General features: G+C 35.9%; 53 protein-coding genes and 1 other annotated feature (2 of these 54 running past the window's edge). Of the genes, 42 read left to right on the plus strand and 11 right to left on the minus strand.

Going from position 1 to position 57671, the window contains the following annotated elements; all coding sequences use genetic code 11:
* Positions 1-491: the 5' portion of an EamA family transporter RarD gene (rarD, locus tag ID741_RS07585; protein ID WP_438719597.1), read on the minus strand. 409 nt of this gene lie to the left of the window's left edge; the window shows 491 of its 900 coding nt (coding positions 1-491); its start codon is at positions 489-491; its stop codon lies beyond the left edge, outside the window.
* Positions 492-928: 437 nt separating this feature from the next.
* Between rarD and ID741_RS07590 the strand changes: the two genes are divergently transcribed.
* From ID741_RS07590 to ID741_RS07615, 6 genes are all read left to right on the plus strand, one after another.
* Positions 929-2818 (plus strand): endonuclease MutS2, encoded by a 1890-nt coding sequence (locus tag ID741_RS07590; protein ID WP_438719598.1) that lies wholly within the window; start codon positions 929-931, stop codon positions 2816-2818.
* 129 nt (positions 2819-2947) lie between these two features.
* Entirely contained in the window at positions 2948-3889 is a 942-nt protein-coding gene (locus ID741_RS07595; RefSeq protein WP_438719599.1) for a zinc ribbon domain-containing protein, read from the plus strand.
* A gap of 16 nt (positions 3890-3905) precedes the next feature.
* On the plus strand, positions 3906-4847 hold the full coding sequence (locus ID741_RS07600) for a serine hydrolase (RefSeq protein ID WP_438719600.1): 942 nt from the start codon (positions 3906-3908) through the stop codon (positions 4845-4847).
* 64 nt (positions 4848-4911) lie between these two features.
* Positions 4912-6333: a zinc ribbon domain-containing protein gene (locus ID741_RS07605; protein WP_218326902.1), complete on the plus strand. Its 1422-nt coding sequence runs from the start codon at positions 4912-4914 to the stop codon at positions 6331-6333.
* Positions 6334-6356: 23 nt separating this feature from the next.
* The gene (locus tag ID741_RS07610; RefSeq protein ID WP_438719601.1) at positions 6357-7505 is read left to right on the plus strand and encodes a glycoside hydrolase family 3 protein; all 1149 of its coding nucleotides are present in this window, start codon (positions 6357-6359) and stop codon (positions 7503-7505) included.
* 92 nt (positions 7506-7597) lie between these two features.
* The gene (locus ID741_RS07615; RefSeq protein WP_438719602.1) at positions 7598-8803 is read left to right on the plus strand and encodes an MFS transporter; all 1206 of its coding nucleotides are present in this window, start codon (positions 7598-7600) and stop codon (positions 8801-8803) included.
* Positions 8804-8843: 40 nt separating this feature from the next.
* Here ID741_RS07615 and ID741_RS07620 read toward each other — a convergent pair whose 3' ends face one another.
* Positions 8844-10604, minus strand: coding sequence for an ABC transporter ATP-binding protein (locus ID741_RS07620; protein WP_438719603.1), 1761 nt, complete (start codon positions 10602-10604; stop codon positions 8844-8846).
* Positions 10605-10606: 2 nt separating this feature from the next.
* Positions 10607-12319, minus strand: a complete 1713-nt coding sequence (locus tag ID741_RS07625) for an ABC transporter ATP-binding protein (protein ID WP_438719604.1) — start codon at positions 12317-12319, stop codon at positions 10607-10609.
* A gap of 127 nt (positions 12320-12446) precedes the next feature.
* Between ID741_RS07625 and ID741_RS07630 the strand changes: the two genes are divergently transcribed.
* The 10 genes from ID741_RS07630 to ID741_RS07675 all read left to right on the plus strand — a co-directional run bounded on the left by ID741_RS07630 (position 12447) and on the right by ID741_RS07675 (position 19737).
* Entirely contained in the window at positions 12447-13244 is a 798-nt protein-coding gene (locus ID741_RS07630) for a putative ABC transporter permease (protein ID WP_438719605.1), read from the plus strand.
* Positions 13245-13357: 113 nt separating this feature from the next.
* Complete coding sequence (locus ID741_RS07635) at positions 13358-14533, plus strand: 3D domain-containing protein (RefSeq protein WP_438719606.1); 1176 nt, start codon at positions 13358-13360, stop codon at positions 14531-14533.
* A gap of 115 nt (positions 14534-14648) precedes the next feature.
* On the plus strand, positions 14649-14972 hold the full coding sequence (locus ID741_RS07640; RefSeq protein ID WP_218326896.1) for a hypothetical protein: 324 nt from the start codon (positions 14649-14651) through the stop codon (positions 14970-14972).
* A gap of 118 nt (positions 14973-15090) precedes the next feature.
* The gene (locus ID741_RS07645) at positions 15091-16197 is read left to right on the plus strand and encodes a glycoside hydrolase family 73 protein (RefSeq protein ID WP_218326895.1); all 1107 of its coding nucleotides are present in this window, start codon (positions 15091-15093) and stop codon (positions 16195-16197) included.
* A 222-nt stretch (positions 16198-16419) separates the two neighbouring features.
* Positions 16420-16791: a dihydroneopterin aldolase gene (gene folB, locus ID741_RS07650; protein ID WP_438719607.1), complete on the plus strand. Its 372-nt coding sequence runs from the start codon at positions 16420-16422 to the stop codon at positions 16789-16791.
* Entirely contained in the window at positions 16784-17269 is a 486-nt protein-coding gene (gene folK / locus ID741_RS07655) for a 2-amino-4-hydroxy-6-hydroxymethyldihydropteridine diphosphokinase (RefSeq protein WP_218326893.1), read from the plus strand. Before folB ends, folK begins: the two co-directional genes overlap by 8 nt.
* Positions 17263-17835: a GTP cyclohydrolase I FolE gene (folE, locus tag ID741_RS07660; protein ID WP_438719608.1), complete on the plus strand. Its 573-nt coding sequence runs from the start codon at positions 17263-17265 to the stop codon at positions 17833-17835. Before folK ends, folE begins: the two co-directional genes overlap by 7 nt.
* Positions 17835-18416, plus strand: a complete 582-nt coding sequence (locus ID741_RS07665; protein ID WP_218326891.1) for a non-canonical purine NTP pyrophosphatase — start codon at positions 17835-17837, stop codon at positions 18414-18416. Before folE ends, ID741_RS07665 begins: the two co-directional genes overlap by 1 nt.
* Before the next feature lie 3 nt (positions 18417-18419).
* Positions 18420-19199 carry a dihydropteroate synthase gene (folP, locus tag ID741_RS07670; RefSeq protein ID WP_438719609.1) on the plus strand — a complete coding sequence of 260 codons (780 nt, stop codon included), beginning with the start codon at positions 18420-18422 and terminating at the stop codon, positions 19197-19199.
* A 16-nt stretch (positions 19200-19215) separates the two neighbouring features.
* A complete protein-coding gene (locus tag ID741_RS07675; protein WP_438719610.1) occupies positions 19216-19737 on the plus strand; it encodes a GNAT family N-acetyltransferase in 522 nt (173 codons plus the stop codon).
* A 114-nt stretch (positions 19738-19851) separates the two neighbouring features.
* Here ID741_RS07675 and ID741_RS07680 read toward each other — a convergent pair whose 3' ends face one another.
* Positions 19852-20001 (minus strand): hypothetical protein, encoded by a 150-nt coding sequence (locus ID741_RS07680; RefSeq protein WP_218326889.1) that lies wholly within the window; start codon positions 19999-20001, stop codon positions 19852-19854.
* 279 nt (positions 20002-20280) lie between these two features.
* Between ID741_RS07680 and ID741_RS07685 the strand changes: the two genes are divergently transcribed.
* The 14 genes from ID741_RS07685 to ID741_RS07750 all read left to right on the plus strand — a co-directional run bounded on the left by ID741_RS07685 (position 20281) and on the right by ID741_RS07750 (position 39251).
* Positions 20281-22713, plus strand: a complete 2433-nt coding sequence (locus ID741_RS07685; protein ID WP_438719611.1) for a hypothetical protein — start codon at positions 20281-20283, stop codon at positions 22711-22713.
* Positions 22710-23432 carry an ABC transporter ATP-binding protein gene (locus ID741_RS07690; protein ID WP_438719612.1) on the plus strand — a complete coding sequence of 241 codons (723 nt, stop codon included), beginning with the start codon at positions 22710-22712 and terminating at the stop codon, positions 23430-23432. The genes ID741_RS07685 and ID741_RS07690 overlap by 4 nt, the downstream gene beginning before the upstream one ends.
* 250 nt (positions 23433-23682) lie before the next feature.
* Positions 23683-25539 (plus strand): beta-glucoside-specific PTS transporter subunit IIABC, encoded by a 1857-nt coding sequence (locus ID741_RS07695; protein WP_438719613.1) that lies wholly within the window; start codon positions 23683-23685, stop codon positions 25537-25539.
* A 37-nt stretch (positions 25540-25576) separates the two neighbouring features.
* Positions 25577-27040 (plus strand): glycoside hydrolase family 1 protein, encoded by a 1464-nt coding sequence (locus tag ID741_RS07700; RefSeq protein ID WP_438719614.1) that lies wholly within the window; start codon positions 25577-25579, stop codon positions 27038-27040.
* A 25-nt stretch (positions 27041-27065) separates the two neighbouring features.
* Positions 27066-27899 carry a PRD domain-containing protein gene (locus tag ID741_RS07705; protein ID WP_218326884.1) on the plus strand — a complete coding sequence of 278 codons (834 nt, stop codon included), beginning with the start codon at positions 27066-27068 and terminating at the stop codon, positions 27897-27899.
* A gap of 89 nt (positions 27900-27988) precedes the next feature.
* Positions 27989-28363 (plus strand): HIRAN domain-containing protein, encoded by a 375-nt coding sequence (locus ID741_RS07710; protein ID WP_438719615.1) that lies wholly within the window; start codon positions 27989-27991, stop codon positions 28361-28363.
* Between the two features lie 196 nt (positions 28364-28559).
* Positions 28560-30152 (plus strand): aspartate 4-decarboxylase, encoded by a 1593-nt coding sequence (aspD, locus tag ID741_RS07715; RefSeq protein ID WP_218326883.1) that lies wholly within the window; start codon positions 28560-28562, stop codon positions 30150-30152.
* 59 nt (positions 30153-30211) lie between these two features.
* On the plus strand, positions 30212-31027 hold the full coding sequence (gene thiD / locus ID741_RS07720) for a bifunctional hydroxymethylpyrimidine kinase/phosphomethylpyrimidine kinase (protein ID WP_218326882.1): 816 nt from the start codon (positions 30212-30214) through the stop codon (positions 31025-31027).
* A gap of 140 nt (positions 31028-31167) precedes the next feature.
* Positions 31168-32052, plus strand: coding sequence for a cation diffusion facilitator family transporter (locus ID741_RS07725; protein ID WP_218326881.1), 885 nt, complete (start codon positions 31168-31170; stop codon positions 32050-32052).
* A gap of 16 nt (positions 32053-32068) precedes the next feature.
* Positions 32069-33838 (plus strand): glycoside hydrolase family 13 protein, encoded by a 1770-nt coding sequence (locus ID741_RS07730; protein ID WP_438719616.1) that lies wholly within the window; start codon positions 32069-32071, stop codon positions 33836-33838.
* Positions 33839-34813, plus strand: coding sequence for an AraC family transcriptional regulator (locus tag ID741_RS07735; RefSeq protein ID WP_218326879.1), 975 nt, complete (start codon positions 33839-33841; stop codon positions 34811-34813).
* A gap of 173 nt (positions 34814-34986) precedes the next feature.
* Positions 34987-36288: an MFS transporter gene (locus ID741_RS07740; protein ID WP_438719617.1), complete on the plus strand. Its 1302-nt coding sequence runs from the start codon at positions 34987-34989 to the stop codon at positions 36286-36288.
* Between the two features lie 17 nt (positions 36289-36305).
* Positions 36306-37883 (plus strand): alpha-L-rhamnosidase-related protein, encoded by a 1578-nt coding sequence (locus ID741_RS07745; RefSeq protein ID WP_438719618.1) that lies wholly within the window; start codon positions 36306-36308, stop codon positions 37881-37883.
* A 15-nt stretch (positions 37884-37898) separates the two neighbouring features.
* On the plus strand, positions 37899-39251 hold the full coding sequence (locus tag ID741_RS07750; RefSeq protein WP_438719619.1) for an MFS transporter: 1353 nt from the start codon (positions 37899-37901) through the stop codon (positions 39249-39251).
* Between the two features lie 30 nt (positions 39252-39281).
* On the opposite strand, the gene ID741_RS07755 is transcribed toward ID741_RS07750, so the two are convergent.
* From ID741_RS07755 to ID741_RS07765, 3 genes are all read right to left on the minus strand, one after another.
* A complete protein-coding gene (locus ID741_RS07755; protein ID WP_438719620.1) occupies positions 39282-39545 on the minus strand; it encodes a hypothetical protein in 264 nt (87 codons plus the stop codon).
* Positions 39532-40044, minus strand: a complete 513-nt coding sequence (locus tag ID741_RS07760) for a helix-turn-helix domain-containing protein (protein ID WP_438719621.1) — start codon at positions 40042-40044, stop codon at positions 39532-39534. The genes ID741_RS07755 and ID741_RS07760 overlap by 14 nt, the downstream gene beginning before the upstream one ends.
* Positions 40045-40243: 199 nt before the next feature.
* Positions 40244-41089: a MurR/RpiR family transcriptional regulator gene (locus ID741_RS07765; protein ID WP_438719622.1), complete on the minus strand. Its 846-nt coding sequence runs from the start codon at positions 41087-41089 to the stop codon at positions 40244-40246.
* Positions 41090-41228: 139 nt separating this feature from the next.
* Here ID741_RS07765 and gnd point away from each other — a divergent pair, with 139 nt between their 5' ends.
* From gnd to ID741_RS07795, 6 genes are all read left to right on the plus strand, one after another.
* Positions 41229-42119, plus strand: coding sequence for a phosphogluconate dehydrogenase (NAD(+)-dependent, decarboxylating) (gnd, locus tag ID741_RS07770; RefSeq protein ID WP_438719623.1), 891 nt, complete (start codon positions 41229-41231; stop codon positions 42117-42119).
* Between the two features lie 12 nt (positions 42120-42131).
* Positions 42132-43661 carry a gluconokinase gene (gene gntK / locus ID741_RS07775; RefSeq protein WP_438719624.1) on the plus strand — a complete coding sequence of 510 codons (1530 nt, stop codon included), beginning with the start codon at positions 42132-42134 and terminating at the stop codon, positions 43659-43661.
* Between the two features lie 12 nt (positions 43662-43673).
* Positions 43674-45026 (plus strand): gluconate:H+ symporter, encoded by a 1353-nt coding sequence (locus ID741_RS07780; RefSeq protein WP_438719625.1) that lies wholly within the window; start codon positions 43674-43676, stop codon positions 45024-45026.
* Positions 45027-45089: 63 nt separating this feature from the next.
* Positions 45090-45343: a binding site (T-box leader), on the plus strand.
* Positions 45344-45410: 67 nt separating this feature from the next.
* Positions 45411-46517, plus strand: a complete 1107-nt coding sequence (locus ID741_RS07785; protein ID WP_438719626.1) for a 5-methyltetrahydropteroyltriglutamate--homocysteine S-methyltransferase — start codon at positions 45411-45413, stop codon at positions 46515-46517.
* A gap of 25 nt (positions 46518-46542) precedes the next feature.
* Positions 46543-47814, plus strand: a complete 1272-nt coding sequence (locus ID741_RS07790; RefSeq protein ID WP_438719627.1) for an O-acetylhomoserine aminocarboxypropyltransferase/cysteine synthase family protein — start codon at positions 46543-46545, stop codon at positions 47812-47814.
* Positions 47815-47818: 4 nt separating this feature from the next.
* Positions 47819-48709 carry a homoserine O-succinyltransferase gene (locus tag ID741_RS07795; protein ID WP_438719628.1) on the plus strand — a complete coding sequence of 297 codons (891 nt, stop codon included), beginning with the start codon at positions 47819-47821 and terminating at the stop codon, positions 48707-48709.
* Positions 48710-48746: 37 nt separating this feature from the next.
* On the opposite strand, the gene ID741_RS07800 is transcribed toward ID741_RS07795, so the two are convergent.
* Together ID741_RS07800 and ID741_RS07805 are read right to left on the minus strand one after the other, a co-directional pair.
* Positions 48747-49229: a Dps family protein gene (locus tag ID741_RS07800; RefSeq protein ID WP_218326867.1), complete on the minus strand. Its 483-nt coding sequence runs from the start codon at positions 49227-49229 to the stop codon at positions 48747-48749.
* A 207-nt stretch (positions 49230-49436) separates the two neighbouring features.
* The gene (locus tag ID741_RS07805) at positions 49437-50063 is read right to left on the minus strand and encodes an isochorismatase family protein (protein ID WP_438719629.1); all 627 of its coding nucleotides are present in this window, start codon (positions 50061-50063) and stop codon (positions 49437-49439) included.
* A 255-nt stretch (positions 50064-50318) separates the two neighbouring features.
* On the opposite strand from ID741_RS07805, the gene ID741_RS07810 reads away from it, so the two are divergent.
* The 3 genes from ID741_RS07810 (at position 50319) to ID741_RS07820 (ending at position 52373) form a co-directional block, all read left to right on the plus strand.
* Entirely contained in the window at positions 50319-50474 is a 156-nt protein-coding gene (locus tag ID741_RS07810) for a hypothetical protein (RefSeq protein ID WP_438719630.1), read from the plus strand.
* Positions 50475-50567: 93 nt separating this feature from the next.
* Positions 50568-51527 carry an alpha/beta hydrolase gene (locus ID741_RS07815; protein WP_438719631.1) on the plus strand — a complete coding sequence of 320 codons (960 nt, stop codon included), beginning with the start codon at positions 50568-50570 and terminating at the stop codon, positions 51525-51527.
* A 162-nt stretch (positions 51528-51689) separates the two neighbouring features.
* Positions 51690-52373, plus strand: coding sequence for a class I SAM-dependent methyltransferase (locus ID741_RS07820; protein ID WP_438719632.1), 684 nt, complete (start codon positions 51690-51692; stop codon positions 52371-52373).
* 159 nt (positions 52374-52532) lie between these two features.
* Here the strand turns inward: ID741_RS07820 and ID741_RS07825 are convergent, their stop codons facing one another.
* Positions 52533-53246: an AraC family ligand binding domain-containing protein gene (locus ID741_RS07825; protein ID WP_438719633.1), complete on the minus strand. Its 714-nt coding sequence runs from the start codon at positions 53244-53246 to the stop codon at positions 52533-52535.
* Positions 53239-54390, minus strand: coding sequence for an AraC family transcriptional regulator (locus ID741_RS07830; RefSeq protein ID WP_438719634.1), 1152 nt, complete (start codon positions 54388-54390; stop codon positions 53239-53241). Before ID741_RS07830 ends, ID741_RS07825 begins: the two co-directional genes overlap by 8 nt.
* A gap of 112 nt (positions 54391-54502) precedes the next feature.
* Between ID741_RS07830 and ID741_RS07835 the strand changes: the two genes are divergently transcribed.
* From ID741_RS07835 to ID741_RS07845, 3 genes are all read left to right on the plus strand, one after another.
* Positions 54503-55480 carry an NAD-dependent epimerase/dehydratase family protein gene (locus tag ID741_RS07835; RefSeq protein WP_218326861.1) on the plus strand — a complete coding sequence of 326 codons (978 nt, stop codon included), beginning with the start codon at positions 54503-54505 and terminating at the stop codon, positions 55478-55480.
* A 200-nt stretch (positions 55481-55680) separates the two neighbouring features.
* Positions 55681-56073: a GtrA family protein gene (locus tag ID741_RS07840; protein ID WP_246601526.1), complete on the plus strand. Its 393-nt coding sequence runs from the start codon at positions 55681-55683 to the stop codon at positions 56071-56073.
* A gap of 3 nt (positions 56074-56076) precedes the next feature.
* Positions 56077-57671 carry the 5' portion of an ArnT family glycosyltransferase gene (locus ID741_RS07845; protein ID WP_246601525.1) on the plus strand. 508 nt of this gene lie beyond the right edge of the window, so only the first 1595 of its 2103 coding nucleotides appear in the window; it begins with the start codon at positions 56077-56079; its stop codon lies off the right edge, out of view.

Here is a 57671-nt window from a genome sequence, read left to right on the forward strand (position 1 = left end):
GCGGCCATCACTATTGAAGTGACTGGTAAATGTCCCGTTTGAATGGTCAGTAAAATGACACCGATTAAACCAAAGACACAAGCGATTTTGGCTGTACGGGAAAGCTTCTCTTTTAAGACGAGTGTACCCAGTAAAACATTTGCCAATGGATTAATATAATAACCCAAACTGGCTGCTGTCACATCACCGATTTGAACACTGTAGATAAAAGTCCCCCAATTTACAGTGATAAAAATTGCTGCTAAAATAATTGCGAGAATTTTTTTCTTTTCTTTTTTCAGCATAGCAACATCTTTAAAAAAGACTTTTCGCTGTGATTTAACGACTAATAAAAATAAAACCATCGTGACAAAAGACCACACAACTCGGTTAAATAATAAACTGACTGCTGGTACTTCTCCTAAAAGCTTCCAGTAAAGTGGAATAATACCCCACAAGACATAGGCGAAAATTCCTAGTGTAATCCCCTTTTTTTCTTCATTTCTCTCCATAAATACTTCCCTCATTTTTTCGTGAATGGCTTATTATAGCACAAAAAAAAGTTCTTTTTAGCGATAGAAAGACAAAATAACAGGGGTATGATTGTGCAAAAGTAGCAATTGACTTCAATTTTTAAAATGTAGATGAATAATGAATCTTGTAAAAGAGAAATTGACATCGGACATGTAAATTGGTATAGTCAAATTGAAAAATAAATTAAACCAGTCCAGAATGGGGAATATTTGTGAGTGTAACAGGTAACTAATTCGTAAGTCGAATAGCTAGAAAAAATGCGAGCTGTCGCAGTTTATTTAGCATGCTTATTAGTGATACCTGTCGAAATAGTTTACGATGCTAAAAGACGATAGTATGACTGTCGTCTTTTTTGTGTCGATTTTTGGTTTAATTTATTTTTAGCGTCAGGTGTCCTTTTCAAAAAGGAGAAGAAATGAATACAGAAACTTTTAAACAATTACAATTTGATAAAATTCAAACCGAAGTTCAAAAAAGGGCGATTGGTGATTTAACCAAAGAAAAAATTGCTCACTTAGCACCGCAAAGCAATCTTGCAACTGTCACAGTCTGGCAAAAGGAAACACAAGAAGCCCGATTGATGATTGATTCTGGTCAACATGTGCCTTTTATGGGATTAGTCAGAATCAATCAATTGAATCAACAAATAAAAAAAGGCTTGATTTTAAATCCAGCTGAATTAACTGAAGTAGCTGATTTTTTACGGAGTAGTCAGCTGATGGTGAAATTTTTTGATAAAAATCGCTATCAAGCACCAACTTTAGCTAGTTATAGTCAGAATTTACCTGATTTTAGTAGTATGACTGAAACAATCTATCAAAAAATCCAACATCATAAAGTAAGCTCTGAAGCCAGCCGCTTCCTGCGTAAAACCCGGCGACAAAAAAGTGAGACGGAATCAGAAATCCAAGAAAAATTAAACAAGTATTTACGTCATCCAAATAATAAAAATTGGATTCAAGACAGTATCATCGTCAAAAAAGGTGAACACTTTACCATTCCGATTAAAGCCAGCTATAAAAATAAAGTCGACGGTACAGTGATTGAAGAATCTGGAAAAGGTCAAACGGTCTTTGTTGAACCTAGTACAGTTAGTAAATTAAATGAAAAATTGAGTTTCTTAATAGCTGATGAAGTGGCTGAAGAATATCAAATTTTAGCTGAATTGACTGGTGCACTAGCTGAAAATCAAGATTTGATCGATTTTACGATTGAAAGTATTAGTGGCTTTGATTTAATTTTTGCTAGAGGGAAATATAGTCGAGAAATGAATGGGATAACGCCAAAAGTTAATAAAAATGAAGTGATTAAAATTATTGCAGGAAAACATCCATTTTTGAGCCAAGAAGCAGTACCATTAGATTTTGAATTGGGTGAAAATTATCGTGGATTAGTAATTACTGGTGCAAATGCTGGAGGCAAAACGGTGGTACTTAAAACAGTCGGTTTATTTAGCTTGATGGCAATGTTTGGCTTACAAATACCAGCAGCAGAAGGTTCAGAAATAGCTGTCTTAAATGATTTATTTGTCGATATAGGAGATCAACAAAATTTAGAAAATGCCTTGAGTACTTTTTCTGGTCATATGAAAAATATTGCTGAAATTTTACGCCAAGCAAAACGCCATAGCTTGGTTTTACTGGACGAAATTGGGAGTGGAACAGAACCAAATGAAGGAGCAGCTTTAGCCATTGCCATTATGGAAACTTTGTATCAATCAGGCGCGTTAATCGTTGCCACGACTCATTATGGTGAAATTAAGCGATTCGCTGAAACCCACGAAGATTTTGTACCAGCTGCAATGGCATTCGATCGTGAGAACTTGACTCCTAAATATCGTTTGCAAGTCGGTAAAACTGGTGACAGCCAAGCGCTATGGATTGCTAAAAAAATGCATATGGCGCCAGCATTAATCCAGCAAGCCGCAAATTATATTTCTGATAAAAACTATCTAACTGAGAAGAAAATTTTTCAATCAGTCAAAGAAACTTCTCAAATAGAAAAACAATCGGAAGAACGTTTTAATCAAGGAGATCAAGTTATTTTAACTGAAACCAATCAAGTCGGCTTGGTTTATCAAGATGAAGGAAAAGCCGAAGTGACAGTTTATTTGGAAAAAGAAATGATTCCTATTTTACGAAAAAGATTGAAATTAAAAATGACCGCGCAAGAATTGTATCCAGCAGATTATGATTTAAGCAGCTTATTCGTGGACTTTCATGAACGAAAAAGAGAAAAAGATTTGGCCCGTGGATCGAAAAAAGCCCATAAGGAATTAGATAAAGAGATGCGTTTAAGAAGATGATATAAATTGAACACCGACTGAAGAGTCGGTGTTTTGCTTATATTCCAACTTTTTTCTTAAGATAATCTAAGTTATAATATAAGTAATAATTTTGTTTGTTGGGATTTTTTAAAGGGAGAAGGGGTATTGATGAAAATTTGTCCAAATTGTCATTATGAAAATGAAGAAACTGCATTATTTTGTGAACATTGCGGTAGTAAGCTTTCAGTTGAGCGAACTGAACTGGGGAGCCGATCACAAATGAACCATTCAAAAACACAAGCACGAGAAAATTTCGTCATAAATAAACAGCCGAAAGCACCAAAACCTAAATGGCCTATCATCATAGCTGCTTTGGCAGTTGTCGCTGTTGTTGGAGGAGTAGCTTTTGCTGTTGTGGGAAATAATCAGCCAGATTCGGTAATTAAGACGACCACCACGACTTCTTCTGATGATCCAACTAAGTATGATGATGTGATTGCTGAAGCCAAAGCTTTAACAATTAACGGGGATTTCAAAGAATCAAATCGTAAATTAGCAACCATCTCTGCCAGCGATTTAGGGAAAACCATTTATTCTCCGATTAAAGATGAAGTGGATCGGTTGACTAAGGAAAACGATGAGGGAATTGAAGACGAAAAAGAAGATGAACGTGAAGAAAAAGAAACCGATAATAATCAAGGGGACAGTCGTTCTGAATCTCTACCAAGTGGGAGTGCTTTTAATGGTAGTTATGGTAAATGGGCCAATACTTATAGTTTTTACTACAATCAATCTAGTCAAAAACATCAAACATTAAAAATTAGTGCCAATGGTGCAGTCACACAGACGAATGCTGGAGGTTCACAATATTTTGGAACAGCAACAATTACTGGTGCTAGTGGAGATATTTTAAGCTATGAAACAAATGAGCAGTATCCAAGTTCGATGCCGGAAACTAAAACGATACATCCAGATGTGAAAATCACTGTGACTTGGGAAGGTGGCAGTAAGCAAGTATATTATGGGTATCTTTCTTATTCATCTCGTTTGGCATTAACTGATGGCTCCCACAAAGGTAGCGGCGTCAACGAAGTTTGGTTGACTTACTAGGAAAGGATGTATCAATTTGGGTCGAAGAGAATTGCGGAAAAAAAATAAAAAGCAATACCCAATATATCTAGGCATTGCTTTAGGTCTTTGTTTATTAGCTGGCGGATCGTACTATGCCACGACGCGAATCTTTCAAGAAAATAAAACATCAGAAACAAGTGAAATAGTCAAAGAAAGTAGTACGGAAGCCACTTCCCATAAAATAGAATCGACTGTCAATAGTAGTGACGAAAAGACAACTGCAACGACTGAAGAAATACAATCAGTTCAATTAGATGCTAGTCAATTGGAAGCAAATGCCAGTCAAGTTGCGTATGGTGCCTACTATTTTGATTCTGGAAAAACAATTTCAAATGACAATACTCAGCCGATGATAGCAGCTAGTATTATCAAAGTATTTGTGATGGATTATGCTTACAGTCAAATTTCAAATGGTAGTTTAACAACTGAGACAATGATTCAAGGAGCTACTTTAGATTCCTGGATATATCCAATGATTCAACAAAGCAGCAATGAAGCAGCCAATGTATTGATTGATTATTTTGGAATGGAACAATTAAATTTTTATTTTCAAACACAAGGTTATACCAATACTCGGATAGAGCGAAAAATGTTAGATTATACTGCCCAAGGTGCAGGGAAAGAAAATTATACCTCCTTAAATGATTGTCTGGCATTTTTGAAAAAGATTTATACCAATCAAACCACTTATCCATCTAGTCAGATGCTAACTATTTTAAAAGGACAAGGGATTCAAACCAAAATTCCTAGCAAATTACCAACAGGAACAGTAGTCGCGAATAAAACTGGTGAGCTGGCAGGAGTAGAAAATGATATTGCTTTGGTTTTTAGTGAAAAAGCCCCCTTTGCGCTAGTTGTGTTAACCAATAGTGTGATTAATTCTGAAGGCTTGCGAAGTGCCATTGGCGACTTTGCTTTAGCTTGTTATCAAGCGTAAATCTAAAATAACTCAAAACATCGTTACTAATAAAGTTGCGATGTTTTTTTTAGGAGAGATGATCATGAAAATTTGTCCGAACTGCAAATATAAAAATACTGAAGATGCCCACTTTTGTGAGAATTGTGGCCATTCTTTAGAAAACATAAATCTTGATACTCAAATTATACCTTCAGCTTCGAAGCAAAAAAAATCCATCAATCAACATTCAAAAATTTTTATCGCTTTATTCAGTGTAATTGCTGCTATGCTAATCGGCGGCCTCTTTTTTGGAAATTATTATTATAACTATCATCGTCAAATGAATCGAATCGCTGATGCGTTTGAAGCCGGAGATAGTGAAAAATTGACTAAGATGGTTATTTCTGGCGAAGAAGATTATCAGATTTCTAGTAAAAAATTAGACAGATTGGTTGATTATTATCAGCTTTCAAGCCATGAGAAAAATTTCACTGATTTTATTGAATCATTACGCACCAATCAGGTGGAACTGCAAGATTTTAACATAAAGCAAACTGGGAGATACTTTGGATTATTTAAAAAATATCAGTTAGAATTGCTACCGGTTTATTTAAAAATCTCGACCGATCAAGCAGGCACGGAAATTTTTCTTGATGGCAAAAAACAGGGAACTTCCAAAGGTGATGACTACCTACTAACTTTAGGTCCGCTGACACCTGGTCGATATGAATTAAGCGGTCGTTTGGAGGGTCAAGAAAATCAAGCGAATTTGGATTTGGTTCGTTATAAAAATAATGATTTTGAAAAAAATAGTAACGTACACTTAGATTTACATCGAATTTCTTTTAAAGTTACATCAAATATCGATGGTGCTCAAGTTTATTTGGATGATGAAGCTGTAGCGACTATTGATGAAGGCTTTGCCGAAATTAATGATTATGTCTGGCATCAAGGATTGACTCTTGAATTACGTTATCAATTGGATGATGAAGAGCTGAAAACGAGTTCACGGAGAATTGATGATGATGAATATTTAGCTGAAGATTACGAGGCTAATGATCTCCAGTCGATGATCACGCTGGATTTTTCTGAAGTTCAAACCAGCAATGATGTGCAAAATTTTTTAACTGAGCTATATGATGACTTATCTGACTATACTAGTGAATATGTTACTTTTGAGACCCCTCAAAAAAATGATTTTGGGAAATATTTTGTAAATGCTAGAGAAAATTCTGATGAACAAGACTTTGAAAAATTTATTAATGAAATTCGAGATGATAATGGACGAAACAGAGTGAAGGCACAACCGGAAGTAGAAAGTGTGACGATGACTTTAGAAAACCAATATACTGTTCAATACTTAATTCACTATGATACGGTTTTTAATGATCGTAATCTAGACGAAATCAAGCAGGTTTTTCGTTACAAACAAGCAACCTTGAAGTATAATACCGAAGATGGTCAACTGCAGATAGACAATCTTGGAGGAATAGAAAATTTTGAGACAGTTGATGAAGGTTCTTAAAATGATCAGATTAGGTGAGAAGATTGGTTAAAAAGAAATGCTTATGGTTAGTAATCGGAATATTTGGTTTGTTTTTATTAGCTGCTTGTAGACAGCAAAATAAGACAACGACAACGACTGAAAAAAATCAAATCAGTAGCAGTACGACTACCGTTGAAAGTTCACAAGAAGAAAGTCAGGTGGAAAAGTTGTTGCAACAAATGACTTTGGAAGAAAAAGTGGGCCAGTTATTTCTCGCACGGGTTCCTGAAGAAGGTGCGATTGAAGATCTTCAGAATTATCATTTAGGTGGATATTTGCTATTTGATCGAGATATGGCTGGTCTTGGGCAAGCCGACTTGAAACAAAAAATTGCTGAATTTCAAGAAAATAGTCCAACGCCATTATTTATTGCTTCTGATGAAGAAGGTGGAACGGTCAGCCGTTTGAGTCGGAATAAAATTGTTTCGCCACCTTTTGAAAACCCACAAGAATTGTATCAAAAAGACGGATTTGATGGGATTGTTCGTGACATTGATCGAAAAGCTGCGATTTTTAATGAGTTAGGCATTCAACTGGGGATGTCACCTGATGCGGATGTCTCTACTGATCCAGAATCATTTATTTATGATCGGACGATTGGTTTAGATGCTGCCGGGACCAGCGAATATGTGGCAAAAAGTGTTGGTGAAATGTCTAAGGAAAAAATCGGCTCGACTTTAAAACATTTTCCTGGTTATGGTAACAATCGTGACTCTCACACTGAAATTGTAACAGACGAACGAAGTCTAGAAGAGTTGCAGACTACAGATTTTCAGCCTTTTATTGCTGGCATTCAAGCAGGAGCAGATAGTATTTTAGTTTCCCATAATATTGTGAATGGGATAGATAGCAGTCAACCGGCATCGATTTCGCCGGCTGTTCATGAAATTTTGCGTGATCAGTTGAATTTTAAAGGTGTGATTATGACAGATGATACGGATATGGCTGGTCTGGCAGAATTTATTTCGCAAGAAGAAGCTGGATTGAAAGCCTTGCAAGCAGGTAATGATTTAATCTTATCATCTAGTTATCAGACACAGATTCCTTATGTTATTCAGGCAATTCAAAATGGTCAATACAGTGAAGACGCGTTAAATCAATCAGTTTTACGGATTTTGAATTGGAAAGAAAAGTTAGGCTTAATTAGTTAGTAAAAGGAGAGAATAATGATGTGTGCATCGATGCGTTTGAAAAAAGATCTTGTCAAACTTACTAAAAAATAAATTTTGACAAGGAGTATGGCATGGAAAGCTCTTGGAAGAAAAAATATTTAACAATTTTATCAGGACAGACAGTTTCATTAATCGGCAGCTCTGCTGTCCAATTTTCATTGATTTGGTGGTTAGCGAGTGAATCAAATTCAGCAGTAATGCTATCAATTGCAGGATTGTTTGCTTATTTGCCCCAGATGTTTTTGGGTCCCTTTGTTGGCGTATGGTTAGATCGATTAGTTAGAAAAAATGTTGTTATTATGGCTGATTTATTCATGGGTGGAGTGGCTTTGGTTTTGTCACTGTGGTTTCTTTTGGGAAATCCGGGTTATTATATCGTTATTTTTGCGATGTTCTTACGAGCATTAGCAAATGTTTTTCACACTCCATCGATTCAAGCAATCGTACCATTATTAGTGCCTGAAAAGGAATTGGTGAAAGCCAATAGTTGGAGTCAATTTTTGCAATCAGGTGCTTTTATGTTAGGTCCTGTTATCGGTGCAGCAATGTTTGCCGCGATGCCGTTGTGGCTAATTCTTCTAACTGACTTGCTGGGTGCTTTGGTAGCATCATTTGCTTTGTGGATTGTTCAAGTACCTAATCCTCCACAAACTGAACTAACATCAGAGCCTAATTATTTAAATGAATTAAAAGCAGGTCTTGCAGTTTTTAAGGCAGATAAAGCAATGTTGATTGTCTTAATTATCTCATTTATTTCTATGGTGTTCTTTTTACCATTAGGGACCCTATTTCCTTTAATGACCAGTTCTCATTTTCAATTGTCTGCTTGGTATGCAAGCTTTGTGGAGCTGGCTTACGCTGCAGGGATGTTAGTCAGTGCATTTTTAATTGGTTTGAAGAAACATTGGCAGAAAAAATTATTGGTAGCTCAATTTGCTATGTTGGCTTTAGGTAGTGCCACGTTTGCAAGTGGTTTGGTGCCTACTAATTTATTAGGTTACTGGCTATTTGTGATTTGCTGTATTTTGTTAGGGAGCTTTGGCAATTTGTACAACATACCCTTTACAGCCTATATTCAAGAAACGGTAGCACCTGAAAAATTGGGGCGAGTATTCTCAGTTTTAGGTAGTGTGTTGTCAGCTGCCATGCCTATTGGTTTAATATTGGCCGGACCGATTTCAGAACAGATTGGGATCGCGGCATGGTTTTTATACTCGGGTATTTTTATGGTTGTGGCTAGCATATTCGGTTTTTTATTTTATAAAAAATATCGTTAAAAAAGAAGGTGAGCTGTTTAACGCAGCTCGCCTTCTTTGTTTAATTTTCTTCAGTAAATTGCGCATGATACAAACGATAATAATAACCGGCTTGTTCTAACAATTTTTCGTGGGTACCAATTTCAACAATTTGACCTTGATCTAAAACCAAAATTTGGTCGGCATTTTTTATTGTAGACAAGCGATGAGCAATAACGAAACTAGTGTGACCTTCCATCATGGTTAAAAAGGCTGTTTGAATATTCTTTTCCGTTAAGGTATCCACCGAGCTGGTGGCTTCATCTAAAATCAACATAGGCGGTTGACTAATCATGGTGCGCGCAATCGTCAATAATTGTTTTTGTCCATCTGACAATTTTAAGCCGGTTACACCCACAATTGTATCTAATCCTTCAGGTAAATTCCGTACAAAATCGTCCATATAAGCGGCTTTTAATGCTGCGAAAATTTCTTCATCATCAGCATTTGGCTTGCCATAGCGCAGATTCTCCCGTAAAGAAGCTTCCATTAACCACGTCTCTTGTAAAACCATACCAAAATGGCGGCGCAAATTATCGCGGGAAATTTTTTGGATATCATTGCCATCGATTGTAATTTTGCCAGCGTCAACTTCATAAAAACGCATCAGCAAATTCACTAAAGTTGATTTTCCAGCACCAGTTTTTCCAACAATAGCAATCGTTTCTCCCGGTTTTACTGTTAAGTTAAAATCTTGGATTAAAGGGCGATCTTTTGAATAACTGAAAGATACATGTTCAAAAACGACTTCTCCAGAAACATCTGTTAAAACAAGAGAATTTTTCCCATCGGGTGCTTCTACTGGCTGATTTAACAAATCAAACGCACGATCTAGACCGGCAATAGCCGTTTGAATTTGGGTAGTAATACCAGACAAATCAATAAATGGTTTAGTAAATTGACTGGCATAAATAGTAAAGCTGGAAATAATTCCTACAGTAATATCTGTCCGCCCATTCAACGCTAATAATCCACCTACTAATCCCACTGATAAATAAGCCATATGATCAATAAAGCGTGAGCCTGGATTTGTTAATGAAGAGGCAAACTGAGCTTTTTGACCGCGATAATAAAGTTCTTGGTTTAAGGTTTCAAAATTTTGTTGATTGACAGTTTCTCGTTGAAAAGCCTTCACAATTTTTTGATTTCCGATCATTTCGGTTATAAAGCCGGAAATATCACCGGTTAATTTTTGTTGTGCAGAAAAATATTTTTGTGACGTACGAGAAAGTATATAGGTCACTAGAAAAATAATTGGCGTAGCCGCTAAAACGATTAGCGCTAATGTCGGGCTGAGATATAGCATAAAAATCAAGGCAATAATAACTACGGTCATCCCGGCAAATACTTGGTTGAAGACCGCAGAGATGGCAACTGAAATATTATCCATATCATTGGTAAAACGACTAACGATGTCACCTTTTGTTGTCTGATCATAATAACTTAACGGCAGCTGATTTAAATGGGTAAAAGTTCTTTCTCGTAATTGTGCTACTGAATCATAAGCTACAAAATTACCTAAACGGGCAATCAAATATTGGCTGACAACTGTGACTAAAAAAATACCGACAAATAAGGTAAGAATTTTTGTAAGCTGTGAAAAGTTGACACTTCCTGTACCCACCATTTGATCAACAGAAACTCCGATTAAATAAGTCATCGTAACTGAAGTGACACCACTGGCAATACCTAAAATAATTGCAGCAATTAGCTGTTTTGGATAGGCAGTCAGGTAAGGAAAGAATAATTTTAAGGAGGTTAAAAAGCTTCTTCGTCGATTCATTATTAGGCCTCCTCCTGTGATTCTGCAAGTTTTCGATATTCAGTTGATGATGACAGTAAATTTTGATGGGTCCCGCTGGCAATAATCTTCCCTTTTTCTAGCAGAAGAATATTTTGAGCTTCTTGTAAGGACCGCAAACGTTGAGAAATAATAATGACCGCAGAAGTCAAATCCTTCTTTAAAGCCTTTCGTAAATCTAGATCAGTTTGGTAATCTAGTGCAGACAAAGAGTCATCTAAGATTAATAGTTTTGGTCGTGCGATAATTCCTCGAGCAATGGTTAAGCGTTGTCGTTGACCGCCGGAAAAGTTTTTCCCATTTTCTAAGATTACCGTATCTAATTGTTGTGGCAGTTGGCGAACAAATTCTGTTGCTTGTGCAGTATCTAAAGCTTGCCAACATTCCTCATCGGTTGCATCAGCTTTTCCCCAACGTAAATTTTCTCGAATAGTTCCACTAAATAAAACGGCTGTCTGAGGAACCAGAGCGATTTCTTGACGTAAATGAGCAAGTGACCAAGCTTTGACATTGGTGCCGGAAAAGAAGAGATTCCCAGCGCTAACATCATAAAAGCGTGGAATCAATTCAATCAAACTAGACTTTCCACTACCTGTTCCACCGGTAATACCTAATGTCTCTCCACTTTTTAAAGCAAAGGAAATATTTTTTAAAACTAGAGCCCAATCTTCACGATAACGAAAATCCACATTTTCAAATTGTACCACCGGAACTTCTTCAAGCGTTTCAGTCACTTCACCAGTATCGGCTAAATTAATTTCAGTATCAAAAACTTGATTGATCCGGCTAGCAGAAGCTGCTGCGCGGGTAAATAAAACCACTAAATCGGAAACAATAATTAAGGCTAACAACATTTGATTCATGTAATTGATCAAAGCCAAAATCTGTCCTTGCTGTAAATGACCGATGTTAATATTGATACCACCTAAATAAAGTAAGCTAGCAACCCCGATATTCATAATTAAGGTTGTTGCCGGTGATAACAAGGAAGAGATATTGGCTACTCGGCGATTGACTTTTGCTAAGTCGTCAGTTTGTTGATTAAATGTTTGTTGTTCTTTTGGCGCTCTAGCAAAGGCACGGATGACCCGAATACCAGTTAAGTTTTGGCTAACTAATAAATTTAAACCGTCTAATTTTTGTTGCACGATTTTGTATAAAGGAACGGAAAAACGAATAATAAAAAATAAAACCAAACAAAAAATTGGTAAGATTAGTAAAAATAAAAAGCCAATTCTTGTGTCAATATAAAAAGCCATAATGACTGAACCAATACTTAAAAAAGGCGCCCGAATAACTAAACGAATAAACATCGCTAAGGCCCATTGCACCTGATTAATATCACTGGTCATGCGAGTGATTAAAGTATCTGTTCCGAAAATATTTAATTCATGATGTGAAAAGCTTTGAATTTTAGCTAACAGTTTATTTCGTAGGACGGTACCAAAACCTTGAGAGGCTACTGATGCAAAATATTGGCAGACAAAAGCACACAGCATTCCCACAATCGACAGCAACAGCATCCAGACAGCCATCTCTATCACTTTGTTGCTATTTCCTTTGACAATCCCTTCGTCAACTAAACGCGCCATAATTAAGGGCAATAATAGCTCGAAAAAGGCTTCTAGAAATTTGAACACGGGTCCAAGGATGACTTGTAGGCGATATTTTTTGGCATAACGTAATAATGAAATCATGAAATCGTCCTTTCAAAAAACAATTACTCTTATTATAGCTGTTTGTTATATCAGAAAATAGTGAAAATTTTTTCGTATTTTAAAATTATTTGTTACACTTAGACAAAAGGTTCTAAAGGAGGGAATTATGGAACAAGAATTTTCATTAGTAGTGCTATTATTTTTTTCATATTCATTTATTGGTTGGCTGTGGGAAACAGTCTATTGCGGCATTAAAGCCCGTCACTTTGTTTACCGAGGTTTCTTATTAGGTCCCATTACACCAATTTATGGTTTCGGTGTGATCGGTGTATTATATTTAATTGATCCTTTTCAAAAAAATATTTTTTTATTATTTGGTTTGTCATTTATATTGTGTACTATCTTAGAATATATCACGAGTTTTTTATTAGAAAAAATATTTCATCTGACTTTGTGGGATTATAAAAAAGTACCGCTAAATATTAATGGGCGAGTGGCGGTTCCTGTCTCGATTTTTTGGGGAGCAGCCTGTGTCTTTATTGTCCGGGTGCTTAATCCCCACTTGATGACTATATTAGAAGGATTGTACGCACGATTTAGTATTTTCTTACCGGTTCTTTTATTGATGCTTATTAGTGCCGATACTGGTTTTACACTGGCCAATGTGTCTTCATTAAGAAGAAGAATGACCGAACTCAGTGGAGCCATTCAAGAAAAGAAAGCCCAATTACAAACCGATGTCAATCAACGCTTAGATACTTTAAAAACAGAAGCAAAGGAACGACAAACGGAAAGAAAAGAGTGGTTGGAGGCTTTCAAAGATCCTGAAACTCGCAAAAAGTTGCCAAAATTAAATTTACAAGAACGACGTTTCTTAAATGCCTTTCCTACAATGAAATCATCTGATTTAAAAAGTAGCTTGCCAGATATTCGTCAAGTAGTTAAAACATTGCGGGAAAAATAAGAGTAAATGCTTTTTGCTTAGGCGAAAAGCATTTTTTTGTAATCAGATAGTCATCTGATTGAAACATTTAACCAGCTTTTTTTTCGTATAATGATCTAGAAGGGTGTGAGTTTGTGTTAAGGAAGAAATTTGGTATTTTATTTAGTGGTCTCTTGATGATGCAATTAGTAGCGCCAACTATTGCAGCGGCTGAAAGTGTCGAAAAATTAGATCAAGAAACAACTACATTAACAAAACAAAGTGAACAAATAAATGGAGATATTCAGTTGGCTTTAAATGCCGCTAATCAACAATATCAAAGTGTGGCAACTATAAAAGAAAAAATTGTGGATAATCAATCCACTTTAAAAGCAACTAAAACTGAAATAAAACAAACCAAAGAAACTATTGAAAAGCGGAAAAAAATCGTAGCTAAGCGCTTAAAAGAAGTCCAAGTCAATCGTTTCCATGAAAAATCGATCATTGCATTATTAGATTCAAAAAGTATTAACCAGTTTGTTAATCGGGCTTTTGCTTTAAGTACGATTCAAAGAGCAGAACAAAACAAAGTCACTGACTTAACTAATGCTCAAGAAAAACTAGTTGACTTAAAAGCGACACAAGAAAAGACCCAAGCAGATCTAGTGGAGCAAGAAAGTAATTTAACAACTGAAGCGGGACAATTAGATACGAAACTAACTGATTTAAAAACAGAATTAGCCAATAACCAGTCAAGTTTACAACAAATTAGTCAAGCTAAAGAGGTCGAAGCAGCTCGTGTTGCTGCAGAAGCTGCACAAGCTGAGGAGAAAGCAGCTGAAGCTGAAAAAAATTCCGCGACAGTTACTTCAAGTCAGACAACAGAAAGCACAACAACTACAGAAAATACAAAAGCTACAGAAGATACCACAACAGTAGAAAGTACCACAAGTTCTTCAACAACTGAAACAAGTGAAACTCAATCAGCACCAACAAATAACACGCCAACACCAGCACCGGTTGAAACACCGATAACTAATACTGGTGGGAAAACCATAACAATGCAATCAACTGCTTATTCTTTCGCAGAATCTGCCAATACTTTTTGGACAGCCACAGGGATTGATTTGCGGCAAAATCCTCAAGTAGTAGCAGTAGATCCTAGTGTCATTCCATTAGGTTCAATGGTGGAGGTTTCGGGTTATGGTATCGCGATTGCCGGAGATACTGGTGGTGCCATTAAAGGAAATATTATTGATTGCCATTTTGCAACTGTTGGAGAATGCATTCAATGGGGACGTCGAAGTGTGACAGTAACAATATTAAGTTAATATTTAGTCAACAGCAAATTGAGTTCATTTTTGTTGTTGGCTTTTTTTCATGCCGGTAATATAAGTAGTGATATCTGTGATAAAATAATAATTAAGTTTTAAGGAGGCGTTTTTATTGTCAGAGACGATTGAGTTTCAAGAGTTAACATTAACACCAGTTAAATTAAAATTCACTGAAGAAGAATTAAAGAAAAAAATCACGTTTAAAGGCGCGATTTCCTCTGAACATTTAAAGGGACAGGATTTCCATTATTATCTGATGCCTAAAAGAGATTTAGAAGAGTTATTGAAAAAAACTGGTCGGACAACGAGCATGGATGATCAAAAACTTTATCATATTACGGGCTTTTTAGTTACTAGCACACTGAAACATGAATCAGTTAACGGCTACTACATTCCAACTCAGTGGGGATTTGTCCAAGTCCAGGTGTTCGATTAAAAATAATACGTTTGTAACATAACTGAAACGATTTCTTCAATTTATCAAGGTAAAATGAATTGAACTGTAAATATTAGCTGAAAAAAATGACAATCTAGCTAATCTTTAGGAGGAAAAAATGAAAATTCAAAAACTATTATTTAGCGCAGTTGTTTTGAGTACTGTTGCAGCGAGCCAAACGACCGTTTTTGCTGAAGAAATTCTTGATGACACAAACGTAGAAGAAGCGACTGAACAAAATTCAATTATTGTTGGTGAGACGACTGAAAATCCTCTAACAAATGGAGAAAATATAGAAACAACCCATCCAGCAAATGTTTTGGGCGCAACATCAAATACACGAGCAGCAAGTTCTTATCAACAAGTGTTTATTGATAGCGTGGCACCTTCAGCTAGAACTTTAGCTGCTGAAAATGATATGTATGCATCAGTAATGATTGCTCAAGCCATTATTGAAAGTGGCTGGGGTCAAAGTGCGTTAGCAGCAGCACCAAATTATAATTTATTTGGAATTAAAGGTAATTATAACGGTCAATCGGTGACCTTTAAAACCCAAGAATACGTTAATGGAGAATGGATTACAATTGATGCAGCATTTAGAAAATATCCCTCTTATGCGGAATCTTTATTAGACAATGTTAAAGTTATTAAAACGACTTCTTTTAGTAGTGGCGTTTATTTTTATGCAGGAGCATGGAAAAGTAATACAAATTCTTACAAAGATGCAACAGCCTATTTGCAGGGGCGTTACGCAACTTCGCCTACTTATGCTAGTACCTTAAATAGTGTAATTGAAAGTTATAATCTGACTCAATATGATAATACAAATTCAAATTCCATGTATCGTTTGTACAATCCAAATAGTGGCGAGCATTTTTACACGAATGATGCCAAAGAAAAAAATTGGTTGGATTCTGTCGGTTGGAATTATGAAGGTGTTGAATGGCAATCTCCTAAGTCTGGTTCTGAAGTTTATCGTTTATATAATCCAAACTCTGGCGATCACCATTATACTTTGGCTGCCGACGAAAAAGATCATTTAGTAAAATCTGGCTGGAAATATGAAGGTCGTTGTTGGTACTCTGGCGGTTCAACCACTCTTTATCGTTTGTATAATCCAAATGCAAAGACTGGAACCCACCATTACACCAAAAATACGAATGAACATAACAATTTAGTAAAACAAGGTTGGCGTGATGAAGGTATTGGCTGGTATGGTCAATAAACAATTGTTTGCCATGATCTAATTGAAATAGCTGATCTATTAAAAATCGGTCCTTTAATATATGCTTATCGTCAAGGTTTGCATCTAAGGGATACCGTTCTTTAATAGATCTTTTTTTTATTAGAAGAATATTTTTGATTCTATTTACTCTTTTAATGGTCGGAATCTAGTAGTTTTGCTATGATTAGCGTACATGCTATTTTTTTAAAGGAGTTAATTGAAATGGATAAGATTCGAATTAAAAATTTACGTTTTTATACCTATAATGGTGTTTTACCGGAAGAAAAAAAATTAGGGCAACAAATTGCTTTAGATATTGAAATGCAGACGTCCTTAAAAAAAGCAGGAAAATCAGATAATGTTGTAGATACAGTTAGTTATGCTGAAGTAACTGAAAAAGTTAGTGGACTGGTTCAATCAAAAAGTTTTGATTTAATGGAAGCCTTGGTTTCGGCAATTTTAGATGTCATTGAAGAAAATTTTGGCGGACAATTGACTAAAGCAATAGTCAAAGTACGCAAATATTCAGTACCGATGCCGGGAAATTTTGATCATATTGAGATTGAAATGGAAAGAGAGTTTAATCATGCTTAGTTATTTAGCTTTTGGTAGCAACCTAGGTGATTCTTTAGCTACTTTAAAAAAAGGTCGAACACTACTGGCAGAAAGATCCGACATTTCTTTATTGGCCTCTTCTAAGTTATACGAGACGAAACCTTATGGAGATGTGGTGCAAGATGATTTTCTAAACGGTGCAATTTTGGTGGAAACGAGCTTAACACCTGAGGAATTATTGACAGCTATTCATCAAGTGGAGGCAGACTTGGGACGTCAACGGATGATTCATTGGGGACCACGAACGCTAGATATTGATATTTTATTATACGGTGATGAAAAGATTGATCTACCGATATTGAAAATCCCCCACGTGGAATTAACTAAACGTTCTTTTGTTTTAATTCCTTTGAAAGATATTTATCGAGAAAAGAACCTCTTGGGAGAACCGATTGATTATTGGATTAACGCATCAGGCAATCAAAATGAAGTGAAACTAAGCACAAAGGAATGGTAGAAATGGACAGCGAAAAAGAACAAATTATTGAAAATGCAGTGAAAGAAATATTAACAGCTATCGGTGAAGATCCAGAACGGACTGGTTTATTAGAAACTCCGAAACGGGTAGCAAAAATGTATCAGGAAATTTTTAGTGGACTGATGACACCAGCATTTGATGACTATAAATTGTTTGATAGCAAAAATGAAGACGATATGGTTTTAGTGAAAGATATTCAGTTTTATTCGATGTGTGAGCATCATTTGTTACCATTTTATGGCAAAGTTCACTTAGCCTATGTTCCAGCTGGTGGCAAAGTGATTGGTCTAAGTAAAATTCCGAGACTAGTGGATTATTGCTCAAAACGTCCAAGCGTCCAAGAAGATTTGACTGTGATGATTGCAGAAAAATTGGCTGCTAATATTCCTAATCAAGGTATCGCCATTGCAATTGAGGCTGAACATATGTGTATGACTATTCGTGGCGCAAAAACGCCCCATAGTTTGACGAAGACTTACCATTATACTGGAATTTTTAAAGAAGATCGTGATTGGAAACAAGATTTTTTACAGGCGCTTAAGTAATGGAAATAATAGTCGCTACCAATAATCAAGGAAAATTACTAGAGATGCAGCAAGGCATTTATGATTCAAATATTTCCTTAGTATCTTATCAAAAATACTCGCAGATTGCTGAAAAACCACAAGAAGCAGGACAGACTTATTTTGAGAATGCCTACTTAAAAGCCAAGTTTTATCAAGCGAAACTGAAACAACCAGTTTTAGCGGATGATGGTGGTTTAGAATTGGTCGCCTTTCCTGAAATTTTAGGCTTGAAGACGCAGCGTTTTTTCAAAAGTAGTGATCCGTTAGATCAAAATCAAGAAATTTTGGCTTTATTTCAAAATACGAAAACTTCAAAAAAAGTCACATTAAAAGCCACACTGGTTTATTTAATGGATGAGAGCAATTATCTGACCAGTGAAGCCAGTCTAGTGGGAGAAATCGTCCCACCAAAAGGGACTATGGGCTATGGTTTTGATTCGATTATAAAAATTCCTGCACTAAATAAAACTTTGGCTGAAATGACCGACTTTGAAAGAGCACATTATAGTCCAAGAATTCAAGCGCTAAAAAAAATATTGCTGAAAATCAAAGGAGATTGATCAATGGATTTTACAAAAAAAGATCAAATTATGGGGATTGTGAATGTTACTCCAGATTCATTTTCTGACGGTGGAAAATATAGTGATGTGGCTGCGGCCATTGCCCACGGGAAGCAATTAGTAGCTGATGGTGCAGATATTTTAGATATTGGTGGTCAATCGACTCGCCCGGGATATCAGGAAGTGTCGCCAGAAATTGAATTAGCGAGAATTATACCTGTAATTGAAGGATTAAAAAGTTTGGCGGTACCAATTTCAGTGGATACTTATTTTCCTGAGGTTGCTAAAGGGGCTATTCAAGCAGGAGCAAGCATCATCAATGATATAAAAGGTTTGGATACGCCTGATATGGCAGAAACCTTAGCGAAATATCCTGAAGTCAAAATAATTATTATGCATTCGAGAAAAAGAAATTCACAAAGCTTGGCTGTAGAATTGGCTGATTTTTATGCTGAGAAAATTGCATTATGCGAAAAAGTCGGGATTCCACTGGCGAATATTTGTTTTGATCCCGGTGTGGGTTTTGGCAAATCAGCGGCAGAAAATATTGAGTTGGTGCGGTACCCTGAAAAATATCGTTTTGAAAATTACCCTATCTTGTATGGGATTTCTCGCAAACGGACGATTGGTCACTTGACGGGAGAAGAACAAGCAGATCAGCGGGATTTTGGTTCAGTGACGGCTTCACTCTTTTTGTTAAATCAAGGGGTCGAAATTGTCCGAGTCCACAATGTGTTTGGGATGAAACAAGCTTTGAAAACATGGAGAAGTCTAGTGGATTAATTTTGGGGGAATCAGTATGACAAAAAAACTAAAAAAAATGACAGTTTCAGATGTGAAGATTTTACAAGAACTAAGTATAACAACCTTCACTGATACTTTTGCTGCAGGAAATACTGCTGAAAATATGAAAGCTTATCTGTCTGAAGCTTATACAATTGAAAAATTGACGGATGAATTGACTAATTCTGAGTCAACTTTTTATTTTATATATTTTGAAGAACAGCTAGCTGGCTATTTAAAATTAAATGTTGGCTCTGCTCAAACTGAAAGCATCCTAGATAATGGCTTAGAAGTAGAACGAATCTATATTTTAAGTCAATTTAAACGTCACGGCTTAGGACGCTTTTTAATTGAAACAGCAATTGATATGGCACGAAAACAAGGAAAAGAAATTATTTGGTTAGGAGTATGGGATCAAAATCCAAAAGCTCGGGCCTTTTATGAGTCACTAGGATTTGAATATTTTTCTGCCCATACTTTTGTAATGGGGGATGATCCGCAGACAGATTTAATCATGGTGAAAAATTTAGTAAAGTAAAACTGTCAAAATTATTTGGCAGTTTTTTTTGGACAACAAAAAAGGCATCTACCGCTAGTCTTCAGTAGATGCCTTTACATAGAACTGGAATCGTTCATGTGAGAATTACACTCCTTATGCGATTTTTTTTAGTTCTTGTACTGCTTGTTCGATAGTAACACCAGTCGCAAATTGGTTTGCGTCAGCTTCATTAAATACAATAAATAGATTTAAATCAGTATTTAGTGTTACTCGATATTTTAATTCAGTGTTATAGAATGTCATATTCATTCTCCTTTCTTGATCTAAACGAAAGGCAACTATTACGCTGATAACGAAATTCCATTGTTATTATGACACAAATTAAAAAATTTAGCTATTCTTTTTACTTATGATTTTTGAGAATCTTAAGATTTCAGCTATTTGCCTTCGTTGTTTTCAGTATAAAGTAAGTATGTAATTTTTTAGTAAAAATAAAGTTAAATGTAGGTAAAATACCATTTGTTTTAATAAATTTACGTGGTAAGCTCATAGTGAAAACGTTTCCTGTGAGGAGGGGAATGAGTGGGCAAATTAATGAGGAAAATAGCAATTGTTAATGGCTATCTATTATTTGTTTTAGGGTTATTTTTACCAGTGATAAATGGCAATACTGGGAAATTTACTTTGATTGGTTTATGGGCAGAAAGTCTAACTAGTGGAAATTTCTCACATTTTTGGACAACGCAATTTCCAGTAGGGATCGAGGCAGAGATTGGCACGGGTTTTTTACTATTGGTGATTATAGCCAGCTTTTTGGATGCTGTTGTTTTGACTTTTAGGAAAAAAACTAAAATCTTACCAATGATAAAAAATGTTGCTTTATTTTTTGCCATCTTTTTCCTAGGACAATTTTCATTCTTTACAGCTAGCCCGGGAGTTTTGCCAATGCCAATTTTGGCGTTATTAGAATTTCTCTTAATGCGTTATCTGGAAGGAAAAGAAGAACGAGATCAGCAATATACTGAGCAAACCCGTAAAAATAAAGCAGAAAAACTGGATAAAGAACAACGATTAGCCTTTAAAGGAAAATATCCCAGTTTGTTTAAACAGATTATTAATAAAAATCTCCTCTTTTACCGCCAAAATCTATTGATCTTGTCAGCGGCTAATTTTGTTTCGTATCTTTCAATTGCATTGTTAATTTTTTCGTACCGTTCTTTTTCGGCGGGACAAAGTCAGCAAAGTATATTTGATAAAACTGGATTATTGCCGATTTTTATTGAGTCTGGTGGTATTTTGGTTTTATTATTGATTATATTTTTAACCTTTATCAACGGGATGTATTTAACCTTTAAAGAAAACCATGGAGAATTGTGGTTTCTTTTAGGGATCCGCCGTAAAACTTTTTTGTGGATGTTGATTCGAGAGTATTTGATTTGTGTTGGTGTTTCAGTCGTTGTTGGTATAATTGTAACCCTTCCTTTGATTCGTTTGGATTTTTGGACGTATCTTTTAGCAATTTTGATTCAACTTTTTTTGGCAGTGATAACTTTGGGTTTTCATCAAGAAAAGACCTTACGATTGTTACAATTTAAGCCTAAAAGTACTCAGAAGGTAGCACGCATTAATTTTCGTGGGAAAATTATCTGGCTGTTGATTGGTTTGCTTTTTTTAGGTATTACTTTTTGGTGGTTTACGCGGCGAAAATCAGCCGAAACATACTTAGTACTGATTACTTTAGCGATTGGGCTAATCGGCTTGGTGAATGGCTTGTTAAAAATTTTTATTGCATGGTTACAAAAACGCCGAGACTATTTACAGCATTTTTTAACCTTCAATGATTTTACTTACCGCTTCCGAAAAAGTGCAAACTTGATCATTATCTTAATTTTGTTACAAGTCTTTAGCTTAGGTTTTTTGTTACCACGACTGATTACTGGTGAAATGGTGCAAGTGGATCAATTATTTCCTTATGATATTGTGGCGAAGATTCATAATGAAGAATTGCTCCAACTTGAAAAAATAAGTCAAAAATATCAAGCGGATCTGTTAACTTTTCCGATGGTACCGATCACTTCAGTTGATGGAGACTCTGATCCAGAAATCTATGGTGTCGCCCGGCCGATTATGTATATTCAAGGGCAGCAGATAGGAATTTCAGAAACAACTTATCAGAAATTAAGGAAATTAGTTGGTGAAAAAGAACAACCTTTAAATTTAAAAAGGAACCAGTGGCATGTGGTTTATCAGCAAGGAATAAATGTCTCAGCACAACCGATTGATTGGGATCCTGGTAGTAAAGAACCGCGGCTAAGAATCGGGACACCATTAGATTTTTATGATACCAATGATATTGATCGAATCTTTCCAATGCGGGATATTAAAAGTCAGGAACGAAATATTCTGACGGGTATGTTTCAACGGGGATTACAAGAAAATCTAGTTGTTTTAACCGATGAGGCATTTCCTAAAACACAACAGAAATTGGTACTTATTCAAACCAATCACGGGAAGAAAATGGTTGATGAACTACAATTTATCGATCAAAAATATGCATCAGACCGACGTTGGGATGAAAAAATCCAACCTTATTATTGGAAGGATCAACAAGAGATAGATGTAAAAAATGAAAATAATCTAGAAATGATTGTGCTAGTCTTCTTATTAGTTATCAGTTTGTTATTGAGCTTTAGTTTGTTGTTGACCAAGTATTTAGGTGAAAAAGATTTCTGGACTGAAAAGCAAAACTTACTACTACTTTTAGGAGCAAGAGAAAAAGAACGACGAAAAATTCTAAATCGACAATTGCGTTTGTTTTTCTGGCTACCATTAATTATGGCGGGGCTAATTGGCGTAGTGTTCATTTTCATTATGACCAATATTAGATTTTTTAATCAACTAGAAAGTCTGCAATTTTTCTGGCGGATAATAATCGTTGATAGTTGTTACGCCGCCGTTTGGTATCTAGTCTATCGAGTGTTTGGCAATCAAATAATGAAGTGGGTGAGTAAATGACAGCAATTATCACAGCCAAAGAAATTTTTCATCATTATGATCAGCAGGAAGTTTTAAAGGGCATTGATTTAACGATTAATGAGGGTGATTATATAAGTATTATGGGTCGCTCTGGTTGTGGGAAGACTACCTTACTGAAAATTCTAGGCCTAATCAATTTTCCCTCCAATGGTGAAGTCTTTTTTGAAGGGAAAAATACTTGGAGTCTCTATCAAGACGAATTATCAGATATACGCCGAAAGAAACTAGGTTTTGTCTTTCAGGATTTTCAATTGATGGAAAGTATTACCGTTCGGGAAAACATGTTGCTCCCGGCGATTCTAGATAAACGTTCACCAGAAGAAGCTGAAAATTATCTAGCTAGTTTGATTGATACACTGCGTTTGCGACCACTATTGAATAAATTTCCTCAAGAATTATCTGTAGGTGAAAAACAGCGAACAGCCATTTGTCGCGCTCTAGTAAATCAACCTAAGATAATTATGGCAGACGAACCTACGGGAAACTTAGACAGCAATGCTGGCGCAGAAGTTTTAGCAACTTTCAAAAAAATCAATCAAGAATTAGGTGTCACTATCTTAATGATTACTCATGATAGTAAAGTTGCCAACAGTGCAAAAAAAGTAATCTTTTTAAAAGACGGCAAAATTTATTCTGATTTGGAGACTGCCGGAATTGAAACTGAAGGAATGATTGCGGAAAAAATGTTGGAAGTGTAAAAGGGATGGCATGTGAAAAATCATGTGCCATTTCTTTTTTGATTTATTTCAAAAAAACTGTTTGCGTTTTCAAAAAATCCATGCTAATATACAGACATTGATACAGGCATGTGACTGGTAATGCAGGCAGGACCTAAATAAGTTGTTATTACGTTTCTTTATGGGCGTAATGTCGATTTATTTAAGTTCTGCCTTTTTTGTATTCATTCGGCCAAGTGAATGCAATAGAATTTAGAAATGAGGGAATCGTATGAATTACCAAGAAACCGCAAAAGAAATCGTTGAAGAAATCGGCGGCAAAGAAAATGTTGCCCATTTAGAACATTGTTCTACAAGATTACGTTTTACGTTAAAAGATAAAAGCAAAGCCAATGAAGAAGCGTTAGGAAAAATTGATGGCGTTATGGGTGTTCGCCAAAACGTTCAATTGCAAGTAATTATTGGTAACGAAGTAGTAGAGGTTTTTGATCAAGTTAAAAATTTAATCGGTGACGGTGCAAGTACAACCGGTAACGATGACGGACCCAAAGAAAAGCAAAAAATTGGCGCAGTTATCTTAGACTTTATTATTTCCGTTTTCCAACCATTAATTCCAGCTATTGCTGGAGGTGGGATTTTACGTTCATTACTATTGTTGGCATCACTTGTTGGCGTAATGAGTGATCAAAGTCAAACGTACCAAGTGTTATACCAAATCGGAGGTGCACCACTTTATTTCTTACCGATTTTAGTAGCCATTACAACAGCACGGAAATTGAAGGTTAATGAACTGGTGGCTGTTTCGGTCGTTGGTGTCATGATTTTACCTAGTTTGACTGCTTTAATTACTGAAGGCACGTCATTATTGTCTTTCGGGATAGAAAATATTGATTATGGTTCGCAAGTTTTTCCAGCAATTTTGACCGTTTTATTTTATGCAGTAATGGAAAAATTCTTTACTAAATACTCTTTCAAATCAATTCGAATTTTCTTTGTACCAATGATGAGTTTATTAATTACTGCACCGGTGGCTTTATTAATTTTAGGCCCATTAGGTTTTAATATTGGGACAATTTTCTCTGGTGTGATTGTTGCTTTATACAATCAACTTGGTTGGGTAGCAACGGGATTATTAGCGGCCGTTTTACCATTAATGGTTGTTACAGGGATGCACAAAGCAATGATTCCTTATGCTGTCTCTTCAATGAGTGAGTTAGGAATGGAATTACTTTATTTACCAGCATCGCTAGCTCATAATATTTCTGAATCAGGTGCTAGTTTTGCTGTTAGTTTAAGAACCAAAGACAAAAAACTAAAAGCTACAGCAGTTTCAGCTGGGATTTCTGCTTTGTTTGGGATCACTGAACCGGCGCTTTATGGAGTTACCATTTTACACAAACGGGTATTGTATGCTGTTATGGCATCCAGTTTAATTGGTGGTGCTGTTGCTGGGTTAACAGCAATTCGAGCTTTTGCTTTAGTGGGACCTGGACTTGCTAGTATCACAATGTATGCTGATCCTTCTGATGCAATGAATTTAGTTTGGGCCTTTGTTGTTTTAGGATTGTCCTTTGTGCTGTCATTTGTCATTACTTTAATCTTCTTTAAAGATGCAAAAGTGGAAGAAACAGTTGAAAAAACTGAAATGCCAACAAATTTATCTTCAGATTATACTGAAACGTTAGCAAGTCCTTTAACTGGTAAAGTGATTCCTTTAAGTGAAGTAAAAGATGAAGTTTTTTCTAGTGGTATGGTAGGCAGCGGTGTCGGTATTCTTCCTGAAGAAGGAAAGTTATATGCACCAGCTGATGCGGAAGTTACAATGGTTTTTGAAACAGGTCACGCACTAGGCTTACGCTTAGATAGTGGCGCTGAAATTTTATTTCATATTGGGATTGATACAGTTCAAATGCAAGGTGATGGCTTTACGCCAAAAGTTCAAGCAGGTGATCAAGTGAAAAAAGGTCAATTGCTAATTGAATTTGATATTGCAAAAATTGAAGCTGCAGGTTTTGATCCAACATTAATTTATGTAGTCACCAACCATGATAAATTTAACGTAGCTTCTTTAGAAACAGAAAAAGAAGTAACCAATGAATCAGATTTATTGGCAATCAGTTTAGCTTAAGATTAAAAAATAGTGTAAAATATAAAGGAGCTTTTTTATGACAAACAATGCATTTCCAGAAGGATTTTTATGGGGTGGCGCGGTAGCTGCTAATCAAGTTGAAGGTGGCTGGAACGTCGATGGTAAAGGAATGTCGGTGGCTGATATTGCTTCTTACAAACCAAATATCGATAATACAAATTATGCTGCTCATTGGGAAGTTTCAACAGAATCGATTGAAGCTGCCATCGCTGATCAAACAGATAAAGATTATCCAAAACGTCGCGGAATTGATTTTTATCATCGTTATAAAGAAGATTTGGCTTTGTTTGCTGAAATGGGATTTAAAACTTTACGTTTATCGATTGCTTGGACAAGATTATTTCCAACTGGTGAAGAGTTAGAACCAAATGAAGCGGGTGTCGCTTTTTACGAAAATGTCTTCAAAGAAATGGCACGTTTAAATATTGAACCAATCGTCACTTTGTCCCATTATGAAATGCCTGTATCATTAAGCTTAAAATTTAATGGTTGGGTTGATCGTCGTGTCGTAGATGATTTTGTTCGTTTCTCAAATGTTTGTTTTGATCGATTTGGAAAATATGTTAAATATTGGTTGACGTTTAATGAGATTGATAGTATTCACCGTCATCCTTTTACTACTGCGGGAATTATTCCTGATAAAAGTGCCGAAGGACGCTATATTGCTGATGTTTATCAAGCGTTGCATCACCAATTTGTGGCAAGTGCCCTTGTGACAAAAGATGCCCATGAAAAAATTCCTGGTAGTCAAGTTGGTTGTATGCTAACCAAACTAATGACTTATCCCTTAACATGTGCACCTTTAGATGTAGAATTAACTTTAAAGAAAAACCTGGAAAATGATTTTTATGCCGACGTTCAAGTTTTCGGTGAATATCCACGAATGATTATCAAGGACTTAGAAAAACGCAATTTGATGCCAGAAATGGTTGAAGGCGATAAAGAAATATTGAAAGAACACACTGTTGATTTTGTGTCATTTAGTTATTATATGTCGATGGCAGAGTCAGCAGATCCAAATGCTGAAAGAACACCAGGAAATACTGTTTTAGGAGTGAAAAATCCCTACTTACCATCAACTGAATGGGGCTGGCAAATTGATCCTAAAGGGTTAAAAATTTCCTTGATTGAATTATATGATCGCTACAATGTGCCATTAATGATTGTTGAAAATGGTATGGGTGCAGTAGATAAAATTGAAGATGGAAAAATCCATGACGATTACCGGATGGAATATTTCACTGCTCATTTTAAACAAATGAAAGAAGCCATTGATGAAGGCGTTGATTTAGTTGGCTATACTAGCTGGGCGCCAATCGATTTAGTCAGTGCGGGGACTTCTCAAGTGTCTAAACGCTACGGATTCATTTATGTTGATGCCGATGATGAAGGCAATGGCACTTATGATCGGATGCGCAAAGATTCTTTCTACTGGTATCAAAAAGTAATTCAAACAAATGGCGCTTCTTTAGCTGAATAATTTTTGATAAAAGGGGAAGAGGCTTGTGAGCGTAATCAAAAAAGTATTAAATTCGAGTGTCGTGTTAGTTGAAAAAGATGGGCAAGAAATGATTGCGTTAGGTAAAGGGATCGGCTTTGGGAAAAAAGCTGGTGAGCAGCTTTCTGATGAACAAGTAGACAAAATCTTCTTGGAAGCAACTGAACAAAAATCTTCGCAAATTGCTGAATTAGTGAGTGAAGTTCCTTTCGAATTCTTTCAGCTGACACGAGATATTATTGATGACGCAAAAAAACAGTTAAACAAAGAATTAAATAATAATTTATATCTGAGTTTGACTGATCACTTGCACTTTGCGGTTGAACGAGCTAGAAGCGGGATGCAGATTACCAACCGACTCCATTGGGAAATTAAAAATTATTATCCTAAAGAATTTCAAGTATCATTAGCAGCCTTAGAAAAACTAAATCAGTTGTATCAGATTGATTTACCAGAAGAAGAAGCGAGTAATATCGCGTTTCACTTAATCAATGCTGAAAATAATGAACAGACAGATAGTTTTCGCTCAGCAAAAATGATTGGCGAGATTGTCAATCTGGTACGCTATTCAATTCAAAAAGAAGTTGATGTTCATTCGTTACATTATAATCGTTTTATTACCCATGTACGTTTTTTTGTCGAACGATTTTACACGGATGGTTTATTACAAGAAGGCGAGGAAGCCTTACATGGTCAAATGTGGACCTTATTTCCTGAAGCCGCTGAAATTGCCGTGAAAGTCCGAGATTATCTAGAAAAAAGCTACGAACGTCGGATTCCAGATGAAGAAACTTTTTATTTGGCGGTGCATATTAACCGTCTGATGAAACACACAAATTAATCCATGACTGTCGAAGGGTACCATTTTCGACAGTCATTTTATGTTAAAATTATTGTAAGCGTTTAATTAATTAGGAAGCTGGTGATGATATGTTAAACAAAGAAGAATTATTAAAATCATTGCAAGATCATAGTTATGAAAAAAGTCGTCATTTAATGGACTTTCACGTTGCTGGTTTTGCTTACGGTGAGGGTCTGGAAGTGATTGAAGAATTATCTTTAGGCAAAGAAGTGATTTTAGTAGCAGAATCAGACAATCCCTATGATCCAGAAGCTGTTGCAATCTTTTATCAGGATCGAAAAATTGGTTATGTACCAAAAGATCGCAATACTTTGTTAAGCAAATTGTTGTATTTTGGTCATGGGGATTTATTTGAATCATGCATTCAATATGCAAATCGTGAGAGCCATCCAGAAAGACAATTCCGCGTAGTAGTAAAAATTAAAGATAATCGAAAAAAATAAAAACTCTCATCTGACAACTGGATGTTACAAATTAAAAATAAGCTTATTTTTTTAAAATTATCAGAATATTAGCAATCATTTTATCCTGCAAAGAAAACAATAAGTTTCCTCTTAAATAGGCGACTTCTTACTTGAATTACAAGCGTTATGGCGTTCAAATAGAGGTATCAAGAGAAACATATGGAGGACGAGTAAAATGATTGTAAAAGATGAAGCCAAAGAAAAGTTGAGTCCTTTTGAATTGAGCTTATCTTTAGAACAAGAACTAATCAAAAATGGCCAAACTCAAGGATTATTAAATGCCGGACGAGGAAATCCAAACTGGACAGCGCCTACCCCCCGTGAAGCTTTCTTTTTATTAGGTCAATTTGCGACTAGCGAAACCTTACATGCAGACGGCAATTATACGGCTGGTCAAATTTACCAAAGTGAAAATCGCAGTCAACGTTTTGAAACCTTTTTAGCAGGTCAAACTTCAAAAGGTGCTAACTTTTTGAAAAAAATCTGGTACTCGGATAATAATTTCCTTGGTATGCCGCGAGAAGAATGGTTAAGCCAAATGTTAGATTATATTATAGGCGACAACTATCCTAATCCAGTTCGATGTTTACCCGCAGCTGAAGGTCCGATTAAAAAATATTTGAACCAAGAATTATTTTCTCATTCTACAATTCCCTTTGATATTTTTGCGGTTGAAGGCGGAACAGCAGGAATTTGTTATTTATTTGATAGTTTAATGAATAATTTCTTGTTGAGTAAAGGTGATCGGATTGCTTTAATGTTACCAACCTTTGCGCCATATTTGGAGATTCCCGAGTTACCTCAATATCAATTTGATGTAGTGAAAATCCATGCCAAACAAACTGTGATGGAAGGAAAGAGCACTTACCAATATGCCACGAGTGAAATTGATAAATTAAAAGACCCAACGATTAAAGCAGTCTTTGTAGTGAACCCAAGTAACCCAACTGCAAATGCTATGTGTGGCAGTACAATCGATCAAATTAAAAAGATTGTCGCTGAAGATCATCCCCACTTAATGGTTTTAACTGATGATGTTTATGGCACTTTTGTTCCTGATTTCACTTCTTTATTCAGTGAGTTACCGTATAATACGGCTTGTATTTATTCTTATTCAAAATATTTTGGTGCAACAGGCTGGCGTATTGGTACTATTGCAGTCGCTCAAGAAAATATTTTTGATGAATTGATTCGCAGCTTAGGAGATAAAAATCGTAAGAGTTTAAATGCTCGATACGCATCAGTTTCTCCAGAGCCTGAAAAAATTTCTTTCATTGACCGGATTGTGGCTGACAGTCGAGACGTTGCTTTAAATCATGCGGCAGGCTTGTCTTCAGTCCAACAAGTGATGATGACGATGTTTAGTCTATATTCTTTACTAGATGAAGGTGAGGCTTATAAAGCTGAAGTGATGGCGATTTGTCATGAAAGAGAAAAATTACTTTATAAAACGTTAGGTTTGGATGAACCGTTAGAATCTTTAGATACAGCTTATTATTGTGAAATTGATTTTAATAATTGGATTAACACTCGTTATGGCAAAGATTTTTCTGACTATTTAAGAAATAATTGGACCATTACTCAATTATTAACTTCTTTAGCTGAAAAAGAACGCTTGATGTTACTTAAGGCTGACGCATTTGGTAGTAGTGATTGGGCGGTCCGGGTTTCATTAGCTAATTTACCAACGGATCAATATAGTGAAGTTGGCAAACGAATGATTCGCTTGGTAGAAAATATTCGCCAAGACTGGTTAAAAATTAAATAATTCGACAGGGATTTTTAACGCGGTATAATGTTTCCAAATAGTTTTTTAGGAGGAACATTATGGCAAACGAATATCCCCAAGCATTAACCATAGCAGGTTCAGATAGTGACGGTAGCGCAGGTATGCAAGCTGATTTACACACTTTTTTTGCAAGGAAAGTGTATGGTACGTCTATTATGACAGCTTGTGTTGCCGGTAATTCTTACGGTATCGCTGCCCAAGTTCTGTTACCTACAGATTTTATTTCAAAGGAATTTGAATTATTGGCAGCAGATTATCAGATTCGTGCCAGTAAAACAGGTATGTTGGCAAATACTGAATTGATTGAGACAGTTGCCGAAAATTATCTAAAATATGATTTTGGTCCGTTAGTTGTTGATCCAGTGATTATGACTAAACACGGGAATATGTTGTTAGAAGAAGCAGCTTTTGAGTCCTTAAAAAAATTATTGGTTCCATTAGCAACAGTCATTACTCCTAATTTTTACGAAGCACAAAAGCTAACCAATCTAAACATTCAAACTGAAATCGATTATGTCAAAGCAGCAAAACAGCTACAAAAATTAGGTGCCAAAAATGTCATGATTAAAGGACGTCACGACGATCCACAACAAGCCAGAGTAAATGATTATGTGTTATTAGCCGACGGCAAAGATTTTTGGTTGAGTGAACCTTATCATCATACCGATCGAATTAATGGCACTGGTGATACCTTGTCTGCATGCATCGCGGCAGAAATTGCAAAAGGGACTGATATTGAAACTGCCATTCGAATTGCTAAAAAGTTTGTCAATGCGGCAATTGAAAAAGAAATCGCTGTTGGTCATAAATTCGGACCGATTAATCATTGGCAAGCCGAAGATAATATTGAATAATTTGCGACCTCTCGTTGATTCGAGAGGTTTTTTTGAATTAATTATTTAAGGTGAAAATGGTCTGTGTTGATTCAATTGTATTCTTTGATTTTCGGTGGTATCATATGAAAAAATAATCATATGAAAAAGAGGCAGAAAAAATGAATCATCATGGTCAACAAAAAATCAATCGCGCATTTAAAATAGGTATGTTAATAAATTTAGTTTTCGTAATCGTTGAAGCAACTATTGGCTTCACTGCAAATTCTTTGTCATTAATTGCTGATGCGGGTCATAACTTAAGTGATGTGTTAGGTTTATTAGTAGCTTGGGTGGCCTTGATTTTAAGTCAACGGACCCGTGATAATTATCGAACGTACGGTTATAAAAGGAGTTCTATTTTAGCTGCTTTATTTAATGCAGTCTTTTTATTGATAGCTGTTGGCGGTATTTTATTAGAAGCATTTCAACGATTGGGAAATGTGCAACCGGTTCAGGAAAATAGTGTGATGCTAGTTGCGGGGGTAGGAATCTTAATTAATGGTTTTACGGCTTTTTTATTTATGAAAGATCAAGCTCATGATTTAAATGTTCGCGGCGCTTTTTTACACATGGCAGCAGATACTTTGGTTTCAGTTGGTGTGGTAGTGGCCGCTTTTATTATTAAATTTACAAATTGGTATTGGTTGGATCCAGTTATTAGTATTGCTATAGCTGTGATTATTTTTGTTGGTACTTGGCGTTTATTGAAAGAATCATTGGATTTATCTTTAGATGCAGTACCGAAGTCTGTAAATTATACTGAAGTTGAAAAATTTATTTTACAGCAACCAACTGTTAAAAGTATTCATGACCTACACATTTGGGCCTTGAGTACTACAGAAAATGCTTTAACTGTGCATATCATCCGAGAAAACCTTGACAATTACAATCAATTTATAGAAGAATTAGATCATCAACTAACTGAAAATTTTCCTTTGAATCATGTCACTATGCAAATTGAATTAGGAAAAATTACTGACGAATCAGTTAGTCACAGCATTTAATATAAGGAGGTTATTTATGAACCAAGCTGCAATTTATCATCGACCAGAGAGTGAGTTTGCTTACTTATATAAAAAAAATCTGATGCATATTCGGCTACAAACCGGCAAAGATGTTGCTGAGGTTTGTTTATTACATGGTGATCCCTATGAATTAGAAACGAAGAGATGGTTTAAAAAAAGTATTTCCCTAGATAAATGGTTAAGCACCGAGAGCCATGATTTTTGGCAAATTGAAGTGACTGCTCCTTATAAGCGACTAAGTTATGGATTTCTTGTTAAAGGCATTGATGGTTCGGAAATTCTGTATAACGATCAAGGGATTTTTTCGGTGGAGGAAAAATACTTGTTAGAAGGCAATATGTATTTTCGGATGCCTTATTTTCAGGAAATTGATCGCTTTAAAGCACCTGACTGGGTAAAAGAAACTGTTTGGTACCAAATCTTTCCTGAACGTTTTGCCAATGGTGACTTACAGAATGATCCTGTAGGAACCTTAAAATGGGGAAGTAAAGAACATCCTGATCGTACTGATTTTTATGGTGGCGATTTGCAAGGCGTGACTGATCATTTGGATTATTTAGTAGATTTAGGAATTAATGGGATTTATTTTTGCCCAATTTTTACGGCCCATTCTAATCACAAATATGATACGATTGATTATTTTCAGATTGATCCTGCCTTTGGTGATACGGAAACTTTTAAAGAATTGGTAGCTGCTTGTCATCAACGTGGGATTCGTGTGATGTTAGATGCCGTTTTTAATCATTTGGGGGATCAATCCCCACAATGGCAAGATGTTGTTAAAAATGGCGAGCATTCTCGCTATAAAGATTGGTTCATGATTGATTCCTTTCCAGTGAGCTATACAGAAACCAATGATTTTGAATTTGCTAGTGAGAAAAATTATGACACCTTTGCATTTACTCCCCATATGCCAAAATTAAATACGGCTAATCCTGAAGTCCAAGATTTTATTTTAGAAGTAGCAAGTTATTGGATCAAAGAATTTGAAATTGATGCTTGGCGTTTAGATGTCGCCAATGAAGTGGATCATCATTTGTGGAAAAAATTTCATGAGGTTTGTTTTAATTTGAATCCGGATTTTTATTTATTAGGCGAAATCTGGCATAGCGCTCAAAGCTGGCTGCAGGGAGATGAATTCACCGGAGTGATGAATTATGCTTTCACAGATGCAATCATTGGCTATTTTTTAGATAAAAAAATTTCTTTGACGCAGATGGTCAGCAAACTTAATCGGCAATTGACCATGTATCGTAAACAGACGAGTCAAATGATGATGAACGTTTTGGATAGCCATGATACACCAAGAATTTTAACAGTTGCCAATGGTGATAAAGCTTTAATGCGCCAAGCCGAAGCATTTACTTATTTACAAACTGGTTCGCCTTGTCTGTATTATGGTGACGAAATTGCTATGACAGGAGAAATGGACCCTGATTGTCGCAAATGTATGGTTTGGGAAAAAGAAAAGCAAGATTTCGCGATGTTGGCTTTTTTTAAAGAGCTGATTATTTTTAGAAAAAAATATGCAACTTTATTGAGTGAAGGTAGTATAGTATGGGAAAAAATTGATAAAGTATCAGGTGAGCTGATATTAGTACGAGAGTTTGCAGGAGTGGAGCTGCAAGCAGTTTTCAATACAGGTGAAAATGAATTGACACATCAATTTTCAGGTGAGGTATTATTACAGCAGCTGACGAAGAAATCAAAAGATTGTTTATCAATTGCGGCAAAAGGGTTTGTCATTTATCAAAAGGAGAGTTAAATGAACTTCCAACAGCTAAGAGCATTTTTATTTGAAGATAATGCGATTGAAGTAGCACAAAAACTGGATGGTCATAACATCAATGATCAAAATTTACCCTTTGACCAAGTCGATGTCCCTAAAATGCCGGGAGAACATTTTTTTAGAGAAGGGAATATTTTTATTAATAAACATCATCGTTATTCAGAGATGCCGGCCCATACCCATGAATTTGTGGAATTTAATTATATGTTTTCCGGAAGTTGTACCCAATATGTTGATGATAAAGAAATATTTCTCCAAGAAGGTGAGTTGATTTTACTTGATCGAGAAACCATTCAGCGAATTGATCCCTTAGCAAAAAATGATATTCTTATCAATATCTTGTTAAGAGAAGAATCTATCACAACTGATGTGGTGGCGAATATGGTAAAGTCCAACGGCCTTGTTAACGAGTTTTTATTAAATGCTTCTCGTTCTGGAAGTAATCACAATAATTTTATCCACTTTCATTGCGGTGATAACCAAGATGTTCAACAGTTATTACATAAAATGGTTTTGGAGTACTATAATAAAGAAAACTATTATATGCGTGGGATTAATTTAATCTTGTCTTTATTGTTGATTGAACTGACGCGAGACTTAGAAAAGGAAAATCGACAGCAATCTCAGGGAAATCAAGAGTTGATTAACATTTTGCAATACATCGATAGTAATTATAAAACATTGACACTGGATTCTTTAGCTAGCCAGTTTGGTTATAATTCAAATTATTTAAGTAACAAATTAAAAAAGGAAACTGGACGCTCCTTCCAAGGTTTGATTAATTCTTTGCGCTATAAGGCAGCGTTAGAATTGATGGAGGAAACGGATAAAAATTTTGAAGAGATTTCTTATGAGATTGGCTTTGAGACAGTTCCTTCCTTGTATAAACTATTTGCAAAATTTAGTGATTTGACGCCAAAAGAGTTACGTGAAAGTATTTTGAAAAAATGAAAAAATAATTGTAAACAACAAAGTCAGAGAAATTTCTCTGGCTTTTTTTTGTTGTTAATCTGTGAATTGGATAATTAAATTCTGTTTTTTTGCTATGTTGCCTTTTTGTAAAGGCGCTTACAATACAAATATAGAAAAACGGAAAGCGTTTAACTTATAAAGGAGTGTTCATAGTGAGTAAAGAAAATAATTCAAATTCAGCTTTGGTGAAAGAATATTCACCACTAGCAACAGCAGCCGGTATCGGTTCAATGTTAGGTTCAGGATGTATTGTTGGTTTGTCTGCCACAATTCCTGTCTGGCAACAAGGTTTAAATTTAACAACGGGGCAAGTTGGTTTAATTTCTGGGGGGTTAACTTTTGCGATTGCCTTTGGTTCATTGTTTACTGGACAAATTTCCAAAATCTTCGGTTTGATTCGTTCATTTAATTGGTTGAACTTATTTTATGCCATTGGTGCAGCTATCTGTCTTTTGGCAAATAGTTTTCCGATGTTATTAGTTGGTGTCATCGTGATGGGTTTTGCCTCAGGTGCAGACTTACCTATTAGTTTAACTGTTGTTTCTCATGATGCACCTGATGAACGAACTTCAGCGCAGTTAGTTTCATCAACCCAAATTTTTTGGCAGGTCGGGGTATTTATTTCTTATATTTGTTCGTTTTTATTATCAGGTATTTCCGGAGTCTTAGGTGCTAGAATAGTTTTTGCAATTTTATTTGCATTCTCAGTTTTTGCTTGGTTATGGCGACTACTTTCTCCTAAATTTAGAAAATTCCACGAAGCAGGTACAGCTCGTCAAGCAGCTAAAAAACAAGCGACAGGTACAAGCAGCGATGTTTCTTTTAAAACAATTTTATTTGGTCAAAACAAAAATAAATATCTTGGTTTCTTTGCGGCTATTTTAATTTTCTATGTATGCTGGAATTTACTAGCAAACACTTGGGGACAGTTCCAAACTTATGCTTTAACTAATGCTGGTGCTTCTCAAACGCAAGCAACTGGATTAGGGATTGTTTTAAATCTTGTTTCTTTAGCAACGACGATTGCTTTTACTTCTGTTGCCGGTGGAAAATATCGTAACAAAGCTTTCTTCATCGGTGCCTTTGTTCAATTTGCAGCTATGATGGGTATGGCTTTAATCGGTGGTGGCGCAGGATTTATTGCTTTTTATAATTTTGGTAATCCTTTGGCTGGCGAAGCTATTTATAAAGTTTGGACGCAAGAATCTTTTCCTTCTGAGGCACGAGCTTCATTGCAAGGGTTTATTAATGGTTTTTCACGGATGTGTTGTGGCTTGTTTGCCTTTGTAACTCCTTACTTAGTGGCACCAGGTAGAATTCAAACTTCAATGTTTGGTTTTGCGGGGATTGTACTAATTGCAACTATTGCAGGGGTGATTATGATGCATTTACAAAAGAAACACAAAATTAATGATGATACGACAGATATGACTGTTGGTAAACAAGTAGCTTAAAAATTGGAGGAGATCACATGGCTTTTACATTTCAAATCAATGACGACGTAAATTGGAATCATGATGAAAAATTACTAAAAAAAGCAGAAGAAAATCTACCGGAAATTATTGAAACAACTGTCGTTCCGGTGGCAATTGCGGATGTAGTAGCAGATCAAAAGGGTGCGAATGGATACGTTGCAAAAATTAGTGACAAAAATATTACGAAATTAGCAGATTATACTCTGGGACGAGACGAAAGTATCGTCTTAGACTTAGGTGATCATTACGTTGGCCATTTTACGTTGGACATTAACTCGGTGGGTTCACCAATGGATGCACCTTTATATTTACAGTTAAAATTTGCTGAAGTTCCTGCCGAAATCGCTGCAAAATCTAGTGATTACGATGGTTGGCTGTCAAAGTCTTGGATTCAAGAAGAATACATTCACTTAGATGTTTTGCCAGCTACTTTAAGTTTGCCACGCCGTTATAGCTGTCGTTATATCGAATTAAAAGTGATCGATACTTCACCAAAATGGAAAGCTAGTTTTTCTCAACCGGTATTTACTGCTGAAAGTAGTGTTTCCATGAATCAAGTAGCACCCTATGAGATTGATGATCCAGAACTAAAAGATATTTACAATGTGTCAGTTAAAACACTTTTAGATTGTATGCAAACTGTTTTTGAAGATGGACCAAAGCGTGACCGTCGCCTATGGATTGGTGATTTGCGTCTGCAAGCTTTAGCCAACTATGCAACTTTTGGTGATTTAGCTTTAACAAAACGTTGCTTGTATTTATTCGGGGGGATGACAACAGAAGAAGGAAAAGTTCCGGCTAATGTGTTTACAGCACCAGAATTAATTCCTGATGACACATTCTTATTTGAATATAGTATCTTTTTCGCCGCAATTCTAGCTGATTATTATTATGAAACTAAAGATTTAGAAGTTTTAAAAGATTTATATCCGATGGCAAAAAAACAGATGGATTTAGCGATGGAATTAGTCGATGACGATGGCAGGCTAAATCTTTTAGAGGAATGGCCAGCATTTATTGATTGGTCTAATGAATTTGAAAAAGCCACTGCTGGTCAAGGAACGATGATTTATGCCTTACGTCGCTTTATTAATATCGCTAAAGTGATGGAAGAAACAGCAATTGAAACATATGAAAGAGTTTTAGCAGACATGATTCATTTCTCTCAAGAAGTTCTTTTTGATACGAAAGAGCAACAATTTATTGTTGAGAAAAATCATGAAATAAATGTTGCTAGTCAAGTCTGGATGGTTTTAGCGGAAGTTTTTGATCAAGAAAAAAATCGTGAAATTATGACAACCATCGTAGCTACTCAATTTCCAATCACTGGAATTGCTACACCTTATATGTACCATCATGTGGTGGAAGCATTATTTTTAGCTGGTTTAAAGGAAGAAGCAATAAGACTAATGAAAAATTACTGGGGCAAAATGATTGATCTAGGTGCAGATACTTTCTGGGAAGCATTTAAACCAGAAGAACCAGATTTTTCACCGTATGGTAGTCCGATTATGAGTAGTTATTGCCATGCATGGAGCTGTACACCAGCATATTTAATCAAGAAATACCTTTAGAAAAGAGGAAGAAACATGGAATCAGCAAACATGAGAAAGGTAGAAAAGCCCATCTCAAAATGGCGTCAAAGAATTGGTTATGGTGTTTCAGATTTTGCTTGTAATTTAATTTGGCAGATGATTTCTTTGTACTTACTATTTTTTTACACAGATATTATGGCTTTGAGCGCTGCATCAGTCAGTCTAATGTTTTTACTTACTCGTTTTTTCGATGGTGTTACTGATTTGTTGGTAGGCTATTTAATTGATCATACCCATACCAGATGGGGGAAATCGCGACCATATTTTTTATTTGGCGCGATTCCCTTTGCTCTGTTTGCTTATCTGTGTTTTAATGTACCCGGCTTTTCTAATAATGGAAAATTAATTTATGCTTACATCACGTATTTTGGCCTATCTCTTTCTTACACGATTGTGAATGTGCCAATGGCTTCAATTTTGCCAAGTTTAACAAATGATACCGATGAACGAACTGCCTTGTCTACGACGCGGAAATTCTTCGCCTTTTTAGGTGCAACAGTTGTAAGTGCCACCGCTTTAAGTCTGGTAAATTATTTTGGTAAAGGTAATCAGAAAACCGGTTTTAAAATTTTAATGATTATCTTTGGTTTGATTAGTTGCTTGTTATTCTTCTTTACCTTTTTTAATACTAGAGAGCTACCAACTAAAAGTGCCAGTGTTTCATTGAAAAAAGTAGCGAGTTCTTTAGCACAAAACCGTCCATGGAAAATTTTTGCTGTCAATATTTTATTTATGTGGACTGGCTTTTTCATGCAGACAGCTGCGTTAGTTTATTATTATACGGTAGTGGTGGGGAGCCAAGCGCTATCGGTTACGGTGGCAACCATTATGTCAGTGGTACCGATGGTGGCAAATTTTTTAGTTCCAAGTCTAGCGAGACGCTTAGGTAAAAGAAACTTGTATGTGATTTCTGCTATTATCCAAGGCTTAGGGATTGTGTTTATTTTATTTGCCCAAGCAAATCATCCTTTTATTATAGTTGGTGCGGCCATTTCAGCTGTGGGTTATGGCATGAAAGAAAGTATTTATTTTTCTATGCAGGCAGATCCAGTCGATTATGGTGAGTGGAAAACAGGCGTGAATGTTTCAGGTTCGTTATCAGCCATTAATGGTTTTTTAGGAAAAGTTGCGCAAGCGATTTCAGGTGGGGTTGCTGGTATGTTACTAGCTTGGGGGAATTACCAGCCCGGTGGTGCCAGTCAAAGTGGCAAAGCTATTTTTGCCATTCAATTAATGTATGGGTATTTACCATTGGTTTTAATTGTGCTGTCAGTTGTAACCATGCTATTTTATAATCTAGATAAGATGTATCCACAAATCAAAGCTGAATTAAAATCAAGAGAATAAAGAAAAGCCGTTGAGATCTTTCTCAACGGCTTATTCTATGATTTGGTTACGTTTGGTAATTCCTTGAGTAAGAATGTTTTTATAATCCGTTTGATGTTCTTTCACGTAAGCTTTTAAATATTTTTGCTTTGCTTGACTATAGCTGCCATTAATTTCTAGTACATTTAAATCCTTATCAACAATAACTTTACCGGAATACTTAGCGGAAGTGTCGTTGTCTTTTGCGATGGTTAATTCGATATCTTTATCATTATTAATCTGAGCTACTAAATGTTCTGTATCATTGCGAACCACTATGTCTAAATTTGTATAGGAAATAGGAAATAGGAAAATCAAAAATACTAATCGGAGAAACGGAGGTAAAGAAAATTAATTCATTCTCTTCTTTGGAATAATTCGATAGCCTTCTACCTGGAAGATCATCGATTACTAATTGCCAATTATACTTATCCAAATTTTCTTTATATCGATTCTCATCTACCCGCAACTTCAAATTCAAACCCATATACACTAAGATTAAAAACGTCAGTACCTCTAAAATAATTTTGTAAACCTTGTTCATCTTGATTTTCTTCGAGACATTCTTTGCCATTTCTTTGTCCTCCCTTAATAATTGGTCAAGAGAGATACCAAATAAATCGCTGATGGCTACAATTGTCACCAGGTCGGGATAATTACGACCAACTTCCCAACTGGAAACAGCTGAGCGTGAGACGTTTAAAAGTTCAGCTAAATGCTCTTGCGTCCATTCTTTTTGCAAGCGTTGCTGTTTTATTTTTTCACCGATATTCACTGATATCACCTCCTAGTTTTATTATTAAGTTTGACCGAAAAAAAAGGTAGCTGGGATTTGTATCATAGGTAAAAAAACCTATGACACGTATCGTATCATGCTGATTTAATAGGCTTTTTAAATCTAGTCTTATTATCGCAATTTTTGAAACCAACGTCTAGTCTCAAAAAAATCCCACTAAAATTTTAATGGGAGAAAATTAGATGCGTGTTTTTTTAATGGTTTGTCGGATGCGTTTACGAGCCAAATTATTTTGAGCACCATTAGATACTGAATAGAGCATAAATAAAGTATCGATTAAAGTAAATTGAGATTGCATCGCTGACATCGCTTCTGAACGATAAGCTGTTTCTTCAGCCAAAGCAATCAAAGCAACTTCAGAAACTTTAGCTAAAGGTGATCCGGCATAACTCGTTAAACAAATGATCGGCACTTGATTTTCTTGCAAAATTTCACACAGTCGCAAAATTTCTTGGTTTCGTCCAGTATGGGAAATAACCACTGCACAATCTTCCTTGGTTAATTTGGTCGCCAACATTAATTGTAAGTGATAATCACTTTGACATTCCGCTTCCAAGTTTGTTCGCATAAATTTATGGTAAGCATCTAGAGCAATTATCTGTGAACCGCCAATGCCGAAGAAACCTGTCTTATTGGCCTCGGTTAATAAATTTATGGCCGTTTCTAAAGTAGTTTCATCTAAGAAATTTGCTGTATCCTTTAGAGAAGCAATATTTGCTGCAAAAACCTTTTGAGCTAAGGTTAATAAGTCATCGTTTTGGTTTAAGTCACTAAAGAATTCATCAGCGTTTGTTTCTGATGGAATATTCAAAGCGATTTTTAGTTCTTGAAAAGATTGATATCCTAAACGTTTAGCAAAACGGGAGAGTGTCGCTGTGGAAACTTGAATTGTTTGACTTAATTCTTTAATGGTTAACTGGGCAGCTGAATCACGTTGCTCCAATAAATAATCAGCTATTTTTTTTTCAGTGGGACTTAAATCTTGAGAAAAACTATTGATAACTTGTCGAATATCTTTTGCCATAAATTGTTCTCCTTAATAATTTCAAATTTATTGTAGCACAATTGAAACCGTTTTTGTAAATTATTTACAACTTATCGGTTGTAAAATGTAAAAAAATATCATAAAATGAAACCGTAAACAAAACGGAGGTTTTTTAATAATGGAAATTGGCATGATTGGTTTAGGAAAAATGGGTTTGAATTTAGTAAATAATTTATTGGCGCACGAAATTGCAGTAACGGTTTTTGATTTAAATTCAGCATTGGTAGATGAAGCTGAAAAAATAGGTGGTAAGGGAATCGGTTCACTAAAGGAATTTACTCGTTTAGATTCTCCCAGAATTGTTTGGTCGATGGTGCCAGCTGGTGCTCCCACTGATGAAACGGTTAAAGCATTAGGTAACATTTTATCTGCTGGTGATATTGTCATTGACGGCGGTAATTCTCATTATGGAGAGTCGATTCGACACTATCAAGAGTTAAAAGAAAAAGGGATTCACTTTTTTGATGTAGGTACTTCAGGCGGTATGAATGGTGCAAGAAATGGTGGGAATTTCATGATTGGTGGTGATCGTGAAACTTTTTCAATGATCGAACCAATTTTTAAGGCAATTGCTGAGGAAAATGGCTATCTTTATACTGGTGAAGCGGGCAGCGGTCATTATTTGAAAATGGTTCATAATGGGATTGAATATGGCATGATGCAAGCAATTGGTGAAGGCTTTGATTTATTGGAGCACAGTCCTTTTAATTATGATAATCAAGCCGTCGCAAAAGTTTGGAATAATGGGTCAGTTATTCGCAGTTGGTTAATGGAATTAGCTGAAGAAGCTTTTGCCGCTGACCCTCATTTGGATCAATTGAAAGGAACCATGTATTCTTCTGGCGAAGGGAAATGGACGGTTGAAGAAAGTTTAGAACGTCAAGTACCGATGCCTGTGACTACGTTAGCTTTACAAATGCGTTATCGTTCATTGGAAGAAGATACTTTTACTGGAAAAGTTGTGGCATCATTGCGAAATGGTTTTGGCGGACACACAGTCAATAAATAAGGAGAATAGCAGATGGAATATATTATTGGAGCGGATATTGGAACAACTAGTACCAAAGCAGTCTTATACGATCAAAAAGGCAATGTTTTAGAGTATGCCAATGTTGGTTACCCATTGTATCAAGATGAGCCGGACATGGCTGAACAAGATGTCGAAGAAATTTTTGAAGCGGTGGTCGATGCGATAACACAAGTCGTGCGTAAATCTGATGTTGCAGCCAAGGATATTCGTGGTGTCTCATTTTCTTCAGCGATGCATAGCTTGATTTTATTAAACCAAGAGATGGAACCTATCACACGTTCAATAACTTGGGCGGATAATAGAGCGGCAAAATATAGTGAAGAACTCAAAACAAATGGCTTAGGTCAAAAAATTTATGAAAAAACTGGTACGCCGATTCATCCAATGGCACCATTATCTAAGTTAATTTGGTTAAAAACTGAAAAGCCAGAACTTTTTAATCAGACTCGTTATTTCATTGGTATTAAGGAATATGTATTATATAAATTTTTTGGCGAATTAAAAATGGATCAAAGTATCGCTTCTGCAACTGGTTTGTTTAATATTTTTGATTTAACTTGGGACAAATTAGCTTTAGAGACAGTAGAAATTACGGAGGATTTATTACCAGAAGTAGTTGCCACTGATTATCAATTCCAAGGCATTAGAAAATCTTATGCTGAAGTAATGGGTTTGCCAGAAGATATTAAATTTGTGATTGGTGCCAGCGATGGCGTGTTATCAAATTTAGGCGTGAATGCGGTCGATGAAGGGGTCTTGGCGTTAACAATTGGTACTAGTGGCGCTATCAGAACAGTGGTTGATCAGCCTGTAACAGATCCAAAAGGTCGACTATTTTGTTACGTGTTAAGTGAGGGTAAATATGTTTTGGGTGGTCCAGTCAATAATGGTGGGATTGTTTTCCGCTGGGTACGGGATCAATTATTTGCACCAGAAAAAGAAACTGCTGCCCAAATGAAAATTGATAGCTATGATATTTTAACTGAGATGGCCAGTACAATTCCAGCTGGCTCAGATGGGTTGATTTTCTTACCTTATTTAGGTGGAGAACGGGCACCTTTATGGGATGCAAATGCACGAGGAACTTATTTTGGTTTAAATCGTAATCATACAAGAGCACACATGCTGCGGGCAGCTTTAGAAGGCATTGTTTTTAATTTATATACTGTTTTATTAGCACTAGAAGAAGTTTCTGGTTCACCAAAATCAATTCAAGCAACAGGCGGTTTTGCCAGATCAGCTTTATGGCGCCAGATGCTGGCTGATATTTTTGAGACTGATGTGACAATTCCAGAAAGTTTCGAAAGCTCTTGTCTAGGTGCTGCAGTTTTAGGAATGGTTTCACTTGGTATGGCGAAAGATCTAACTGTGGTAAAAGAGATGATTGGTGTAACTAATGCTCATCATCCAAATGAAAAAAATTACACAGCTTATCGTGACTTATTGCCAATCTTTATTCGCTTAAGTCGTCAGTTAAGTAGCGAGTATAAAGCCATTGCGGATTATCAGCGAACACATTAGGAGGAGTTAATTATGGAATTATTCATTGTAGTCATTGGTGTGGCCATTTTACTTTTCTTAATTGCAAAAGTAAAATTGAATACATTTGTTTCTCTTGTGATTGTCTCTTTTATCGTCGCCATTTTATTAGGAATGCCTTTGGGGGAAATTCCAGCTGCGATTGAAGAAGGAATTGGTTCACAACTGGGTCATCTAGCACTAGTTTTTGGTTTTGGTGCCATGTTAGGACGTTTAGTGGCTGACGCTGGTGGCGCTTTTCGAATTGCAAATACTTTAATCGAAAAATTTGGGCGTAAGAAAATTCAAGTTGCGGTTGTTTTGGCGTCGTTCATTATTGGTATCGCTTTATTTTTTGAAGTTGGTTTAGTTTTATTATTACCAATTATTTTTGCTATTGCAGCTGAATTGGGCTTATCTATGATGTACTTAGGACTATCAATGGTGGCGGCTTTATCTGTGACCCATGGTTTTTTACCACCACATCCAGCACCCACAGCGATTGCGGGAATTTATGGTGCCAATATTGGGATGGTTTTACTCTATGGATTAATTTTAGCAGTGCCCACAGTTTTGATAGCGGGCCCTTTATATACTAAATTTGCCCAAAAAATAGTTCCTTCGGCGTTTAAACAATCAGGAAATTTATCAGCCGTTGGTGATTTTAAAGAATTCAAACTAGAAGAAACACCTAGCTTTTTAGCAAGTACGGTGACCTCTTTATTTCCGGTTATTTTAATGGCCGTATCAACTTTATATAATATGATTTTACATGGCGGAAAAACGCCCACTCATCCAAGTATGTTAGACAGTATAATTAATTTTATTGGTTCACCGGGAGTCGCAATGCTGATTTCTTTATTAGTAGCAATTTACACGATGGGAATTAGACGAAAGATTCCTATGAAGATATTGATGGGTTCGATGGAACAAGCGGTTAAACAAATTGCGATGATGTTATTAATTATTGGTGGCGGTGGTGCCTTCAAGCAAGTTTTAATTGAAGGTGGTGTTGGTGATTATGTAGCTAATTTATTTGCCGGCAGCAGTTTGTCGCCATTAATTTTAGCTTGGCTAATCGCTGTTGTTTTACGCTTAGCCTTAGGCTCGGCGACAGTTGCTGCATTGACAGCCGCAGGCTTGGCTGCACCGTTGATGGCAGCGACCGGAACGGATCCGGCTTTGATGGTTATTGCGACAGGTGCCGGCAGTGTCTTTTTCTCCCATGTGAATGATGCAGGTTTTTGGATGTTTAAAGAATATTTTGACTTGTCAATCAAAGAAACGGTCTTAACTTGGTCAGTAGTAGAAACATTAATCGCCGTAGTTGGGTTAGTCGGTGCCTTGATCTTAAATATATTTGTTTAATAAATTTATAGTTGACAATCAATATTTTAAAGTTTATGATTATAAAAAATTAAATATAGATAACTAAACGCAGAGAAAAAGAAAGTAAAATCATGTGGAATTTCTAACAGAGAGTCTCGGAAGCTGAAAAGAGATGAAAGAAAACAGATTTGAAAATGGCTTTTGAGCGGGTACTTCGAAAAAATTTTTTAGAGGTACACGGATATTCCCGTTACAAGAATCCCATTATCACACAGATTGTGTCGTATTGGAGCAGAGGTAAAAGCAGATGCTTTTATAAAAATAAGGTGGTACCATGTAGTCCATACATCCTTAGGAGAGTTTATACTCTTCTGAGGATTTTTTTTTACCTCGAATTTAGTTATCGAAATGGAGGAAATTATTATGTGTAAAGTAAATCGTTATGAAATCGTGGGAAGTTTTTTAAGACCGGAAGTATTAAAAGAAGCGCGAGCAGCATTTGAAGCAAAAGAGATTACGCAAAATGAATTGACTGAAGTAGAAAATACTGAAATAAAAAAATTAGTTGAAAAACAAAAAGCAGCAGATTTAAATGTTTTCAGTGATGGCGAGTTTCGCCGAAGTTATTGGCACCTAGATTTTTTCTGGGGTTTAAATGGTGTTGAGCATAATGTGAGAGATCAAGGCTATTTATTTCAAGGAGAAGAAACACGGGCCGATTCTGCTCGCTTAGATGGGAAGATTGCTTTTAACCCTGAACATCCAGTTTTTGAAGAATTTTCTTTTCTAACGGAATTGGTACCGGCTGAAAAAATCCGTCACAGTATTCCAGCACCAGCACAGCTTCATTCAGAATTGGTTCGAGGTGATAATGCCGATAAAATCGCTGAATTTTATGACGAGGAAGAAGATTTATATCAAGATATTGCCAAAGCTTATCGTGAAACCATTCTTCATCTATATGAATTAGGTGCTCGCCAAATTAAGTTAGATGATTGCACCTGGGGCATGATCGCTGACGAAAATTATTCGAAAACTAAATATGCAGAAGGTTTTGATTTAGAGGCCTTGAAAAAATTGTATGTTCGCTTAAATAATGACGCGATTGTCGATTTACCAGAAGATTTAAGCATTACAACTCATGTCTGTCGTGGAAATTATCATTCGACTTGGGCAGCTTCTGGTGGTTACGAAGCAGTTGGTGAAACTTTATTCGGTCAAGAAAATGCTGATGCTTTCTTTTTAGAATATGATGATGATCGCTCAGGAGATTTTGCACCGTTACGCAATTTACCAGCAGATAAGAAAGTTGTTTTAGGACTAATTACTAGTAAAAATGGTCAATTAGAAGATAAACAGACGATTATTGATCGAATTAAAGAAGCTAGCCAATATGTTTCATTAGACCGTATTAGTTTAAGCCCTCAATGTGGTTTTGCTTCGACAGAAGAAGGCAATATTTTAACTGAAGAAGATCAATGGAAGAAATTGCAACTGGTTAAAGAAATTACTGAGGAAATTTGGGGCTAAAGATTTAAAAAAGGAGGAATGGACAATGACAGATAAATTTGAAACGATTCAGTTACATGGCGGACAAACGGTTGATGCGGACACAGGAAGTCGGGCAGTACCCATTTATCAAACAACATCCTATGTTTTTGAAGATGCTGATCAAGCAGCAGCTCGTTTTGCTTTAACCGATGCCGGTAATATTTATACCCGAATTACAAATCCAACCAATGATGTATTGGAACAACGATTAGCATTATTGGAAGGTGGCGTAGGAGCGTTAGTTACGGCCTCTGGTTCGGCGGCGATTACTTATGCGATACAAAATCTCGCTGTAGCTGGCGATCATATTGTTTCAGCAGCGAGTATTTATGGTGGCACATATAATTTATTTGCACATACGTTGCCGGAATTTGGGATTGAAACGACCTTTGTTGATTCAGATGATCCACAAAATTTTGCAGAAGCGATTAAAGAGAATACTAAAGCTATCTTTGTGGAATCATTAGGAAATCCAGATATTACGATTGTTGAACTAGATAAAATTGCTGAAATTGCCCATACCGCAGGAATTCCTGTGATTGTTGATAATACTTTTGCGACAGCCTATTTATTTAAACCGTTTGAATTTGGTGCCGATATTGTCGTGTATTCGACTACAAAATATATTGGTGGTCATGGGGCGGCTCTTGGTGGTGCTATTATTGATTCCGGGAATTTTGATTGGACCAATGGTAAATTTCCTCGTTTAGTTGAGCCTGATCAAAGCTATCACGGGATTTCTTGGGTGGAAGCAGCTGGTAAAGCGGCGTTTATTACACGAGCAAGAACAATTTTACTGCGAGATACTGGAGCGGCTGCTTCTCCATTTAATTCTTGGGTGATTTTATTAGGACTTGAGACCTTATCATTACGTTTAGAACGTCATGTGGAAAATGCGCAGAAGGTTGCGGAGTATCTAGAAAATCATCCGAAAGTGGATTGGGTCAATTATCCAGGGCTGAAAAGCAGTAAATATTATGACTTAGGACAAAAATACTTTCCTAAAGGTGCTAGCGCTATCTTTACTTTTGGCGTATCGGGTGGTAGCGATGCTGGGAAAAAATTGATTAATCAAACCAAGTTGTTCTCTTTATTAGCCAATGTTGGCGATGCAAAATCCTTGATCATTCATCCAGCTTCAACCACTCATTCACAATTAAATGAAGAACAATTAGTCGAAGCTGGCATTAAACCAGAAACGATTCGGCTGTCGATTGGTTTAGAAAATATTGCTGATTTGATTGCTGATTTAGACCAAGCATTGCAAGGGATTTAAGGCGATGCCAGTGAAAATTTTAGCTGGTTTGCCAGTCAAAAAAATGTTGGCCGCCGAAGGTATTTTTACGATGGACAAGGAGCGGGCAAGCAAACAGGACATCCGCCCTTTGAAATTCGCGATTGTGAATCTGATGCCAAAAAAAATCGAAACTGAATTACAATTACTTCGTTTAATTTCTCAAAGTCCATTGCAAATTGAAGTAGACTTTGTTCAGATGGCTTCCCACCAAGCAAAAAATATTAGTGCCAGTTATCTGGAAACTTTTTATCTAACTTTTCCAGAAATGAAAGAAAATTATTATGACGGCTTGATTATTACTGGTGCACCAGTGGAAAAACTGCCTTTTGAAGCGGTGGATTATTGGCAGGAGTTAGAAGAAATCATGGCGTGGAGCCAGAGTCATGTTACTAGTAATTTGCATATTTGCTGGGGTGCGCAGGCGGGATTGTATCACCATTACCAAGTGGAGAAAACTAATTATCAGGAAAAAGTTTTCGGAATTTTTGAAAATCAAATTCAAGAAGATGACCGTTTGATTCGTGGGTTTAGTGACTGTTTTTTTAGTCCGCAATCCCGGTATACCGGTGTAAATGCTACACAAATTGCAGAACAACCATTAAAAATTGTGGCCAATCACCCAGAATTAGGACCGTTGATTCTGGTTTCAGAAGACCGTAACAATGTTTTTGTGTTAGGTCATTTGGAATATGATACCGACACTTTAGAACAAGAATATTTGCGGGATAAAGCAAAAGGTTTGGCTACTAGAGCGCCAGTGAATTATTATCAAACAGGAAATGAAATAAAAAACTCTTGGCGTTCGGAAGCGTGTTTGTTTTATCATAATTGGGTCAACGAAGTTTATCAACGTACCCCTTATGAATGGGTATAAAAAAACTGGAGATAAAAATCTCCAGTTTTTTGCTGTTTTAATGGGTTACATATTCAGGATCTAATTCTGGTGCTTTACCAAGTTTAGCTTGAATCATCCAAACTTTCTTTTCAATATCGGTTTTGTTAGCGATGAAGATATCTTGGGTTGAATCGTCGCCTTCATCACCAGAAATTTCGATACCTTTTTGATAAAGGTCAGCTAAATAACGATAGCCTTTAACTAAAATTTCCATTCTTTCAGGAATTGTGCGACTGAAAGTACCTTTTTCATCAGGAATACCAGTGTTTTCAGCGAATTCTTTCAAGGTTGAGTAAGGAGCACCATCTAAGGTAATTAAACGTTCAGAAATGACATCAAGTTGGTCGTTAATTTCATCCATATAGTCATCCATTAATGGGTGCAAAGTCAAAAACTCAGGTCCACGCATATACCAATGGGTTTGGTGAATCACGACAGAAAATTGACTCAAGTCAGCAACTAATTGATTTAATACTTCTTTTGTTTTTTCATATTTCATATTGAATTCCTCCTTATAACTATTACAATTAATATTAAACCATATTCAGCAGAATAGTTGAAATTAAACGCCTTAAATGAGAAAGATAATCATTAATTGAAAATGAAAATAGGAGTTGATATTTATTTTTCTTCTTGCGGCTGTCCCTTTTTAGAAAAAAAGTCTAAAAAGTATATTTAGACTTTCTCTTTAAAAAGAATCAACTCATTAATTAGCACTTTCAGTTTGAGGGAAAGCTCCTGAATCAACCAAAGCTTTTACAAAACCAGGAACAGTTTCTGAACGATTCCAATCCCGTTGTAATTCACAGGCCAATTGTGCGATTGAAGTTAATTGCGCACCAGCTTGTTCGACACGACGTAGAGCAGTTTCATGGGCTAAAGGAGAAGTACCACCAACAGCGTCAACAACTGGGAAAACTTCATAACCTTCTCTTAAAGCATCTAACGTTGGGAAAGTTAAACAAGCTTCTGTCCATAAAGCTAAAATAATTATTTTTTTGCGGCCAGTTGCTTTAATTGCTTCATTAAATTCTTTGTCTTCCCAAGCGTTAATGGAAGTTCGATCATAAGATGGTACATCTTCACCAATCATTTTTTTCAAAACAGGAACAGTATCTTGATTGCGACCAGTTTTTACGTTAACTGTTGATAAAACAATAGGAATATTATAGGTATTCGCTAATTCAATCACGACTTCGGCATTTTTAACCAATTGAGAATTGTTCATGGAGTTGATTGAATTTACTTGCGTTGGTTGATAGTCGATAACGGCTAAAACCATATCATCTGGGGACATTAAGTGATCTTCAATTCTTTTTGCATAACTTGTCATAATAAACACTCCTTTTCTTGAAATGAATTGTACGCCTAAAAAAATAAATAGAGAAACAATTAGTTTTACCAACTTATATTTTTAACAAAACTCTTTTTATCTTTAAATTGACGAGTAAATTGTATGCTAATTAAATATTTTCTATTTAATATAATAATAAAGTGAAAATTAAAAATTCGTTCCGTGGGTTGTTCTCGACTAAAAAATATGTCAAAATGGTTTTGCAATGTTTTAACAAGACAAGGGGTATCAATCATGAAAGAAGCATTAATTATTTTGCTACTGCTAGGCTTTATTGGTTTTTTGTTTAAAGATGGCGAAAAAACTTTTTATAAAGAACGGAAAGCTGGCAAAGGTGTCATGGTATCGGCATTATCAAGTATTCGTGTCGGCTGGTTGCATCTATTTTAAAAACGTTTGTATCCCTCAGTATATTCAATTGAGGGATATTTTTTAGGTTATAATCAACAAAATAGAAAGCGCTTAAAAAAGGAGTACCATAACATGTTAAAAATTATCGTTGGAATGATTCTGTTATTCATCATCGTGGATTTTTTAGTTGCCTATAAGCTATTTAAAATTGCTTTTGTAAATACAACTAATCGTAGCCAAGCCATGTCAGCCGAACACAATGTGATTCCTACAGCTGATGAAGAAGCAGAAAAGTTCTTACAAAATACTAAAGAAAAATGGTTAAATGAAACTATCGAAAAAAAGGTTTATATCAATAGTCATGACGGTCTGAAATTAGTTGGTTTCCAGTATCTTACAGAGTCTTTATCAAATCGTTGGGCTATTTTGATTCATGGGTTTGACAGTCAACATCAAGAAATGTTTGACAAGGCACCCTTTTTCCAAACTTTAGGATTTAATTTATTATTGCCAGATGCGCGGGCCCATGGGGAAAGTGATGGAAAATACATTGGTTTTGGTTGGCCGGAAAGAGAAGATATCAAGCAATGGATTGATTTTATTCTTAGTCAAGATGCTGATGCTGAAATTATTTTGTATGGCGTCTCGATGGGGGGCGCAACTGCTATGATGACTGCTGGTGAAAAATTACCGAAGCAAGTCGTGGCCGTAATTGAAGACTGCGGTTATTCTTCGGTTGCTGAAGAATTGGCCTATCAATTAAAACAGTTATTCAATCTGCCAGCCTTTCCACTGATTCCAACAGTTTCAATCATTAATTATTTTCATCAAGGTTGGTGGCTAAGAGAGGCTAGTTCAACGAAACAATTAGCAAAAACACGCCTGCCAGTTTTATTTATTCATGGGACTGAAGATCGTTTCGTTCCTTTTGAAATGATGCAAGAAAATTATTTGGCAACGCCCACTGCCAAAAGAGTATTGACTGTTGAAGGCGCACAACATGCAAAGGCAGGAGTAACGGCTGGTTCTGTATACTGGGAGACAGTAAAAGAGTTTTTAACTGAAAATACAGATATGAAGAATCTTGACTGATGAATGTGTTAAGCTTAACGTATAAAAAAGATTGGAGCTGGTTAAATGATCGCTCATAAAAGGGATGTTCTCCGTGTAGTTTAGGTAAATAAAAATTACATGGAGGAATTTAAAATGAAGAATATTTACGATAACGAAGAATTTTTTTAAAAGTATAGTCAGATGGATCGCAGTAAAAAAGGGTTAGCGGGTGCAGGTGAGTGGCAGACATTAGAAAAATTGTTGCCCAATTTTCAAGATAAGTCAGTTTTGGATCTAGGTTGTGGCTATGGTTGGCACTGTATTTATGCTGCAGAACATGGTGCTAAAAAAGTTCACGGTGTGGATTTATCAGAAAAAATGATTGCTGTGGCACGAGAAAAAAATCATTTCCAGCAAGTCACTTATCAACAAGCGGATATTGCGACAGTTGATTTTCCAGAAAATAATTTTGACATCGTCATGAGTTCATTAGCCTTTCATTATTTGCCTGATTTTTCCACCATTGCGAGAAGAGTGCATAGCTATCTGAAACCTGATGGTATTTTTGTTTTTTCTGTAGAGCATCCGATTTTTACAGCTGCAGGTAGTCAAGATTGGTACTATAATGAAAATGGAGAAATTTTACATTTTCCAGTAGATAATTATTTTTATGAAGGTGAACGTAAAGCCCATTTCTTAAATAGCCAAGTGGTGAAATATCATAAAACCCTAACAACTTATCTGGATGGCTTATTGCAAAATGGTTTTATGATTGAACGCATTGTAGAACCGACGCCGGCTGAAAATTTATTAGATTCACCAGGGATGAAGGACGAATTTCGTCGCCCAATGATGTTAATCGTTAGAAGTAAAAATCAAATTTAAAGTCGAGCCTGTTACAAATTAGTTTTGTGACAGGCTTTTTGATTTGTTGTCTTATAAAAATATATTGAATATCTGGTTTAATTTTTTTCTCAATGTTTAATAGATAGTTGATTATACAAAATTTGAATATCAGCATGAAAACCACCTGCCAACTTAAAATTAAGCATTGTATCCATTATTGCTTCGTAAATTGTTTGAAAAGCGGGAAAAACTCAGACCAGTATTTTCTTTGATTATCCGCTGGACCTCAACAGAGCTTATTCCTAAAGCTTGACTAACCTGAACTACTGATAGTTTTTTGGAATAGTTTTGTTGTAAGTAATTAAGAACTAAACCAGCTAAGGTCTTATTTTTTTGAATAGTTTGCGCATTTTTTTGGTTCCTGTCATAAAGATAAACACAGTAAGTTAGCAAAGCAATAACCAGATTTTGATTATTTGTAGGATTAGCATGTTGTAATTCTTGACAATAAAACATTAACAAGACCTGATTTTGTGCGGGAATTTGAGTAATCGGTAACGGTTGGTCCAAATGCTTTAAGTCATCAAAGAAAGTATGTCCTTCTGTTGAAGCAACCAATAATAACCGTAAAGGAAAACGCATTTGGTAGTATAGTAAATTTTCTTGCTGATTTACGATAAAGCGATGAGCTTGATTAGGTAAAACCGCGATTAAGTTTCCTTTCTCCAACTCAACATAGTGTTGACCAAACTGAAATTTGGCTGAACCATCAATCATAAAATAAAAAATGAAATCCTTTTGGATCAGGTAGTCACTAGATTGATTCATAGAATATTTTCGTAAAACTAGTCTGTCACTAGAGAAATCCTTTCTTAAATAATCAAGACTTGTATATGGAAAATGCTCAGTCATTAAGATGCCTCCTTTGTGCTGGTGACTCATGATAATAGCTTTGATAATTTCGAGCAAAGGTATGATAATCGACAAAACCCACGAGTTCACCAATTTTTTCCGCTGATAAGTCTAAAGAAATCAATAAAGTATGGGCCATTTGTAAACGAAAAATTGTCAATAAAGCCTTAAAAGATAAGCCAAAATATTTTTGTAATGTTTGATTGATTTTTTCCTTTGAATAATTGGTTGCAGCAACTAAGTCCTTCAACAATAAAGGATGCTGACAGTTTTCTAACATATAACTGACAATTTCCCAAGCATCTAAAGAATCAATTGATTGATTTTTGTGATTGAGCTGACTGCGATAAGCCTGAGGTGTCATTTGCTGAACCAGTTTGAATTGTTTATAAAAATTGGCTTCATTTTGATAACCACAAATTTTAGCAATTTGATTAATCGATAAATCAGAAAATTGCAGTAATCCACTGGCGTTTCTGATTCGAACTTGGTTTAAAATTTGTCCAAAAGTAAAGCTAGTCAATTTCTTAATGCTGGCTTTTACTTTCTCTGGAGAAATCGAAAACTCTTGAGCAACTTTTTCAGGTGTTAATGATTCTTGATGGAAAAATTGAAGATATTGAATCAACTGCCAAGTAAGTTGAAAGTCAGGCATTTTCTCAGTGGGCTGACTGGTGAATAAGTGACTAATATAGGAAACCAGAGAGAGATTTAATAAGCGTAAAGTGGAATCTTCAGATTGGGCGTCAGCGATATGGCTTTCTAGTAAGAGTTTTATATGCTGTTGCTGCGTACTGGACAATTGAATATAGGGAACGTTGTGCTGCAATTTTTTTAAAACAGCTAAGTAATTTTCTTTATTTGTAGCAGTTAATAAAAATAGACCTAAGGAAAAATAAATTCGATAGACAGTAACTGTTGAACTGAGTAATTGAATGTTACGGACGTGGTAAGGCATTAATTGTAAAAGACAGCCTGCATGTATTTGAAAAGGCTCTTCATTAATAGAAATAGTAAAGGAACCTTCAATCACCAATAAAAGTTCAACTTCATCGGTAAAATAATTGTTTTGATCTTCTCGCCAAGTTTCTAAAGTAATGGATAATTGGCTGGGATCAAAATGCTGTGAAAAATAATTAACCATAAAAAAACTCCTAAGTTAGTGGATAGCTTTTTTTTGAACAGTTTTTGTTAATCGATTTTATTATACTATAAATAAAGATATGTGAAAAAATATACAAAAGGAGTGGTTTATAATGTCAAAAGTTTTTATTTTAGGCGGTACCGGCTTTTTAGGTTATTACACAACGAAGGAATTACTGCGACGCGGTTATCAAGTGAAAACCATCGCGTTGCCACCACTACCAACGGATGATCTATTGCCTAAAGAGGTTGAATATACTTTAGGAAATATCAACGAACTAAATGACCAAGACATTATTCAATTATTGTCTGACTGCGAAGGATTCATTTATGCTGCAGGTGCTGATGAACGGGTAACACCAGAAAAACCAGCGATGAAATTTTTCTATGAAGCCAATGTGCTACCAACACAGCGATTGGCTCGACTAGCAAAACTTGCTGGTGTTAAAAAGTTTGTGGTCTTTAACTCTTATTTTGCTGAATTTGCTGAACGTTTGCCGGAATTTCATCTGCGGGATCAGGCTTATCCTAATACACGTTTGTTACAAGAACAGGTTGCTTTTGCTGAAGGCGAAGGTGAAATGACTGTTAGCTCATTACGTCTGCCATATATTTTCGGCACAATGCCAGGACGGATGCCTCTTTGGAAAATGTTTGTTGACCAAGCGAAAAATCAACCAGTTTTTCCAGCAGCTCTTGGCGGGACAGCAATGGTAACTGTTGAACAAGTTGCAGAAGCAGCAGTTGGTGCATTAGAAAATGGCAAGCATCGTGGGACTTATGCGATCTCAGCTTTAAATATGAAATATCAAACCTTCTATCAAATGATTGTTGAAGCATTAGGTCAAACAGAAACTACTCAAGTTCCTGTCCTTTCTTATCAAGAATTAGGACCTGCTTATGAAGAAATTGATCGTCAGGCAGATGCTGAAGGAGTAGAACATGGTATTCACATGGCAGTCAGCTTAAAATTACAAATGGAAGATTTATATTTAAATCCGAACGATACAATGCCACTATTAGGTATCAAAGAGCATGATGTTCTAGCATCAATCAAAGAAACTTTAGCAAAATGTGTGGCTGCTGAATAGATTATTTATTTTAAAGAGGAAGAAACTTTTTTATCGAAGTTTCTTCCTCTTTTTTTCATGTTTAGATTTTTTCCTCAAACAATCTTCACAGAGGTAAATAATTTAATAATCTTAAAAATAAAAAAAAGGACAAAATAGCTGTTTTAAGTTTGAGTTAAGCTAGTAATTGATAATGAAAGACAGAGAAGGGATGTGAGTTGATGCAATTACCACTTCAACCAAATCAACGGCAATTTATTCAATTTAGTTTAGTTGGATTTTTGAATACAGTTTTAACCTGGATAATTTATTGGTGCCTGATTTTAATTATTCCGGCAACGTTGGCAATTGCCTTTGGTTATCTTGTAACATCAGTCATTGGTTTTATTTTAAATCAGAAAAAAGTTTTTAAAAGTACCTCGACAGCAAAAAATACCTATTGGAAGTATTATTTATTGTATGGAGCGACATTGCTATTAAGCATGGGATTAACTTATGTGTGGACTACTAGTTTCCAATTGTCTCAACTAACAGCACCAATATTTACAGTGGCCTTTACTCTGCCAATTAATTTTTTATTTAGCAAGTTTTGGGTATTTAAGAGGAGTCGATGATTAATGAAAAGAAAAATAGATATTTATTTAGCAATTATTTTAATACTAGCTTTATTTTTATATGCTTGGGGAATTTGGGATGCTGGTTCAGCCAATTCATATTATACTGCCGCAGTCACTAGTATGGTTCAAAGCTGGCACAATTTTTTCTATGGGGCTTTTGATGCTGCTGGATTTATTACAGTGGATAAACCACCGGTAGCTTTATGGTTTATGGCTATTTCAGCCAAAATTTTTGGTGTTCACGGCTGGAGTGTGGTTTTACCGTCGGTTTTATTTGGTGTTGGGTCGGTCTACTTAATGTATCGCTTAGTAAAACCAAGATTTGGTGTGCTTGCCGGAAGAATAGCGGCTTTAACCATGACCTTAACGCCGATTGTTGTAGCGAATTCACGAACCAACAATATGGACGCTACTTTAGTTTTTTTCATGTTACTAGCTGTTCGTTACGTATTTAAAGCAGTTGAAGTAAAGAAACAGAGATATTTATGGATTGGCTTTGCATTGATAGGTGTGGCTTTTAACGTAAAAATGTTACAAGCATTTATGATCTTACCAGCGCTTTACTTATTTTATTTCTTTGCTTCGTCAGTCAGTTGGAAGAAAAAAATTGTTCATTCCGCTGTAGCTACGATATTTTTAGCTGTCTTTACTTTAGCTTACCCAGTCTATGTTGATCATGTATCAGCAAGTGACCGTCCTTATATTGGCAGTTCACAAACCAATTCTTTATTAGAGTTAGCCTTTGGATATAACGGGACAGAAAGACTTTTAGGTCAGTCAACTGGAACGGGTGGTACTTTTCCCGGCATGGGAAACAGTGGGGAAAATAATACCCAAGATGGACAAATGCAACCGCCTAGTGGAAATAACAGTGAGCAAGGAATGACACCCCCTACTGATGGTGGCAATGCCAATCAAATGCCCAGCAATAATACTTCTATGGAAACCTCTCAAGGAGATGGTTTTGATGGAGAAAGACAAGGTGGCGGACCTGGAGGAACAGGTGGTGGAGGCGGTGCTTTTAATATCGGGAGTGCAGGACCTTTACGCTTATTCCAATCTGAATTAGGGCCACAAGTTAGTTGGCTGTTACCATTAGCATTAATCAGTTTGGTTGCTTCCTTTTTCTATTTTAGAAATAAGAAAAAATGGTATCGTCTTACTAAAAAACAAGCCCATATTATGTTTTGGGGTGTTTGGTTAGTAGCGGTTGGCAGCTTTTTCAGTATTGCTTCCTTTTTCCATCCTTATTATTTAATTATGTTAGCACCACCAATTGCTGCTGGTGTTGGTATTGGCATTGCTAGTTTATTTAAAAAAGATTTATCTGGTGGCAAAAAAATTATTGTGGGAATTGCTGGATTAAGTACGGCTGGTTTGCAGGCATATTTCCTAGCTTCTTACAGTTTATTAGCAGCTGGTTTAGTAGTTGCAGCAACGATTATTTTGATTGGCTTATTGTTTATCTCAAAATTGAAAGTCCACAGTAAAAAAATAATTTATGGCTTATTAACAGTTTTATTTATTGCACCAGCATTTTGGTCTTTGACACCGACATTAGCGCATCAGTCGGCAGCAATTCCAACAACTGGACC

This window comes from Enterococcus sp. AZ103 (assembly GCF_051714685.1).
Taxonomy (GTDB): Bacteria; Bacillota; Bacilli; order Lactobacillales; family Enterococcaceae; genus Enterococcus_A; species Enterococcus_A alishanensis.

Coding starts and splice junctions, on each gene's coding strand:
- ID741_RS07680 (WP_218326889.1), bottom strand. CDS start 20,001: ATGACATTCTATAACACTGAATTAAAATATCGAGTAACACTAAATACT.
- ID741_RS07765 (WP_438719622.1), bottom strand. CDS start 41,089: ATGGCAAAAGATATTCGACAAGTTATCAATAGTTTTTCTCAAGATTTA.
- gntK (WP_438719624.1), top strand. CDS start 42,132: ATGGAATATATTATTGGAGCGGATATTGGAACAACTAGTACCAAAGCA.
- ID741_RS07605 (WP_218326902.1), top strand. CDS start 4,912: ATGAAAATTTGTCCGAACTGCAAATATAAAAATACTGAAGATGCCCAC.
- ID741_RS07785 (WP_438719626.1), top strand. CDS start 45,411: ATGTGTAAAGTAAATCGTTATGAAATCGTGGGAAGTTTTTTAAGACCG.
- ID741_RS07780 (WP_438719625.1), top strand. CDS start 43,674: ATGGAATTATTCATTGTAGTCATTGGTGTGGCCATTTTACTTTTCTTA.
- folP (WP_438719609.1), top strand. CDS start 18,420: ATGGATTTTACAAAAAAAGATCAAATTATGGGGATTGTGAATGTTACT.
- ID741_RS07590 (WP_438719598.1), top strand. CDS start 929: ATGAATACAGAAACTTTTAAACAATTACAATTTGATAAAATTCAAACC.
- ID741_RS07665 (WP_218326891.1), top strand. CDS start 17,835: ATGGAAATAATAGTCGCTACCAATAATCAAGGAAAATTACTAGAGATG.
- ID741_RS07795 (WP_438719628.1), top strand. CDS start 47,819: ATGCCAGTGAAAATTTTAGCTGGTTTGCCAGTCAAAAAAATGTTGGCC.
- ID741_RS07805 (WP_438719629.1), bottom strand. CDS start 50,063: ATGACAAGTTATGCAAAAAGAATTGAAGATCACTTAATGTCCCCAGAT.
- ID741_RS07810 (WP_438719630.1), top strand. CDS start 50,319: ATGAAAGAAGCATTAATTATTTTGCTACTGCTAGGCTTTATTGGTTTT.
- folE (WP_438719608.1), top strand. CDS start 17,263: ATGGTAGAAATGGACAGCGAAAAAGAACAAATTATTGAAAATGCAGTG.
- ID741_RS07625 (WP_438719604.1), bottom strand. CDS start 12,319: ATGATTTCATTATTACGTTATGCCAAAAAATATCGCCTACAAGTCATC.
- ID741_RS07710 (WP_438719615.1), top strand. CDS start 27,989: ATGTTAAACAAAGAAGAATTATTAAAATCATTGCAAGATCATAGTTAT.
- ID741_RS07735 (WP_218326879.1), top strand. CDS start 33,839: ATGAACTTCCAACAGCTAAGAGCATTTTTATTTGAAGATAATGCGATT.
- folK (WP_218326893.1), top strand. CDS start 16,784: ATGCTTAGTTATTTAGCTTTTGGTAGCAACCTAGGTGATTCTTTAGCT.
- ID741_RS07675 (WP_438719610.1), top strand. CDS start 19,216: ATGACAAAAAAACTAAAAAAAATGACAGTTTCAGATGTGAAGATTTTA.
- ID741_RS07630 (WP_438719605.1), top strand. CDS start 12,447: ATGGAACAAGAATTTTCATTAGTAGTGCTATTATTTTTTTCATATTCA.
- ID741_RS07790 (WP_438719627.1), top strand. CDS start 46,543: ATGACAGATAAATTTGAAACGATTCAGTTACATGGCGGACAAACGGTT.
- ID741_RS07700 (WP_438719614.1), top strand. CDS start 25,577: ATGACAAACAATGCATTTCCAGAAGGATTTTTATGGGGTGGCGCGGTA.
- ID741_RS07745 (WP_438719618.1), top strand. CDS start 36,306: ATGGCTTTTACATTTCAAATCAATGACGACGTAAATTGGAATCATGAT.
- ID741_RS07825 (WP_438719633.1), bottom strand. CDS start 53,246: ATGACTGAGCATTTTCCATATACAAGTCTTGATTATTTAAGAAAGGAT.
- ID741_RS07840 (WP_246601526.1), top strand. CDS start 55,681: ATGCAATTACCACTTCAACCAAATCAACGGCAATTTATTCAATTTAGT.
- ID741_RS07835 (WP_218326861.1), top strand. CDS start 54,503: ATGTCAAAAGTTTTTATTTTAGGCGGTACCGGCTTTTTAGGTTATTAC.
- aspD (WP_218326883.1), top strand. CDS start 28,560: ATGATTGTAAAAGATGAAGCCAAAGAAAAGTTGAGTCCTTTTGAATTG.
- thiD (WP_218326882.1), top strand. CDS start 30,212: ATGGCAAACGAATATCCCCAAGCATTAACCATAGCAGGTTCAGATAGT.
- ID741_RS07830 (WP_438719634.1), bottom strand. CDS start 54,390: ATGGTTAATTATTTTTCACAGCATTTTGATCCCAGCCAATTATCCATT.
- folB (WP_438719607.1), top strand. CDS start 16,420: ATGGATAAGATTCGAATTAAAAATTTACGTTTTTATACCTATAATGGT.
- ID741_RS07690 (WP_438719612.1), top strand. CDS start 22,710: ATGACAGCAATTATCACAGCCAAAGAAATTTTTCATCATTATGATCAG.
- ID741_RS07620 (WP_438719603.1), bottom strand. CDS start 10,604: ATGAATCGACGAAGAAGCTTTTTAACCTCCTTAAAATTATTCTTTCCT.
- ID741_RS07820 (WP_438719632.1), top strand. CDS start 51,690: ATGGATCGCAGTAAAAAAGGGTTAGCGGGTGCAGGTGAGTGGCAGACA.
- gnd (WP_438719623.1), top strand. CDS start 41,229: ATGGAAATTGGCATGATTGGTTTAGGAAAAATGGGTTTGAATTTAGTA.
- ID741_RS07615 (WP_438719602.1), top strand. CDS start 7,598: ATGGAAAGCTCTTGGAAGAAAAAATATTTAACAATTTTATCAGGACAG.
- ID741_RS07815 (WP_438719631.1), top strand. CDS start 50,568: ATGTTAAAAATTATCGTTGGAATGATTCTGTTATTCATCATCGTGGAT.
- ID741_RS07645 (WP_218326895.1), top strand. CDS start 15,091: ATGAAAATTCAAAAACTATTATTTAGCGCAGTTGTTTTGAGTACTGTT.
- ID741_RS07595 (WP_438719599.1), top strand. CDS start 2,948: ATGAAAATTTGTCCAAATTGTCATTATGAAAATGAAGAAACTGCATTA.
- ID741_RS07800 (WP_218326867.1), bottom strand. CDS start 49,229: ATGAAATATGAAAAAACAAAAGAAGTATTAAATCAATTAGTTGCTGAC.
- ID741_RS07725 (WP_218326881.1), top strand. CDS start 31,168: ATGAATCATCATGGTCAACAAAAAATCAATCGCGCATTTAAAATAGGT.
- ID741_RS07730 (WP_438719616.1), top strand. CDS start 32,069: ATGAACCAAGCTGCAATTTATCATCGACCAGAGAGTGAGTTTGCTTAC.
- ID741_RS07695 (WP_438719613.1), top strand. CDS start 23,683: ATGAATTACCAAGAAACCGCAAAAGAAATCGTTGAAGAAATCGGCGGC.
- ID741_RS07750 (WP_438719619.1), top strand. CDS start 37,899: ATGGAATCAGCAAACATGAGAAAGGTAGAAAAGCCCATCTCAAAATGG.